The sequence below is a fragment of the Pseudomonas sp. DCA-1 genome (genome assembly GCF_046523955.1).
In the GTDB taxonomy this organism is placed as follows: domain Bacteria; phylum Pseudomonadota; class Gammaproteobacteria; order Pseudomonadales; family Pseudomonadaceae; genus Aquipseudomonas; species Aquipseudomonas putida_Y.
In genome coordinates this window covers 575,001-632,671 of record NZ_CP169881.1, presented here as the reverse complement: position 1 = coordinate 632,671, position 57,671 = coordinate 575,001, and the positions used below count along the sequence as shown (strand labels likewise).

The following is a 57,671-nucleotide window of genomic DNA, read 5'->3' as shown; positions in this document are numbered from 1 at the left end:
CGCGTTGCACTCGTAGCTCAGCTGGATAGAGTACTGCCCTCCGAAGGCAGGGGTCGTGGGTTCGAATCCCGCCGAGTGCGCCATATCAAGAAAGCCCTGGGCCTGAGCCCGGGGCTTTTTCGTTTGTGCGCCATGTCACCTTTCTGGTACTCCCGTGCCACGGGTCATTGATGTTAGCGTGGGCGTCTTCCCGTTCTCTGAACGGGTAACCCATAACAATGATTGGCGAAGGAATGCGCACAACCATGCAGTTGAAAAAACTCACCGCCACCACCCTGTTGCTGGCCAGCATCGGCCTGTTCACCCAGTCTGCCCAGGCCAACCTCACCCAGCAGCAGTCCGCAGCTATCGTCAAAGCCTTCGACGGCAGCGACCCAAGCGACTTCAAGCAATTCCTCGGCAAGCTCAAAGGCAGCGACCTGGGCAAGGCCGACAACCTCGAGGCAACCGTCGACGCCTACCTGGCCAACAAGCCATTGGCCGCCGGGCAACAAGACGAGATCAACCGCCTGCTCGGCCTGTATACCCGCATCAAGTATGGCAAGGCCGCTACCGAAACCCTGCGTGAACTGGTAGCCATCCCCACCTTCAATGTCGAGGGTACGCCGCAGTACGAAAACCCTGAATTCCTCAAGATCGCCGACAGGATCAAGGCATTGGCCGATAGCTTCGGCCTGGCCTTCCGCAACATCGACAACCGGGTGTACGAGATCTCGCTTGGCAGCGGGAAGGAAGTGATCGGCATCCATGCCCACGCTGACGTAGTGCCGGTCAACCCGGACAACTGGAAGCTGGCCGATGGTACGCGCCTGGACCCGTTCAAGGTCACCCTGGTGGGTGACCGCATGTACGGCCGCGGCACCGAAGACGACAAGAACGGCATCGTGGTGGCGATGTACGCGCTGAAAGTGGCCAAGGACGAAAACCTGCCGCTCGCCCGGCAGTTCAAGCTGCTGATCGACACCACCGAAGAAACCAGCGGTGATGCCATTCCCTATTACTTCGAGCGCAACCCTACGCCCGACTACAACCTGGCCCTCGACGGCGGCTACCCGGTAGTAATTGCCGAGAAAGGCTACGGCACGATCATGGCCAGCTTCAACAAGCGCCCGGCCAGCGGCAAGGGTGCCGAGATCGTCAACCTGACCGGTGGCCTGGCGACCAACCAGATCCCGACAACTTCGGTTGCGACCCTGATTTCTGACAACCCGGCACAGCTGGCCAAGCACCTGCAGCAAGCCGGCGCCAGATATGTGAAGCAGCATGGAAGCGACTTCAGCATCGACGCCAAGGCCGACGGCAAGCAAGTCTTGCTCACCGTGACCGGTGTTTCCGCACACTCTTCGGAGCCGGAATCCGGCATCAACCCGGTGGCGCGTATGCTCGACTTCATCAATGGTCTCGGCCAGCAGGTGTCGCTCAAGCACAACCACTTTACCGACGCTGCCCGCTATGCCGCCGACAACTGGGGCCTGGACTACCTGGGCAACAAACTCGGCGTGGCCTTCAAGGACCCGTTCATGGGCCCGCTGACCACTTCGCTGACCTTTGTCGGAGTGGATGACAAAGGCTTGAAGCTGGCGGTAAACCTGCGCATTCCCAAGGGGAAGCCGATCGCCACGATCAAGGACGAACTGGCAGAGAAACTGGGCAAATGGACCCGGGAAAGCAACACCTCGGTGGCGTTCGATTACAGCCTGGACGAACCGATGTACCGTAACCCTGAAGGCGAATGGGTCCAGGCTCTGCTCGCCGTGGCCACCGAGAACCTGGGTATGAAGCATGAGTTCGGTACCTCGGCCGGCGCGACTTCGGTGCACGATCTTCCCAACGGTGTGCAATTTGGCCTGGCGATGCCAGACGTGAAGTACACCGGGCACAACGACAACGAGTTCAAGACCGTGGAACAGTTCATGTTGGACCTGCAGATAGTGAGCGAGATGGTGGCGCGGATCGGGCAGATGCCGAAGCTTTGATGGGCATTACGGCCTCTTCGCGGCTTTAGCCGCGAAAAGGCCGCTGCAAGCGAACAGCAATGACGTTTTTCAATCGGCTCCATGCCGTTTCCTGCATTGCCGTGCAGAGCGCCGTACCGGATGCTTTAGTTACTCCGAGACAGTGCTTTTTTATCCGCAGAGGCCCGTATGAAGACCGTCGAACAAATCCTCAAGACCAAGTCCCAGCACCAGACCGTCTACACCATCGGCCCGGATGACTCGGTGCTCGACGCCCTGAAACTGCTGGCGGAGAAAAACATCGGTGCGCTGCCTGTAGTCGAGGGCAGCCAGGTAGTGGGTATCGTCAGTGAACGGGACTATGCGCGCAAACTGGTCCTCAAGGGCCGCTCTTCCGCCGCCACCCCGGTACGCGAAATCATGAGTGCACCGGTGGTCACCGTGGAACCCAAGCAAAAGCTCGACTTCTGCATGAACCTGATGACCGACCGCCACCTGCGTCACCTGCCGGTGGTCGACAACGGCAGATTGCTCGGCCTGCTCTCGATCGGTGACCTGGTCAAGGAAACCATCGCCGAACAGGCCAGCCTGATCAAGCAGATGGAGCAGTACATCCGCGGCGAATGACGCGCCTCAATGGTAGGCGCGCTCCAACTCGTCCAGTTGATGGTCGAAGCTACGCAAGCGCGCCGACCAGGTGTACACCAACACTTCCAGGTCGCGGTTGAGCACTGCCGTATTGCCGTGGCCGCTGTGCGTGGGCTCGCCGAGGTCAAGCTGGTAGCGTTCACGGGCCATCGCCTGGGCCACGCTGGACAGGTCGCGAGCGTTGGCCAGCCAGTGGTGATGGCGGTCATGGATTTCGCGGTCGAGCACCCGGCACTGGCGCTTCAACGCATCCAGGCTCTGCTCCAGCGGTGTGCCTCTGAGCTCGCCCATGACCTCTTCGAAGGTACGCCCCGAATGCCAGTAGCTGCCCCAGAAATAGCGGTCGAAAACCGTCTCGACGCGGCGTAGTGCAACCTTGGTGTTCCAGATGGTCAGCAACGTTCGCCCCTGCACCACTTCGCGCTTGTTCAGGCGCAGTTGCTGCCAGGCGATCCATGTCAGCGCCAACAGTGCAACCGCCACAGTGACTGCGGCAGCGGCATACAGGAAATGCACCGCCTGAGTCATCTGTTGCGTCTGCCTGATGCCATAGAAGTAACTGGCCGTCAGGGTGCCCAGGATCGTCACGGAACACCAGAAACCTGGTGCGTAGGGATCTTTCATCGCGCTATCCCCTTATTGTTTTCCTGAGCATAGCAACGGCCGATCACTCGTCAGGTGCCACTCGGCGCTTTATTTTCGGGGGCGGCGCAATGCTTCGTTGAGTTGATCGAAGGGCACAGCCCAATCGGAATCTTCAATGATGCTGTCCTTGAGAAATGCACGCTGAGAGTCGTTCCAGAATGGCGCATCCACCAGCTTGATTTCGTTCTTCAGCGGGGAATGGCTGGTAATGAACTGATCGATACTCTTGGGATCGTCGGGCAAGCCCAGCTGCTTGAACAGCTCGGCAAAGGGATGGATCAGCGCTTCCATGGTTCCTCCTGAGCGCCAGGCAAGCCGTCCACGACGCCCGCCTGGCATTGGTTTGAAAACATCAGCACAGCTCGCACACTTCGGCGTGCGGCACCAGTTTCATGTACTGCTCCATGCTCATGTGAATCAGGTGATCGTGGTCACCCGCCTCCAGGTAGACATCGCCTTGGCGGGTAAGACTCGGGTCGAGCAGCATTTTTATCTGGTAAGCATCGCCAAGGGCCGGCACAGCACCGCGTTCGCAGTCATTGAACAGGCTCGGCAGACCGCTTTCACGGGTCAGATGCCAGGCCCCGGACATGCGCACCTTGTCCAGGTCCAGATGCCGGTTGGCCGGTAGCACGGCCATAATGTAGTTGCCGTGACGGTCATCGACCATCACCGCCTTGGCGACCCGTTCGGCGGGCACGCCGGCCATACGGGCCGACTCCAGGCTGGTGGCCGAATGTGGGTGGGGAATGATGTCGTAGTCGCAGTTGGCCTTGTCCAGGCTGGCCTGCAGGGTCTTTGCCATACGCATGATGCACCTCCGGTTTCGCCCCCCAATCTTCAATTTTAGGCCGGGTACGAGTGGTCGGGGCTAAACTTGTGTAATACGCGCAAATGAGGTGACGACAGGTGATCGCCCACTGCTGGCGCTGGCTGTTGCTGCTGTTGTTGCTTGGCATCACGCCAGGTGGCCAGGCAGCGCCCGGCGCGGTGTGGGTGCTGGGCATCGACGACGCCATCGGCCCGGCCAGCGCCGACTACCTGGTACGCAGCCTTGGCCAGGCCCAGGCGCAAGGCGCGCAACTGGTGGTTATCCGCATGGATACCCCGGGCGGGCTGGACAGCGCCATGCGCCAGATGATCAAGGCAATTCTCGCCAGCCCTGTGCCGGTCGCCAGCTACGTTGCCCCCAGCGGAGCCCGCGCCGCCAGCGCCGGCACCTATATTCTCTACGCCAGCCATATTGCGGCGATGGCGCCCGGGACCAATCTGGGTGCTGCCACGCCGGTGCGGATCGGCGGCCCGCCTGGCACGCCCGATGATGACAAGGCCAAAGGCGGCGACGATGAAACCCTCGCACGCAAACAGGTCAACGACGCTGCTGCCTACATCCGTGGACTGGCGCAAATGCGCGGCCGCAACGCCGACTGGGCGGAGAAGGCCGTGCGCGAGGCGGTCAGCCTGTCCGCCAGCGAGGCTTTGCGCCTGAACGTGATCGATCAGGTGGCCGATGACCTGCCTGACCTGCTGCGCAAGCTCGACGGCAAAATGCTCCAGGTGGCCGGCCAGCCACGGCAGTTGCAGACCGCAGGCGCCAGCGTGGTCGAGCATCTGCCGGACTGGCGCACACGGGTTCTGGCGGTGATCACCAACCCCAGCGTGGCACTGATCCTGATCATGATCGGCGTTTACGGCCTGTTGTTCGAATTCATGAACCCCGGTTCTGCGGTGGGTGGTGTGGTCGGTGGTATCTGCCTGCTGCTGGCGCTGTATGCGCTGCAGCTATTGCCGGTGAGTTTCGCCGGGGTGGCGCTGATCCTGCTTGGCATTACCTTCATGGTCGCCGAAGCCTTCTTGCCCAGTTTCGGCGTGGTCGGCTTCGGCGGCATCGTTGCCTTTGTGGTCGGCGCGTTGATCCTGATTGACACCGACGCCCCCGGTTTCGGCATCCCGCTGGCCTTGATCGGCACCCTGGCGCTGCTCTCGGCATTATTGATCGGTGGCGTGCTGGGCATGGCTCTCAAGGCCCGTAAGCGGGCGCTGGTCAGTGGCGACGCCGGCCTGGTCGGCAGCCTGGTCACCGTCACCCAGGTGATGGCAAGCGACCCATTCTGTGGTGTCGTGCTGGCTCAGGGCGAACCATGGCAAGCGCGGTGCGCAACGCCGCTGCAAACTGGCCAGAACGTACGGGTGACCGCGCGCCATGGCGTGATGCTGGAAGTGAGCGCCGCCGCCCCTGCGACGCAAGGAGAATGAGCATGTTCATGCAATTCGGTTTCGGCGCAGTGCTGATCGTGCTGGCCATGCTGGTGCTGTCGGCGTTTCGCATCCTGCGCGAATACGAGCGCGGCGTGGTGTTCCAACTGGGGCGCTTCTGGCAGGTCAAAGGGCCGGGGCTGATCCTGTTGATCCCGGTGATTCAGCAAATGGTACGGGTCGACCTGCGTACAGTGGTACTGGATGTGCCGCCGCAGGATGTGATCACCCGCGACAACGTTTCGGTCAAGGTCAACGCAGTGTTGTACTTTCGCGTGCTCGACCCGCAGAAAGCGATCATTCAGGTCGAGGATTTTCTGGTGGCGACCAGCCAGCTGGCCCAGACTACCCTGCGTGCGGTGCTGGGCAAGCACGAACTGGATGAGCTGCTGGCAGAGCGCGAGCAACTGAATCTGGATATCCGCCAGGTGCTGGATGCGCAGACGGATGCCTGGGGCATCAAGGTGGCCAACGTCGAGATCAAGCACGTTGACCTGAACGAGTCGATGATACGCGCCATCGCCCGCCAGGCCGAGGCCGAGCGCGAACGTCGGGCCAAGGTGATTCATGCCGAAGGTGAACTGCAAGCGTCGGAGAAACTGATGCAAGCCGCGCAAATGCTGAGCAAAGAGCCGGGGGCGATGCAGTTGCGCTATATGCAGACACTGGGGGCGATTGCCGGGGACAAGAGCTCGACCATCGTCTTCCCGCTGCCGATAGATTTGCTGAAGGGGCTGGCTGGCAAGGAGAAATAGTGATGGACCAATCGCGGGCTTGCCCGCGAATGGCCTGTATTCGGTCTGTCAGACCGGCGCGCGGCGCAAGGTCGCGAGGAAGGTGGCTGCACCAATGAACAACCCGGCAAAGGTCCGGTTCAAACGCTTCTGCTGTTTGGGTGTGCGCAACATGCGCAACACATGCGAAGCCAACCCGGTGTACCCCGCCATCACCAGCAGGTCGACAGTGACCATGGTCACGGTGATCGCCACATATTGCGGCAGCAGCGGCGCATGCGGGTTAAGGAACTGCGGCAGCACCGCCAGCATGAACACCAGCGCCTTGGGGTTGCTGACGTTGACCAGGAAACCACGGAACACCAGGCTCAGCGGCTTGCCGATCGGGCGCACGCCTGATTCATCGCTCATGTCCATCGGCAGTGCACGCCATTGCTTGTAGGCCAGGTACACCAGGTAGGCGACGCCAAACCACTTGATGACCTGGAACGCCGTGGCCGAGGCGGCCAGGATGGCACCGACGCCGGCGGCGATGATGGCGATCTGCATGATCAGGCCCAGCTGAAGGCCCAAGGCGTTCCAGTAACCACGCCAGAAGCCGTATTGCAGGCCGCTGGACATCGAGGCAATCGCCCCGGCACCAGGTGAAAGGCTGATCACCCAGCAGGCAGCAAAGAAGCCCAACCATACTTCCATCGACATCACACACCTCGCTCGAACATTTGTTGCAAAACGTTAAGCTAAGGTTTTGGCGAAAAAATAACCAGTGATTTCTGATGGATTTGTGGTGTCTGACCTGACTTCTTCGCGGGCACGCCCGCTCCCACGCCCAGTGCATCTTCAGACGGTGGGATACCTGTGGGAGCGGGCGCGCCCGCGAAGGGGCCAGTACAGGTTCAGTCAGCTTCGGCAGCTGTTTCTTTGTGCAGGGCCTGTACTTCGGCCCCGCGCCAGCGTCGTACCGACTTCTGGAAGAACTGGCTATTGGGCACCTGCACAAGCGCCCCACCCGCTTCGGGCATTTCCAGCAGCGTGGTGAACAGCAGGTTGATGGCGATCACCCGGCCTTTCACGCCGGGCTTGTCGAGGGTGTCGACCAGCTCGACCACATCGCCGATGCGAAACGGCCCAACCGTGAAGATCAACACCGCGCACAACAGGTTGGACAGCACGCTCCACATGGCGAAGAAGGCCACCGCCGCTACCGCGACGAAGCCGGAAAGTGCTGTCCACAACACAGTCGCCGAAACACCCAGGCGCTCCAGCACGAACAGCAGCGCGCTGCCCATGATCAGCCAGCGCAGGCCACCGCGAACGGGCACCAGCAACTCCGGCGGCAACGGGTAACGCTGGCCGAGTCGGCCAAGCCCACGGGCGACGATACGCTGCAGGATGAACGCCGCGACCAGGATCAAGAGTATCTGCAAGCCTAGCCAGAAGGTATCCACCCATTGCCCTGGCAGCAGCGAACGCAGTTCCTCCATCAGGACAGCGCCTCGAGTTCGGCCTGCATGCTTTCAAGGGTTTCCAGCGCTTCCATCCAGGCCTCTTCCAGCTCGCCTTCGCGTTGCTTGAGCTTGGTCTGGCGCGCCAGCAGATCGCGCAACTCGTCCTTGCGCGCCGCGTCGTAAAGGCCACCATCACCCAGCGCAGTCTCGATCTCGGCCAATTGCGCGTGCACCTGGTTGAGCTCGCTTTCCAGCTTGTCGGCAGCCTTCTTGTGCGGTGCCAACTGCTGGCGCAAGGCTGCGGCAGCCTGGCGCTGAGCTTTCTTGTCGGTCTTGTCCGGGTTGGCCGGTGCACTACTGGCCGGCGCGCTGCGCTGGCGGTACTCGACCAGCCAGCGGCTGTAGTCTTCCAGGTCACCGTCGAAGGTGTCGACCTTGCCGTCGGCCACCAGCAGGAAGTCATCCGTGGTGCTCTTGAGCAAATGACGGTCGTGGGATACCACCACCACTGCACCGGCAAACTCCTGCAAGGCCATGGTCAGCGCCAGACGCATTTCCAGGTCCAGGTGGTTGGTCGGTTCGTCAAGCAGCAGCAGGTTTGGCCGCTCCCAGGCAATCAGCGCAAGTGCCAGGCGAGCCTTTTCGCCACCGGAGAAGTTCACCACCGGCTCGTCGCAGCGGGCACCGTGGAAGTCGAAGCCGCCGAGGAAGTCGCGCAGCGTCTGCTCACGCTCGGTAGGGGCAATGCGCTGCAGGTGCAGCAGCGGGCTGGCCTTGTCATCCAGCGAGTCCAGCTGATGCTGGGCAAAGTAGCCTACAGCCAGGTTCTCGCCGCGAACCAGACGGCCCGACAACGGTTCCAGCTCACCTGCAAGGTTCTTGATCAGGGTCGACTTGCCGGCGCCGTTGGGCCCGAGCAGACCAATACGAGCACCCGGGGTGAGCTGCAGCTTGACCTTGTCGAGGATGGCCTTGTCGCCATAACCCAGGCAACCTTCGGAAAGGCTCAGCAACGGGCTGGAAATTTTCTGCGATTCACGGAAGACAAAGTCGAACGGCGAATCGACATGCGCCGCCGACAGCTCTTCCATGCGCTCAAGGGCCTTGATCCGGCTTTGCGCCTGACGGGCCTTGGTAGCCTGAGCCTTGAAGCGGGCAATGTACTTTTCCATGTGCGCGCGCTGCGCTTGCTGCTTCTCGTAGGCCTGCTGCTGCTGCGCCAGACGCTCGGCACGGGTGCGCTCAAAGGCGGTATAGCCGCCTTTGTACAAGTTGAGCTTGCGCTGCTCGACGTGCAGCACATGGTCGACCACGGCATCGAGGAAGTCACGGTCATGGGAGATCAGCAACAACGTGCCGGGGTAGCCCTTGAGCCAGTCTTCCAGCCACAGGATCGCGTCGAGGTCGAGGTGGTTGGTAGGCTCGTCGAGCAGCAACAGGTCGGACGGGCACATCAGGGCCTGGGCCAGGTTCAGGCGCATCCGCCAGCCACCAGAGAAATCGCCGACACGGCGGTCCATCTGCTCGTTGGTGAAGCCCAGCCCAGCCAGCAATTTGCGCGCACGGGCGTCGGCGGTATAGCCGTCGGCGCTTTCCAGCTCACTGTGCAGGCGCGCCAGGGCGGTGCCGTCGTGGGCCTGCTCGGCCGCGGTCAGTTCGGCCTGGACCTTGCGCAGGCGCACGTCGCCGTCAAGCACATAGTCCACAGCCAGGCGGTCGAGGGTGTCGACCTCTTGGCGCATGTGGGCGATGCGCCAGTCGCCGGGCAGTTGGCAGTCACCGGCATCGGGTGACAGCTCACCGCGCAGCAAGGCGAACAGGCTGGATTTTCCGGCGCCGTTGGCGCCGATCAGGCCGGCCTTGTGACCGGCGTGCAGGGTCATCTCGGCGCCTTCTAGCAAGCGCTGCGGACCACGCTGTAAAGTGAGGTTGGATAGTCTGATCATGATGGTCGCGGAGTCTACCAGCTTCCTCGGCCCATAGCGCGAGTGGAACCATGCACACCGACCTTTGGAATTACGCCCTGACCCTGTATGCCAGGCCCGGCGTGGAAGCCGCCTGCCTTGAACTGCAGGCACTGGGCGGTGATGTCTGCCTGCTGCTGTGCGCAACCTGGCTACAAGCACGCGGAGTAACCGTGCTGGGCGAACGCGCACAAGCACTGCAAGAACTCGCCGAGCCCTGGCAGCGTGACGTGGTTACCCCGCTACGCAGCCTGCGCCAGCAATGGCGAGCCACAGCATCGGGTGATACACAACTGGCGGCATTACGTGAACAAGTGAAAGGGTTGGAGTTGCGGGCTGAAAAAGCCTTGCTTGAGCGCTTGCAGGAACGCTCGCAAGAGTGGCCCGTGGGCTCCCATGAGCCCGCGGACGACTGGCTGGCCCGGCTGGCACCGGACCAGGCTCTGCATCATGACGCGCTAGTTCAGTTGCGCGTCGCAGCGGCTGCGCTTCAGGACGCCGAAGGTGCCTGAGCAGGCGTGCTCACAGGTGCCGACGGTGCTGCTGCAGCCGGGCTCACCGAGTTGGTTGCGGCGGCCGGTGTAGCGGGTTTGGCCTCGGCAGGCTTGGCGGCCGTGCGTGCAGGTGCCTTGGCGGCAGCTGGTTTTGTGGCTGGCTTGGCAGCAGGGGCTTTGGCAGCTGGCTTGGCCGCAGGTTTGGCTGCTGCGGGCGCCTTGGCTGCTGGTTTAGCCGCAGGCTTCGCGGCAGCGGGCGCCTTGGCAGCTGGTTTGGCCGCAGGCTTCGCGGCAGCGGGCGCCTTGGCAGCCGGTTTGGCCGCAGGCTTGGCGGCAGCGGTCGCCTTGGCAGCCGGTTTGGCCGCAGGCTTGGCGGCAGCGGTCGCCTTGGCAGCCGGTTTAGCCGCAGGCTTCGCGGCAGCGGTCGCCTTGGCAGCCGGTTTGGCCGCAGGCTTCGCGGCAGCGGTCGCCTTGGCAGCCGGTTTGGCCGCAGACTTCGCAGCAGCGGTCGACCTCGCAGCTGGTTTGGTCGCAGGCTTGGCGGCAGCGGCCGACCTCGTAGCTGGTTTGGCCGCAGGCTTGGCGGCAGCCGACTTGGCGGGTTTCGCTGCACGCTGATCAAGTGCCTTGGCTGCTGCTTCGCGTACCTTGCCTACACCCTGGGCCAGCTTGAGGCTGTCCTGAGCATCGCGTTTGAGTTGCTGAATGTAAGAGCGGGTCTGGGTTTGACGTTCCTTGAGAGAATCGAGCAGTTCCTCAAGTTCACCAATGGCTTTTTGCGCCTTGGTCTGCGCCTTGGCTTTACCTGCCTTGGCCGCGTCTTGCAGTTTCAGGCGACCGTTGTGCAGTTTTTCCTGTGCCTTGCCACGCTGCTTTTCCAACTTCGCCAGCAGTTTTTCCGCATCAGCCAGCGCTTGCGAGCAGGCCTCTTCCAAGTGCTCGAGCAAGCTGCCCGAAAGTTGCTGGAGCAGGTGTAACGGCGTACTTACTGGCTTCTTTTTGGCCGACATGGTTTACCTCCTGGCTGACGAGATTACGGCTCATACTATGCTTCTGCTGCTACCGCCGCTAGGGCATGTTGACCGTAATATTTACGCCGCGTTGCATGCCTGGGCAAAGTTGTTATCTTGCAGCTGCGTGAAAGTGTAGTTGCTGAATTAATCATTGCTGGTATTTGGGAGTCAGGCGTTGCCTCGATATCTTGTTTTAGGTTTATGCCTGATGGCACCCCTCGCCTTGGCCGAGAGCGAAGACCACGATTTGGCCTACAGCCTGGGTGCCAGCCTGGGTGAACGCCTGCGCCAGGAGATGCCGGGTTTGCAACTGGATGCGCTGGTCGAAGGCCTGAAGCAGTCCTATCAGGGGCAACCCCTCAAGCTCGACAAGGCACGCATGCAGGCGGTGCTCCAGCAGCATGAAACCCAGGAAAGTGACGCCGCTACGCAAAAGCTGCAGGCTGCCGAAACACGTTTCATGGCTAATGAGCGTGGGCGTTACGGGGTACACGAACTAACGGAAGGTGTGCTGTACAGTGAACTGCAGGCGGGCACGGGGGCTCAGCCGAAAGCAGGCGGCAAAGTGCAGGTACGCTATGTGGGCAGACTGCCGGATGGCTCGGTATTCGACCAAAACCAGACACCACAATGGTTCAACCTGGATTCGGTTATCGAAGGCTGGCAGGTCGCCTTGCCGAAAATGCACACTGGCGCCAAATGGCGCCTGGTAATTCCTTCAGCGCAAGCCTATGGCGCCGAGGGGGCGGGGGATTTGATTGCACCCTACACCCCCCTGGTATTCGAGATCGAACTGCTGGCGGTTGGCGACTGACGCCAACCTCAGGCCTGCACTGCACCCTCTTCTTTGTGTGCGTTGTGCAGCACTTCGATCAGACAGTCTTCAAGCTCGAAGCGCTCATGCAACAACCCGCCCAATTTGGCCAGCTTCTCGGCAAAGCGTTCGGTGTCCTTGCACTCCCCCTTGGCGCAATGGTCATTGAAGGCCAGTGCAATCTGAGTACTGTCGTTGATCCGAGGGTTGATCTCTTCGGCCAGCTTCAGCGCCTTCTCGTCTCCGAACGCCTTGGCCTCGCTGACCAGTTGCTCGCAGACTTCGAAGTGCCACGCCGAAACGTAGTCGACCAGAAGTGAGCAAAAGTCCCCGTTGGTGTCCTTGTCGGCGAAGGCTGGCTTCACATCGCGCAGGGCGCGAAAAGCCTGCACCAGTTCCTGGCGCTCCTCCAGCCAACGGTCGATCAGCTTGTGAACCCCACCCCAGCGTTCCTGGGCGTTCTGACAACTATCGAGCATGGCGATCTCTTCCCTTCTGGGTAGATGCCGCTGCACCTCGCACCACGACCGCGCAGCACAAAGGTGACATCAGCAGGACGGCATCGAGCAGTTGTTTTTCCGGTATGCGTGCTGGGAGATTATTCCCGCGCGTGCTGCCCTTCAAGGTACGCAGCACACAAAGTTCATACAAGTGTTTAATAACCTGTTACATCGCCATTGGTCGCGCTAATGGCGCAACCTTGCGTCAGGTCATGTTCTAGCCAGGGTGCGGAAACGATACGCCAGCAGGCAACTCAAGGGCAGAGCCGCCAGCAGCAGGAAAGCCAACAGGCTCCATTCCGGCAGTGTCAGATCGAGAAAGCTCCAGGCAAGCGAACGGCAATCCGGGCCACCCAGCAACAGTTGCCGTGCCGCCTCACCCCAAGATTGCTCGAACACTCGCCCTATCGGCACCGGGCATACATCATTGCCCACCTCAACACCCTGCAACCAGACATGCCGTGCGGCCAGCAATGCGCCGGCCAGCGAGCAGCCCAGCGCCAGTCGAGCGTAACGAAGGATGCCCTGCGTGCCCGGTGCCTGCAGCACGGCTGCGAAACACAGCAGCGCGTAAACGCCAAGCAGCAACCGTTGGCTGAGGCACAGTGGGCACGGCCTCAGCCCCACTGTGTTTTCCAGACGAAAAGACGCAACCAGTACCGCCAGTGCAACCAGGCAGGCAGGAAGAAAAAAGGTGCGCAAACGGGCCGGCAGCATGGGCAGTGAAGGTCCCGGGGAAAAAGTAGTGGCTTGAAACGGTAGAGGAAAGACACGCTTTGTTTCAAGGCACGACAACAACGACAAGTCGCTGAATCGCGTAGGAAATTTCCAGATATGAGGTAGGAGACGACGGAAGAGATGGACTTCAGATCTAACTGACAGGAAAAGATAAATTACCCGCCCCCAAAGCCCGCACCTTGGCGCGGGCCTTGGGGTGGGTCAGGCGCGTACGCCTTCTGGCAAAGGCAGCGCCAGCAGGCGCTCGTCCAGAAGGCCAAGGCCCTCCTGGAATAGTTGGTTGCTGCGCTCGGTCTCGCCCAGCCCCGCAAGCAGGCGGGCCAGTTCAGCACAGGCCTCGGGATTGCGCTCCATGCGCAGGCTGCTTTCCAGGTAATCACGCGCCTTACCCCACAGGCGGTTCTGCAGGCTCAGACGACCCAGGGTCAGCAGCAGGCTTGCGTCTTGCGGGTGAGCCTTGAGCCAACCTTCAGCGGTTTGCAACTGACGTGCCGGGTCATCCCCACGCACCAGGCCATAAAGGCGGGCCAGATGGCTTTCATAGTCGCGCTTGAGGGCAGTGCGCAGCACTTGTTCGGCCTCGTTCTGGGCACCTACCTGGCGCAATTGCTCGGCGTACGCCAGCACCAGTTGTGGCTCCTGGCGCTGGGCTGCGGTCAGTTGCTGCCAAGCGCGCTCCAAGGATTGACGTGCACTTTGCGTGTCTTCGCCACGGGTGGCGGCCAGGCTCAGGTTCTGGCCCCAGGCACGTTGTTCCAGAGCCGCCAGCTCGGCGGCCGGCAGCACCTTGCCCTTGCGCAGGTCGGGCAGCAGGCGGATCAGTGCAGACCAGTCGCCGCGCTCCAGGTGCAGGCGCTGCAGCAAGCGCAGCACCTGGCTGTTGTGCGGGTGACGTTCCTGCATGGCCAGCAGGGTTTCCAGGGCTCCATCGCTTTCACCGCGGTCCATTTGCAATTGGGCATGGGTCAGGGCAATGGCCAGCTCCGCTTGTGGCTGGCGCTCCAGGGCACGCTCCAGCAGGTTGTCGCTGTCTTCGGTGCGGCCCTGCTCGTTGGCCGCGCGCGCGGCACCAAGGTAGTACAACAACGGTTGGCGCTCAGCCTCGGCGGCACGGTGCAAGTGTCGCTGGGCACTGGCCCAGCGGCCTTCGGCGAGATCGAGCTGGCCCTGTTCGATTGCCAGGCGGATACGTCGGCTGCGGTTGCGCCGTGACCAAGGGTTGACCACACCACTGGAGGTCAGCACCAGGCCGACCAGATAGCGCAGCAACCACAGCAGCAGGACGACCGCCAAAATACCCGCCAAGGCTGCCCACAGCCCCGACTGATAACGGAAGCCACCATAGGAAATCAGTACATAGCCGCTGTGCTTGGCGACCGCGATGCCCAGTGCCGCAGCAACCACGATTGCAAGCACGGCCAACAGGTAGACACGCTTCATGGCTTGCCCCCTTCAGCCTCGGCCGGCAGGTGACGGCGCTGAATATAGGCCTGCACAGCCGCCAGGCTTTCACTGAGGTCAGGGGTAACCACCGACACCGGCTGATCGGCCAAGGCATTGAGGCTGTCGAGCATGGCCTTGCTTTGCGGGTTGTCTGCGTTGAAGTTGGCCAGCAGTACGCTGCGGGCGTCGTCCAGCGCCTGCGTGTAAACCTTGGCATCGCCATTGAGCGCCGCCCACTGGGCCTGCTCGATAGTGAGGCTCAAGGCCAGGCGCAGCTGGTTCAGTTGCTGCCCGGCCAGCAACGGACGCACGTTTTCATCGGCGTTGAAGTCGATCTGGAAGTACTTGGATATTTCCGCCCACCACTGCGACAGCCTGCTGGCACCATCACCGTCGGCGGTCAGGGCGCCAAACGCATCGGCGTTACTGTCGAACTCTGGGGACTGGGCGCTCAACTTCTGTACCAGCTCACGCTGTGCAGCCAGTTTCAAGAACAGGCCGGTTCGGTCCGGTTGCTGAGTGCTGTTGAGCATGGCCAGGCTGCGTGCCAGTTGCTCGCGGGCAGCGAAGGCACCCGGGTCGCTCTGCTCGCGCAGGATCTCGTCGGCGCCTTCGACCAAGGCTTTGGCACTGGTGATGTCCTGCAACGCCGAAAGGCGCAGGGTAGCCAGGCGCAGGAGGTGCTCGGCTTCGGCCAGGCGCCATTCTTTGCGGCTTTCTCCCAGCACGGTTTCCAGGCGCTGACTGAGACGCTGCTGGTCGCCCTGTAGCTGGGCTACCAAACGCCGGCGGTCTTCCAGCTCGCTGGCAGCTGGCAGACTGGCCAGTTGCGCACTGATCTGCTGCTCACGTTGCTGCAGCGCCTCGGCGCGCTGGTTCAGCGCCTCGATGTGCTGGCCTTGGTTGAACTCACTGCCCTGCAGTTGACGCACCTGCCAGACACCCCAGCCACCTACCGCCACCCCGGCCGCACCAAGCAGCAAGGCCAGCGCTGCCAGGCCACTGCCGGAGCGCTTGGCAGGTGGGGTGGTAACGGGTTCCGCAGGCGCCTGTGCCGACGGTTGATCGTTATTGGACAAGACAGTCTCGCTCACGTATCCATCCTTTGCATGGGGGCGCACCGCATTCAGCTTAGCGCCTTAAGAGGCAGGTGCAGCGCTACGCTGCACGGCTGCCAGCAAGGCCGTGGCACTGGCGCCACGGCAATCCACAACCTGTTGGGCCCCGGCGGCCTTGGCCTGCTCGGCAACCCGCGGGCTGGGCACGAACAGCGGCAACTGGGCCAGCCGCAGCCAATCGGCACCGGCCATCTGCTGCAAATGTTCAAAACCCTGCCCACTGCTGACCACTAGGCCATTGAGGCGTTCCGCTTCAATGCGGCGCATCAGCGTACCCGCCGGGTAGGCCGGCAGGCAGCGACGATACAGTTCCAGATATTCGACACTAGCACCTTGCTCTGCAAGACGCTCTGCCAGCAGTTCGCGACCTCCGACGCCGCGAACGATCAAGACACGCGGTGCCGGCTCGGTAAGTGCCTGGCGCAGGGCCGGCAGTGCCAGCAAGGCTTCGCTGTCATCGCCACGCGGCGGAAAGCTTACCTCCAGCCCTGCACCCTGCAGCACCCCAGCGGTAGCCTCACCCACGGTGAACCAGCCTCGCTGCGGAGGCTGGATGCTGGCCTGGGCCAGATGCTCTAGCAACAGCCGGGCGGCCGGCTTGCTGACCACAAGGATCGCCTGGAAGTCATGCAAGCCCTCCAGCGACAGTCGCTGTGGGGCCTGCACGGTAATAGGTTCAATTTCCAGCAGAGGCAGGCAACTGCTACCCACGCCCGCTGCCGCCAGGCTTTGCGCCAGCGCCGCACAGTCCTCGGCAGGCCGGGTCAGCAACAGGCGCCATTGGCTCACGGATGACCGGCCTCGCCGTAGACTTCCTTGAGAATGGCCTCGGCGCCCTGCCCCAGCAGGTCTTCGGCCACCTGTACGCCCAAGGTCTCGGCAGCAGCACGCGGGGCACGGGCATCGGCCACCAGCAAGGTCCCGCCGCTAGGCTGGCCGACCAGGCCACGTAGCCACAACTGGTCACCTTCAAGTACCGCGTAGCAGGCGATCGGCACTTGGCAGCCACCATTCAGGCGTTTGTTCAGCGCGCGCTCGGCCATCACCCGGTCAGCGGTGTCGACATGGTGCAGTGGCGCCAGCAGTGCATGGATCTCAACGTCGGCACTGCGGCACTCGATGCCCACCGCGCCCTGACCACCTGCCGGCAGGCTGTCATCGACGCTGATGGTGGAGGTGATGCGGTCTTCGAAGCCCAGACGGATCAGGCCCGCTGCGGCGAGGATGATGGCGTCGTACTCGCCGGCATCCAGCTTCGCCAGGCGGGTATTGACGTTGCCGCGCAGAAAACGGATTTGCAGGTCCGGGCGGCGCGCCAGTAACTGGGCCTGACGGCGTAGGCTTGAGGTCCCGACGATACTGCCGGCGGGTAGCGCTTCAAGGCTGTCAAAGGTATTGGAAACGAAGGCATCACGCGGGTCTTCACGCTCGCAGATGCAGTACAGGCCCAGGCCCTCGGGGAAGTCCATGGGCACGTCTTTCATCGAGTGCACGGCGATGTCGGCTTCGTTGTCCAACAGCGCGGTTTCCAGTTCCTTGACGAACAGGCCCTTCCCGCCGATTTTTGCCAGCGGCGCGTCGAGCAACTTGTCACCACGGCTGACCATGGGTACGAGGGTCACCTTCAGACCGGTGTGGGCCTGCTCGAGGCGGGCCTTGACGTATTCGGCCTGCCACAGGGCCAAAGCACTTTTACGGGTGGCAATGCGGATTTCGCGAGTGGACATGAAACGCCCCGATCCAGAGAAATACCGCCGATGATAACAGCATCGCCGGTATCGCTTGCAGATACGGATCAACAGGTCATACGCAGCCAGGTGCAGGAGCGGCCTGGATCCGAGGGCCTCAGAGCGTCTGCATCATCTTGCGCACACCGGCCACATGGCGACGGCTGACGGTCAAGGCATCGCCGTCCAGGCCTTTCAGATACAGCTGAAAGTGCCCCAGCGGGGTGCGCTGCAAGCGTTCGATACGCTCACGGGCGACCAACGCATTACGATGGATGCGCACGAAGCGTTCGCCGAATTCGTCTTCCAGGGCTTTGAGCGGCTCGTCAAGCAGCACCTCCCCGGCTTCGTGACGCAAGGTCACATACTTGTGATCGGCAATGAAATAGATCACCTGGGGTAAAGGGATCAGTTCGATGCCTTTACGCGTGCGGGCGCTTATATGGCTGCGAGGGCCGCCGCCTTCATTGGCTGGCCGGGTAAGCGCCGCCAATTGGGCACGGTTGGGTTTTTCGGCCTTGCGCAAGGCATCGCGCAAGGCCTGCGCCTGGAAGGGCTTGGTCACATGGCTGAGGGTACTGTCCTTGAATGCCTCTGCACCGTATTCATCATCCCCGGAGCAAAACACCACCGCGGGCGGCGCCTCGCGTTCGCACAGGCGAGCGGCGACCTGCAGGCCATCCAGGCCTGGCATGCCGATGTCCAGCAGGACCACATCGGGCTTGAGGCTTTCGATCAGCGCCAAGGCTTCATCGCCGTTGGTGGCGCTGGGCTCCAGCACGGTGTACCCCTCCAGTTCGCCGAGCAGCCGGCTGAGGCGTTCACGGCCTTGGGGTTCGTCATCAACGATCAGGACATTCATAATTGCGCTGGATTCCTGAATGAGTCTCGCACAGGTATAGCGTAGACAGGTGTGGTTCGAGCGACACTGCGGTCACGCTCTAGACCGGTGCGATGGCCAAAGATTCACTCGGCCCGGCAGATTCACTGCCAGTCCTTTGTCCAACTGTAGACGGTCCGTGGAACACTGCCGTTCATTCCTTGAAATCCTTCTCTGCGATTTTCCGGGCATTTCTCTCGACCGGCGCCCTGCGGCAGCCAGCCCAACCCTGCTATCATCGACGCCACTTTTTCGTTCACGCCTGCAATGAGTGAATCCATGAGCACCGACAAGACCAATCAGTCCTGGGGCGGCCGCTTCAGTGAGCCCGTCGACGCCTTCGTCGCCCGCTTCACCGCCTCGGTAGATTTCGACAAGCGCCTGTACCGTCACGACATCATGGGTTCGATTGCCCATGCCACCATGCTGGCGCAGGTCGGCGTGCTCAGTGATGACGAGCGCGACACCATCATCGATGGCCTGAAAACCATCCAGGGCGAGATTGAAGCCGGCAACTTCGACTGGCGTGTCGACCTCGAAGACGTGCACATGAACATCGAAGCACGCCTGACCGACCGCATCGGTATCACCGGCAAGAAGCTGCACACCGGCCGTAGCCGCAACGACCAGGTGGCCACCGACATCCGCCTTTGGCTGCGTGACGAAATCGACCTGATCCTGGGCGAAATCACCCGCCTGCAGCAGGGCCTGCTGGAGCAGGCAGAGCGTGAAGCCGAAACCATCATGCCTGGTTTCACCCACCTGCAGACGGCGCAGCCGGTCACCTTTGGTCACCACCTGCTGGCGTGGTTCGAAATGCTCAGCCGCGACTATGAGCGCCTGGTCGACTGCCGCAAGCGCACCAACCGCATGCCACTGGGCAGCGCCGCACTGGCCGGCACCACCTACCCGATCGACCGTGAACTGACCTGCAAGCTGCTGGGCTTTGAAGCCGTGGCCGGCAACTCGCTGGATGGCGTGTCGGACCGTGATTTCGCCATCGAATTCTGCGCCGCTGCCAGCGTGGCGATGATGCACCTTTCGCGCTTCTCCGAAGAGCTGGTGCTTTGGACCAGCGCGCAGTTCCAGTTCATCGACCTTCCGGACCGCTTCTGCACCGGCAGCTCGATCATGCCGCAGAAAAAGAACCCGGACGTGCCAGAGCTGGTACGCGGCAAGAGCGGCCGCGTGTTCGGCGCCCTGACCGGCCTGCTGACCCTGATGAAAGGCCAACCGCTGGCCTACAACAAGGACAACCAGGAAGACAAGGAACCGCTGTTCGACGCCGCCGACACCCTGCGCGACTCGCTGCGGGCCTTTGCTGACATGATCCCGGCGATCAAACCCAAGCACGCCATCATGCGTGAAGCGGCCCTGCGCGGCTTCTCCACCGCTACCGACCTGGCCGACTACCTGGTTCGCCGTGGCCTGCCATTCCGTGACTGCCACGAGATCGTCGGCCACGCGGTGAAGTATGGTGTGGACACTGGAAAGGACCTGGCCGAGATGAGCCTGGACGAACTGCGCCAGTTCAGCGACCAGATCGAGCAGGACGTGTTTGCCGTGCTGACGCTGGAAGGTTCGGTGAACGCCCGTAACCACATTGGTGGTACGGCGCCGGCGCAGGTGCGCGCTGCCGTTGTTCGTGGCAAGGCCCTGTTGGCGTCTCGCTAACTCCCCAAGGCGAGGGCTTCGCCCTCGTTCGCGGGCACGCCCGTTCCCACAGATATTGCACAAGTTTCAATAGCGGTGCAGACCTGTGGGAGCGGGCATGCCCGCGAAGGGCACAACACCAGACTCAGCGTTTACCGCTGCGAATCATCTCCATGAAGGCCGGCATCGACGCTTCCTTGTCCGCCAAGATCCGCGCCATGTGCGGGTTCTCGCCCATCAGCTGCAGCAACGCCTTGGCCTGCGGGAAGTCCGCCAGGAAGTCGATGTTCAGCACCTTCTTGCCCACCGCGTTGGCCAAGTCGACCGAGAAGCAGAACATCAGGTCTGCCAGCGTCATCTGCTCGCCCGCCACATAGGGTGCAAAGCGTCCGTTGCGCTTGAGCGTGGCAAAACCTGCCAGCAGGTCAGCACGCGCTTTCTCTTTGATCAGCGGTTCGACCGACATGCCAAAGAACGACTCGGCGTAGCAGGTACGCGCCGGCAGCTCGATGTACAGCTCGATTTCCTTGAGCAGTTCACGCACCTTGGCCTGCTCGAACGGGTCGACCGGCAGCAGTGCCTTACCGCTTTGGGTCTGTTCGATGTAGTCGAGGATCACACTGGTTTCGCTGAGGAAGCCCTGCTCGGTCTGCAGCACCGGAACCTTGCCCCGCGGGCTCACTTCCAACGCCTGTGGCGCCTGGCCGCCATAGAAGGTGACTTCCTCGAAGGGCAGACCTTTTTCCAGTAGGGCCAACTTGACCATGTTGTAGTAGTTGCTGACCGAGAATCCATGAAGCTTGAGCATGAGGTAACAGCCTCCAGGCCGTAAGGAGTTGGCCTGGCTTTTATAGACTGAACGCCTGCCGCTGACCAGCGTCATGCACCGCGTCAATGCTCGGGCATTGCCGCCATAGGCATGGCACACTGTTGCATCCCATCCTAGGAGTACCGCCATGAGCGAGCCCACCGACATCGGCAATGACGACGACGAAGCCTTCGCCGAGGCCACGCTGACCCAAGCCATCGAAAACCAGATCGAGAGCGGCGAGCCGCCTGCGGCCAAGGCCACTTTCAACAAGCTGACGCTGGTTGGCTATGAGCGTGAAGACATTCTGAACCTGATGGCCCATGTGCTGGCCTTCGAAATCGACAACATGCTGGTAGAGGACCGTGCGTTCAACGGCGAGTGGTATGAGAACGCTCTGCGGGCACTGCCGGAGCTGCCGCCTGAGATGGATCAAGGCGACGACGAATAACCCGGCTACACTCGAAGATCAGGCACCGCTGACGGTGCCGCCATCCTTGTCTGGAAGTCAGGAGCTGCCATGCCTTTTACCCCCGATCTGATCGACGAACTGGAAGTACTCGCGCTGTTCAAACACGACAGCAGCCAGGAAGGCATCAAGATAACCAGCACCGCATCCCCCGCCCTGATCGCGGCTGCACAACGCCTGCATGAGAAGGGGCTGACCGATCAACCGGATGGCGGCTACCTGACCAGTCTGGGTCATGACGCCGTTGAAAGTGTCCAACTGCTGCAGAACATTCTCAAGGCGCCACAGCCGGCCTGAGCATCAGGCTTGCGCAAGATCTGAGGCCTTGCGCGGTCCCTGTGGGACCGCGCACGCTCCACTCAGTTGGCCGCAGCACTGCGCCTTTCCGCCAGCCACGAGCGGCCGTAGAGGAGCACGATGGCCAGCAACGCCACCGCCTGCGCCGACAGCGAGTAGGCATCGGCATGAATCCCCAGCCAATCGAACTCGAAGAACGCCACCGGCCGTGTGCCTAGCACGCCGGCCTCTTGCAGCGCCTTCACGCCATGCCCGGCGAATACTACCGACAGCGCGCACAGCAGCGCGGCGTTGATGCTGAAGAACAGCGAAAGCGGCAGCTTGGCCGAACCCCGCAAAATCACCCAGGCAAGGCCCACCAGCAGCATCAGTGCCGTCGCACCACCCGCCAGCACCGCTTGATGCCCGGCAGGGCCTGCCTGCAGCCACAGGGTCTCGTAGAACAGGATTACTTCGAACAATTCGCGGTATACCGAGAAAAAGGCCAGCACAGCAAAACCGAAGCGCCCGCCGCCGCTGACCAGGCTGCTCTTGATGTAGTCCTTCCAGGCGGCTGCATGGCGGCGGTCATGCATCCACACCCCCAGCCATAGCACCATCACCGCGGCGAACAGGGCCGTGCCGCCTTCCAGCAGCTCACGCTGAGCCCCCCCCACATCGATCACATAGGCTGCCAGCGCCCAGGTGGCGAAGCCGGCAACCAGCGCCAGGCCCCAGCCGATGTTGACGCTGCGTACTGCCGACTGCTGCCCGGTATTGCGCAGGAAGGCCAGGATCGCCGCCAGCACCAGAATCGCCTCGAGGCCTTCACGCAGCAGGATCAGCAAACCGGAGATATAACTCAGCGTCCAGCTCAGGCCATCGCTGCCCAGCAGCTTGGCCGCCTGCTCGAGCTTGGTTTTGGCGTCGGCCAGACGCTGTTCGGCCTGGGCCACGGGCAAGCCGTCCTGCAAGGACTGACGGTAGGCCATCAGCGTTTTTTCGGTGTCCTTGCGCGCCTGGGTGTCGATGTTGTCCAGCGAGCTTTCCACCAGCTCGAAACCCTCCAGGTAGGCCGCCACCGACAGGTCATAGGCCTGATCGTGGTCGCCTGCGCGGTAGGCCGCCAGGCTCTTGTCCAGTGTGCTGGCCGTGTATTCGAGCAATTGCGCAGGGCCGCGCTTTACTTGCGGCGGTTGAGCACGCTGGGCACGGAATGCCTCGACGGCCGCAGTGCCTTCGTTGGCGGCGACTTCGGCCGGCGTCTGGCGAGCCAGGTCGGCGAGGTTCCAGGCCTTGTCACCCTTGCCCGCTTCCGGCTTGGCGGTGAAGCTGGCGATGTACGCGGCCACGTCCCAGCGCTGGCGATCGTCCAGCTGGTCGGCAAACGACGGCATTTCGGTGCCGTCGATACCCAGGGCCAGGGTGTTGTAGAGGTCGAACAGGCTCAACTGGTCCAGGCGCGAAACATCGCGCAGGTTGGCGGGTGCAGGCTCCAGGCCCACGCCAGCCGGGCCATCGCCGGCGCCGGTTTCGCCGTGGCAAATCGAGCAGTTTTGCGCGTACAGCGCAGCACCGCGGGCTGGGTCCGGGGTAATCACCGGTGCCTGGCTGACCTCGTAGGCCACAGCCAGTCGCGCACCCAGCTGCCGGGCCTGTTTTGCGACTGCGGCGCCCTCCTGGCGTTGGTCGATGGCTTGGCGTAGCGCTTGAACACCTTGCTCCAGACCATTTTGCTCAGCATTTGCCGGCAGGCCTTTGAGCAGATCGGCCAATACCGCGCTGAACTCCTGTTGTTCGCGATACTCGCCATCGTCGATCACCTTGCCGTCTTGTACGGTCGGCGGGTAGTCGGCACCGATGTAATCGAGCAAATGCAAGGCCTTGATGGCCTCGGCGGGGGCTTCTGCCAGCGCCAGGTTACTGCACAGCGCCAGCACCGGGCCAAGCAACACAGCCGGTAGCCAGGCAAGTAGACGGAAACGGGAATTCATGGCCAGTCTCGGAGGGAATGCGAAAGAGAACATTGTTCACTTACATTTTGCTTCGCTCAAGGCCGCAGGGCGGATTTCATGAAAAATCTTGCTGCAAATTAGGTGAAGCGGGAGGGTTGGCCGAGCGCTTTGCCTTTGGATCGCAGGCAAGCTGCTCCCACAGGTATTGCAGCGCCCTCAAAACCTGTTCTGATCATGTGGGAGCTGGCTTACCAGCGATGGGCCGCACAACGGGCTCAGGTTCTTAAAGGCTATTGACGCACCTTGTTCACCACTTGCTCCATATCATCGATCAGCGCCTTGACCATCTCGCTTAGTATCCGCGCGGCACTATCAGCAATTTTGGCCATCTCCCATTTCAGATTCGACGGGCAGATAACCAGTACAGCCGAGCAGCATGCTTGGCTGCTGGCAGAACAGATCGGAGATGATGACTGTGCTCACACACTTCCTAATTTAAGGACTCAATAAATGACCAATATGCCCTACTGTTCGCCAAGGAAATTTCCCTAATATTATTTGAGTCACCGCTCACCCTGAAGATCTCATAAAGCTCGTGGGCCTGCCCCGGATGAAATCCCTGAGCTTGAGCTTTGGAGGACCAAGCATCGTATAGGTCTGCGCCTATCACGGGGCGCGCTACATTCTCAGGAAGTATCGCGAAAGCTTGCTGCTTGGTATGAAACTGCGTCTCGCCATGAACTCTTCCACGGGGACTATAACGGACATGAATTCCTCGATAACCCGCTGCCGTACCGCTGAAATTTCGAGGTTTTGACTTGAAAATTCGCCCAAGGTCCTTTGCGGCACTGGACATCTGTTCTTGAGGCAAAATCACCATATTTCGAACAATGTCGCCTAGCTCTCTGGGATGCTGAACGCCGAGCCTCTGCACATTATCGATGACTCTTAAACGATTCTGTTTAAATGACGTAGATATTAAGGAGCCACCATAATTTTTCGCAATTCCGGCTGCCTGGCTATCAATGAACTGCTTAGAGGTAGGCGCATAACGATACGTTACAGTGAGCTGCGCGCTAATCCGCCAACGATGAATTTTTTGTGTCATGGCGGCTGAAAAAAAATAGCCGCTTCGGTCGACTCGATTAACCGGATCGCCGGCACAGTAAGCATAGATATTCAAACCACCTAGTGAAAATGGACTATATGGATCCGGGCTCAAAAAGCGCATGAGGATGGAGGAAAATGAACGGACGCCTCTACCGAGAACGTAGAAGCCTGAGAGATCACTTCGATACTCTCCATTGAACCCAAGCACACAGTTCAAAGCACCTGGCCCCGGATACCCATAAGGCGAGTAATTCACATGGCTTTTCACCCCTGTATCCTCCATCTACATAAGTTCAGACTCCACATCTTGCTCAAACACAGGGGTATCCGCCACTAGCAATATTGATAGTATTAATTAAGTCCCAGTGATTACCTGTCCGTCTCCTTCCACCCACCACCCAACGCCAGAAACACCCCAATCTGCCCCATTGCCACTTGGCTGTTCGCCGCCGCCAACTGCGCACGCATATCGGTATAGGTCCGCGTCGCCTGCAAATCCGCCAGGAACGACTCACGCCCCGCCTGGTAATACCGGTGCGTCTGATCCGCCGCTTCTTTCGCCGACCTCTCCGCCTCGGCCAGCGCATCGCGCCGATCGAGCAAGGCGCTGTACTGCGCCAACCGGGTCTGGGTCTCGCGAATGGCGTTCAGCACCACGCCATCGAAATGCGCCAGCGCCGCCTGGGTCGAGGCTTCGGCCATGCGAATGCGGGCACGGGTGCCGTTGGTGGGGATGCTCCAGCTGATCTGCGGGCCAAAACCCCAGCGGTTGGTCGAAGGCTCGCCAAGGTTCTCCAGGATACCGATGGTGCCAACCTGGGCGCCAATGCTGATGTCCGGGTACAAAGCGCCAGTGGCTACGCCAATATAGGCGGTGGCGGCAGCCAGTTGGCGTTCGGCCTGGCGCACGTCGGGGCGGCGCTTGAGCAGGGCCGCGCCATCGCCCACCGGGACCAGCTGGTTCAGGTGCGGCAGCTCGGCGCAATCGGCGGTACCGGCAGGCAACTGGTCGACCGGCTTGGCCAGCAGCGCGGCCAGGGTGTACATGCCCGTCTCGCGTTCGGCCTTGAAGCGTGGCAGTTCGGCACGCAAGGATTTGAACTGGGTCTGCGAGCGGGTGACCTGGGTTTCATCGCCACGCCCAGCATCGCGCAGGCGCTGGTTGAGTTTCACGCTTTGCTCCTGCAAATCGAGGGACTCACGGGCAATGTGGTATTCCTCGTTGGCCGAGCACACCTGGGTATAAGCCTTGACCACGTCCGCCACAAGCGTGATGCGGGCAGTGTCGGCAGCGGCCTGCACTGCGTCGGCATTTGCCTTGGCAGCCTCGGTACCACGCTTGAAGGTGCCCCACAGGTCGAACTGGTACGAGGCACTGATGATGGCCTCACCGATGTTGGCTACCGGCACCTTCTCAGGCTGCAGGAAGGCTTCGCCCGACTCTTGCAACCGCTGAGCGCCGAGTTTGACGCCACCGTTGAAGCCGCCTTGCGATTCCGCCACCTCCACCTGGGCGCGAGCTTTGGCGATGTTGGCCGCCGCCACGCGCAGTTCGGTGTTGGCACTCAGCGCCTGACGCACCAGCTCGTTCAGCCGCTGATCCTGATACAGCTGCCACCAGTCCTCGGGGACCGGCGCCGACACGACGCTGTCGGCATCCTGGCGCAGCGGGCCGTTCAGGTCATTGCGTTGCACGGCCGCATCCCCAGGCACCTCATAGTCGGGGCCCACCATCATGCAGGCCCCCAGCGACAGGCACAGGCCAGCCAGGATCAGCTGTTTCATGGGCGCTGGCCCTCGATGATCGACACCGTGGCAGTACGCCCGGCGATCATGCGGAAGTCTTGCGGCACTTCGTCAAAGGCGATGCGCACCGGAATGCGCTGGGCCAGGCGTACCCAACTGAACGCCGGGTTGACGTTGGGCAGCAGGTTGGCGCCACTGCTACGGTCGCGGTCTTCGATGCCAGCGGCAAAGCTCTGCACATGGCCGCGCAGGCGGGTATTGTCGCCCATCACACGGATGTCCACGGCATCGCCGATGTGTATACCGCCAAGCTTGGTTTCCTCGAAGTAGCCATCGACATGGTACGAGGCGCTATCGACCACCGACAGCACCGGGCGGCCGGCGGTGACGAACTCGTGGTTACGCGGCGCGCGGTCGTTGAGGTAGCCGTCTACCGGGCTGCGCACCACTGAGCGGTCAAGGTTGAGCTGGGCAGTATCGACAGCCACTTGCGCCTCGCTGACGGCTGAACGGGCACGGGCCTCGCGGGACTGGCTTTCTTCCAGTTGCTCGGCGGCCACCAGGTTGCCCAGCTTGCGGTTGCGCTGCGCTTCGCGGGAAGCCTGGGCCAGGGTCTCCTGGCGCTCGCCAAGGGTTGCCTTGGCTTGACGCAGGGCCAAGGTGAAGCGGTCCTGGTCGATGGTGAACAGCACGTCGCCACGTTTGACGGTCTGGTTGTCGCGCACCTCGACCTTCTGGATCAATCCCGACACATCGGGGGCGATCTGGATCACGTCGGCGCGTATGTGGCCGTCACGGGTCCAGGGGGCAAACATGTAGTAGACCACCATCTGCCACACGAGCACGGCGGCGAAGGTCACTACCAGCAAGGTCAGGACCACACGGCCCAAGGTCAGCATAGGTTTTTTCATGGCAGCATCAGGTTTCGGCAAAAGTGGTCCACCGCACCAAGCAGTACGGCATACAGAGCAACGTTGAACAACGCCCGGTGCCAGACCAGGCGGTAGAAATGCAGGCGCACCAGCACCGCGTGCACCCCAAGGAACAGCAGGTAGGTGCCAAACATCATCACCAGCAGCGTGGGCAGGAACACCCCGCTGATATCCAGTTCACCAATCACAGGGGTGCTCCGTCGAGGCCGGGGGGCAGTTGCGGTTGTTCAGCTGGCTCGAGCATCACCTCCACACCCGGCAGCAGCGCCAGGCGCAGGCCGCTCAGGGCATGCAGCAGGTGGGTGCGGGCATCACCGCGCTCGTACAGCTCGTCCAGGTTCAGCGCCAGGCGAGCGCGTTCCATGTTGCGTAACAGTGCGGCCGGGGCATGCAGGCGTTCGCCAGCACGCAGGCAGGCGGCGTAGTGCGCACCGACTTCCTCGACCACAGTGTTCAGGCGCTCGCGAGCCTGCTGGCCGGCGCGCGGCATGTACGCCAGCAGGTCGAGCAGGTTCAACCCTACGCGCAGGTCGCGCAGTGCCACGCCACTGTCCTGGCCGGTTTGCGACAGGCGTGGCAGGTGCTGCATCAGGCGGTCGAGCATCTGTACGCCAACCTGGCGGTGCTCGGCCAAGGTCGCGGGCTCGGTCATTTCGACGATGTCGCGCCAGGCGAAGCGGGTCATGCGCTTGGCCGCCAGCTCCACGCCGAACGGGCGCATCACCAGGGTCCAGATAAAGGCGAACAGAAGGCCCGCGGGGCCGGCAAGGTTGGAGTTGAGGAAGGTGAAGAAGTCGGCGTCGTAGGCGCCCTGGATGCTGATGAAGGTCGACGTGTTGACGATGGTCAGCAAGGTGCCCAGGTAGAAGCGCGGCTGTACAGTCAGGGTACCTATGCAGATGAAAGGTACGGCAAAGGCCAGCACCAGCATCGGGAAGTCGTGCAGGTTAGGCAGTACCAAAAACAGGTACAGACTGGAGAAGATGACCGACATCAGCGTCCAGAAAAAGAACCGGTAGATCTGCGGTGCTGGGTCGTCCATAGCGGCGAAGAAGCTACACGCAACTGCCGCGAGGATGACCGCACTGGCGCCGTCGTTCCAGCCCAGGCCGATCCACAGGCCGCAGGCGACCACGATAGCCAGGACCGTGGAGGCTACCGAGTACAGCATCAGGCCACGGTCGAAAAACGCTGTCAGGCGGCCCAGCCGCCAGTGGCGATACACCGCACGCCAAGGCTTGGCATCATCGGTACGCAGGGCGTGCTGCAGGGTGCAGCAGTCCTGCCACAGGTCGGCCCATTCGGTCAGGCGGTACAGGGCGTTGGACAACAGCAGCTCGGCGCGCTGGTCGAGGGCGGCTGTAGCGGGCTGCAGGCGGCCGATCTGCTCGTGCAACGTTGCCCAGTGCGCTACCGAAGCGCTGTCGGCGGTGCCTTTGAGCCATTCTCGAGCGGCTTCAAGCACGGGTTGAACCTGGGCAAACTGGGCCGGGGCGCGGCCTTCCAGGGCTACCAGTGCATCGTCAAGGGCGTCGATCACCGGCAGCAGATGGATCATCCGCCCGCGCAATTCGCGGGCGTTCTTCAGGGTATGCGGGCCGGCACCTTCGTGGGCGAGCTGACCGATCATCAGCTCCAGCGAGTTGAAGGTGGTGACCATCACCCCGCGCATCCCGCCGACCTTGTCGGCACTGACATCGCGGGCCAGGTAGGTGTCGCTGTAGCGAATCGCCTCGGTGAACCAGTTTCCGGTGGCACCGACTACCACCGGCGCCAGCCGGCGTGGCCAGAAGATAGCCCCGACGACTGCCGCGCAGACAATTCCCAAACAGATTTCCTGCGCGCGAGAAGAGGCCACATCGAACACTGCCAGCGGATTATCCACCACGGCCAGGGCAATCATCGGCAGGGTATAACCGGCCAGCATCAGCACGTAGTTGTTGGCCGTGCGCAGGTTCAGCGAAAGGAACAGCAAGGTGCCGGTCCACAGGGCGATGGCGATGCTCAACAACAAGGGTGACTGTACCAGCGGCGGCACCAGGAAGATCGCCCCGCCTGCGCCGAGCAACGTGCCCATGGCACGGTACAACGCCTTGGAGCTGGTCGGGCCGACGAACGGGCTGGAAACGATGTACACCGTAGCCATGGCCCAATAGGGGCGCGGCAGTTGCATGAGCAGAGCAATGTACAGGGCAATCATGGACGCGCCGAAGGTGCGCACACCGTAGAACCAGTCACGGGCCGGAGGGACAGAGCTGAAGAAACCGTTCATGCCACCCCGCCTGCGTTGCCCAGGCCGGCAGCCTCGAAGGCACGAAGCACACGCAAGGCAGCTTCCAGGTCGGCCTGATCGACACCGCCGAGCACATCGCGGCGCAAGCGCACCAGTTCGGCTTCGATGGCTTCGGCCAGGGCACGGCCTTCGGCCGTCAGGCTCAGTGCCTTGGCGCGGCGATCCAGTGGGTCCTCGCTGCGGCACACCAGGCCAGCTTTGCACAGTTGGTCAAGCAGGCGTACCAGCGACGGGCTTTCCAGGCCGGCGGCCTGGGCCACAGCCACCTGGTGCACACCGTCGCCCAGGCGCACGATCATCAGCAGCGGCGCAGCGCAGGCCTCGGAAATGCCGTAGCCGGTCAAGGCGGTATGACAGATGCGCCGCCAGTGGCGGGCAGCAACCACCATGCCACTGCTGACTTGCAGGCGCAGGAGATCAAGGGACATGAAGAGAACCAAATATATTCATAGTTTGCTAACTATCAATATACGCCCCAACATCCCCCTGTCGTCAACAGGGGGCGACGGATAGCTGGGGGTTAAATGTTGTTCATTTTTCAGCCAGTGGTGACGCGCTTCGCGGGTAAAACCGCACACAGGGGCTGCACCGGGTTCGGGATCTACGCAATCCCTGTGCAGCACTGGAGAGAAATACTCAGGGCTGGATCTGGTCTTCCAGCTTCATGGTCAAGGCCAATGTGCTGCCCATCTGCACCGCCCGGTCCCGCCACTCCTGATACCGCACCGCATCACGGCTGCTGAAGTGCACCGCCAGCTCCTCTGCCGCCTGCACCACCCCCGCCGCTGCTGCCAGCTCAAGCCAGTACAGCGCTGCCTTGAGGTTGGCCTCTACGTGCAGCCCATGCATCAACCGGTAGCCCACTTCAAAACGACAACGTGCCTCGCCCTGTTCGGCGCCACGCATGAACCACTGGTAGGCCTGCACCAGGTCAACCTGCCACTCCAGGTCACCGTCGCACACCTCCTCCTCATACAGGTCACCCAGTGCAGCGGCCGCATGCAGCATGCCGCGGTCGAAGGCCTGCCGGTAACACTCCGCCGCCTGCACATAGGAAGGGTCGATGCCTTTGCCGAAGTAGTGCTGCTGGCCAAGGTTGAACCAGGCAGCAGCATTGCCCTGCAGGGCTGCCATGCGCAACAGGTGCCCGGCCAGCACGGTATCGGCCCGCCAGTACTTGCCGTTGAGCCAGATCCAGCCGAGGTCGTTCAATGCGGACACACTACCTTGCAATGCCTGGCGGCGCAGGTCGACATACACCGCCTGCAGGTCGTTGGCCTCATCCAGGCGGTTGACCAGCAGCGACCGCTGGCTGGGCAAGCCCACACCGGAGAACAGCCGCTGTCGCCTTCCTGCAGGGGCCGGAGGGGCGATGACCCGCTCGGGCAGAAGGCGGGCAAGTAGCGAATGGATATTGCTGGCAACAGACATGTTCATCCTCATTGAACGACGCACAACCCCAACCTTCGGCTGTGATGAGGCGTGATTCTGCGTGATGTCACGTCAAAACCTGTCGCGAACGAACCGGCACGAGGCAACCAAATGCGACTTCCTTGATCTGAGCAGGCTGTGGCCAATTGCCATGCCCCTCGCATGCCGCCATCCTATTGCGGCAAGCCTAGACAAGGACGTTATCTTTTGCCGTTCGCCACCACTCGCGCCACCCTTAGCCGACAGTGGGCGCTGCTGCGCCAGTTGCCCAGCCGTTCCCCAGGCATAACCAGCGCCGAGCTGGTCTGGCGCCTGCGTGACGTAGGTTTCACGGTCAGCAAACGCACTGTCGAGCGTGACCTCAATGAGCTTTCGCTGATATTCCCGCTGGAGCGCAATGACAAGAGCATTCCGTTCGGTTGGCACTGGTCGGCCAGTGCCGTGGGCGAATTGCGCGGTAATTTCGATTTGCTGACACATCTGCGAGGGGATGCGTTGCAGCCATCGCAGGGTGAGGGCGTGGAGCTGGTGGCGCGAATCAGCGATGCACTGGCGCGGCAGTTGCGGGATGCGCCATTGAGCAGCGACATGCAACTGACGGCGCTGGAGCATGGGCATCGGTTACGCGGCACGGTAAGTGACGGTTGGCCATTACGCTGGTGGCTGTTGAGCCATGGGGACGGGGTGGTAGTAGAGCAGCCTGCCGGCTTGCGGGAAGAGATTGGCAAGATTCTGAGCAATGCGGCAGCTCAATACCAGAATTTTTAGCCTGTACCGGCCTCTTCGCTGGCACCGAACACCAGCCCGACGGCGACTGTCGCGGTGACCAGCCCACTGTCAGATCAGCCCACCCTGCTCTTCTTCGTCAATCAGGTTATTGAGGCTGCTGAGCGCCTTGCGCGCCGTGGAACGGTTGAGCAGCTTGGCCTGCGCGCCGGCGGGCAGGTCGGTGATCTTGAACACGCCCTTGGCGGTCAGCACGTCAATCAGGTCCTCGAGCACGCGGATCATGTCCAGATCGCTTTGCTTGAGCTGGTTGAGGCTGTTTTCCACAACATCATCGGCAAACCATTCCTGGATATCGGCATGGTCTGAAGGGAGTATTTCGGTGAACTGATCAAACGCGGCTGCTTCCACCCGCAGCAACTGGCCGGCGGCGTTGCGTTGCACGTAGAACATGGCGATGTCCCTCGTCACGTTGGTTCCTTGTTGGTAGACAGCAGCATAGGCAAAGATCGCCGGGCGCGCAGGCCCGGCGCCAGAGTATGCGCTGTTGGCGAGTGGCAGGAAAGAGCCGGGGCCGCTATGCGGCCCCGGTGGTCTATCAGCTGTCCTTGTTGTGGATGATGATGGTCGGGTCGGCACCGCTGATCAACGAGTTGATCGTCTGGTTGGACCAGTTAACCCCTTCCAGCTTGATGGTCACGTCGGCGTTGGCGATACCACCTTCGGCGTTGAGCTTGCCTTCGCTGCTGACTTGCAAGGTGGTCGTACCCTCCACCGTGGTGAGCTTCAGGTAGTTATCGATGGTGCTGCCCTTCTCGCCCTGGAGCAGGTCCTTCAGGTCGATACGGTCACCCTCGGCCTTGTTGAAGTCCTTGATCACGTCGTTACCAAGGTCGCCAGCCTTCCACACGAAGGTGTCGGCACCGCTGCCACCGATCAGGATATCGTCGCCATGGCCACCGATCAGGGTGTCATTGCCAGTACCGCCCAACAGGATGTCGTTACCTCTGCCACCATCTAGCGTGTCGTTACCACCTTGGCCGAAGAGGATGTCATTGCCATTGCCGCCCGACAGGATGTCGTTGCCGTCTTTGGCTCCGGAGATATCGAACTCAGTGTAGTGTTCGGTGATGTACTGGTGAACATTGCTGGTAGTGACAGCACTGGCTTCAACACCGCTCTTCTCTGCAACGTACGTCTGCAGGGCCTGGTAGCCATCGCTGACGACACCGTTGAGGGTGATCAGGTCACCGAAGATGATGTCGTTGCCGTTACCACTATCAATGGTGTCGGCACCTGGCACCGTTGCTTCGGAGTGACCGAGAATCGCCTTGGCCAAATCGGACGGGTCGATATTGGTCTGTGGCTTGCCGGCACTGTCGTAAGGTTTCAGATCGTTCAGCGTGACATCGCTGTTCAGGCCGATAGCCTGGACTTTGCTCAAGCCGTTAGTGCCACCGAGCACGTTGAAACTCGCCGTAGAGCCAGCAGCCGCTTCAGTGTAGCTCCACCCATTACCCCAGCCCGCTCGCGAGGAGATCTCGTAGGTACCATCACCTTGAGCATGGATGGTGCCCAGTTCGTAAGTGTCGACTCTGCCATTACTCTTGTACGTGTAGACGTACACAGTGCCATCACTGTCGATTTCGAACTTGTGCGTACTGTCGACCATGGTGCTGAACGTGTCACCAATCTTGTAGTTGTTGACGTTCACAACATCATCCAGATATTTGCCACCTGTCCACAGACGAGGGTTGGTCGACTCGTCACTCTGGTAGTAGGTCGGCTTGCCATCAGTGATGAAATAGGTGAGGTTCTCCGCACCAGAGTTGCTCAAGGCCATCGTGCTCTTGAAGAAGTTGGACGTGGTCTTGAACGCGTCCTCGTAGTTGGTACCGCCACCGTAGCTGGTCCCCCCAACCATCGAGTTCAATACCGCTTGCAGTTTGCTCAGGGCATTCGAATCGGCCAGATTCACCGCCACGTTCTTGTTGACCTGGCTATCGAAGTCGACGAGGAAGATGTTCACGGTACCCGAGGTGTCCGAGCCCAGGCTGGCCTTGAGCGAATTGAACACCGAGGCCAACTGCGTCTTGGCATCTGCAATCGACTTGTCGCTCATACTGCCCGAGCTGTCGACCATGAAGGCGATATTGTAATTCTTGCCCTGAACCACGTTCAGCCCGGATACGTCAGCAACGATGATGTCGTTGCCTTCACTACCGGTCATCGTGTCATTGCCCGAGGTACCCACACTTGCCTTGTAGGTCGCAGCGTACACCGTCACCGGGATATTGCCGGTGGTGATGGCCGAGCCGCCCAGGCTTTCGGTGGCAGTCGAGGTAACCGTGATGTCGAACGAGCCTTTGTAATAGGCCGGCGGGGTCAGCGTCAGGCTGCTGAGTTTCCAGCCTGTCACATCGACCGGGGCAGTACCAACCGTGACCGTGTGGCCTGCACCATCGCTCAACACGGTACCTTTCGGGATACCGCTGAGTGTCACGTTCAGGCTTTCGGAGCCGTCGGTGTCGGTCAGGGCGGTGGAAATACCGACCAGTTTCACCGAGCCACCCTCTGGCCCTTCGTTGAGTTTGTAGCCGTCGTAGTAGCTCTGACCGTTCACGGTGTGCAGGTCAGACACGCCCAGGCCGGCATTGGCCATCTCGGTAACGTTCTGGTACATCTTGACGTTCGAGCTGCTCAGGTCGGTAACGGCACCGGAGCCTACCTGGATGTTCAGGTCATAGCTGCCTGGGCCGGACTGGTTGGCATGGTAGACCTCGATCGGGTAGTAGCCGCTGGTATTCGGGGTAAAGGTACCCGACACCCCGCCACCGGCTCCCCAGGTGGCCGTGACTACAGTCTTGCCACCGATGGTGACCACGAAGCTGTCGTCGGCCGAACCACTGAAGGTATAGACCTTGCCGGCTTCCAGGTAGATCAGGCCAGACGTTTTTGAACCGGTGCCAGCGGTGACGCTGCCATCGGACTGCACATTGGTAGTGGTGCTGCTGGAGTTGGCACTGCCGGAGTTGGCAAAGACCGCCTTCAGATTCTCGCCGGTAATGCCGTTGCCGCCAGTACCCAGGCCGTTGAGGCTTGTCCAGACTTCCTTGGTCAGCCCTTTGGACTCGATATCGGCGTTGCCGAAGCTCAGGGTCGGTTTGTCGGCAACCGGGCTGATATCGACCTTCATGGTCACTTCGCTGCCCAGGTTGGTGTCATCGTTTGGCTTGAACTTGAACTGGGCGTAGTCGGCCTTCTGGTTACCCACGCCATTACCACCGTAGTTGTCCGCCCCCGACTGGTTCAGGGCCGGAACGAACTTCAGGTGCTGGGCAGTGATATCTGCCTGGCTGACCACCTGGCCAGCGGCCACATTCACCCATGCAGTACCGTTGAAGAACTGCAGGTTGCCGGCGACCGGGAGCGAGGTGATGGTCACGGACAGGTTAGTGTTGCCATCGGCATCGGTGACTTTGAAATCACTCCAGGCAAACACGTAATCGGTGTCCTCCACGCCAAACACCGCGCCACCAGGCGAAACCGGCAGGTGATCATTGTCGAGAATGGTGGTCGTCACGCTCGATTTGCTGCTATCGACCTGCAGGTTCTCGAAGTTACCACCCGTGGCGGTTTCAATCTTCACGACGAAGTTTTCGGTACCTTCGACCAGCTTGTCGTCGATGGTAGCGATATTGAACGTCGTGCCTGTGCTGTTGGCCGGAATCTTCACGGTCGCAACACCGGTGAAGTCGTCACCGTTTTTGGCGGTACCGCTGTAGCTAAGGGTGATAGTGACTTCGGACTTGGACGCGTTGCTCAGGGTCAGCGTGTACTGGCCGGTTTCACCTTCGGTCAGAGAAGACGTGCCGGTAATACCGACGGTGGTGACGTCACCCTGATTGCCGGTGCCCGGAGTTCCCGTACCTGGTTCGTCGGTCACGGCGGTGCTGACCGGGGTCTTGTCCAGCGTCAGTTGCTCGAACTTGCCGACATCCGCGCCTTCAACGGTTGCGATCGATTTGATCACAGGGTCGTTGGTACCGACGTAGACGTTGTCCGGGGCAGTCACGGTGGCAGTGCCCACGGTACCGTTGGCCGGTACGGTGATGACTGTGGTGCCGTCGCTCAGCGTGAAGGTCAAGGCGCTGTGATTGTTGATCGGCAGGCCGTCTTGGTTGGTCAGCGTGATGGTGTAGGTGATCTCGCCGCCTTCGGTCACCGAAGGGGTCGCGGTCAGCTTGGCCACCACTTCGTCAGTGGTGTCGGTGACATCCACCTTCGCAGCACCGCCCAACTCGAGGTTTTCGAAGGTGCGACCGTCGACATCCACAGCGGAGGTGATGCCCAGGCTGATCTGGCCAGCATCGTTGTAGACGTCATCGCCTTGTGCGTCGTGAGTGTACGGCGCGCTGGTCTCACCGGCCTTGATGGTGACCTGGGCGTTGTTGCTCAGGGTCACGACCAGGTCGTGGTCCAGCGGCTGGTTGACGTGCACGGTGAAGGTCGGTTTGACGTTCTCGGCTACCGAAGTCTGGTCGGCCGTGATGGTGACCTTGACCAGGTCGCCTTCGTTGTTGCCGCCCGGGTTACCTGGGGTACCTGGCTCGTCAGTGACCGCTGTGCTGACCGGGGTCTTGTCGAGAGTCAGTTGCTCGAACTTGCCAACATCTGCGCCTTCAACGGTTGCGATCGACTTCACGACAGCGTCGTTGGTGCCGACGTAGACGTTGTCCGGGGCAGTCACGGTCGCAGTGCCCACGGTACCGTTGGCCGGCACGGTGATGACGGTGGTGCCGTCGCTCAGCGTGAAGGTCAAGGCACTGTGATTGTTGATCGGCAAACCGTCTTGGTTGGTCAGCGTGATGGTGTAGGTGATCTCGCCGCCTTCGGTCACCGAAGGGGTCGCAGTCAGCTTGGCCACCACTTCGTCGGTGGTGTCGGTCACTTGAACCGAAGCCGCACCGCCGAGTTCCAGGTTCTCGAAGGTCGCACCAGTGGCGTCCTCCGCCGAGTTGATACCCAGGCTGATCTGACCTGCGTCGTTGTAGACGTCATCGCCTTGTGCCGTGTGCTCGTATGGCGCGCTGGTGTCGCCAGCCTTGATGGTGACCTGGGCGTTGTTGCTCAGGGTCACGACCAGGTCGTGGTCCAGCGGCTGGTTGACGTGCACGGTGAAGGTCGGTTTGACGTTCTCGGCCACCGAAGTCTGGTCGGCCGTGATGGTGACCTTGACCAGGTCGCCTTCGTTGTTGCCGCCCGGGTTACCTGGGGTACCTGGCTCGTCAGTGACCGCTGTGCTGACCGGGGTCTTGTCGAGTGTCAGTTGCTCGAACTTGCCAACATCCGCGCCGTCAACGGTAGCGATCGACTTCACGACAGCGTCGTTGGTACCGACGTAGACGTTGTCCGGGGCAGTCACGGTGGCAGTGCCCACGGTACCGTTGGCCGGTACGGTGATGACTGTGGTGCCGTCGCTCAGCGTGAAGGTCAAGGCGCTGTGATTGTTGATCGGCAGGCCGTCTTGGTTGGTCAGCGTGATGGTGTAGGTGATCTCGCCGCCTTCGGTCACCGAAGGGGTGGCAGTCAGCTTCGCCACGACCTCGTCAGTGGTGTCGGTGACATCCACCTTCGCAGCACCGCCCAACTCGAGGTTTTCGAAGGTGCGACCGTCGACATCCACAGCGGAGGTGATACCCAGGCTGATCTGGCCAGCATCGTTGTAGACGTCATCGCCTTGTGCCGTGTGCTCGTATGGCGCGCTGGTGTCGCCAGCCTTGATGGTGACCTGGGCGTTGTTGCTCAGGGTCACGACCAGGTCGTGGTCCAGCGGCTGGTTGACGTGCACGGTGAAGGTCGGTTTGACGTTCTCGGCTACCGAAGTCTGGTCGGCCGTGATGGTGACCTTGACCAGGTCGCCTTCGTTGTTGCCGCCCGGGTTACCTGGGGTACCTGGCTCGTCAGTGACCGCTGTGCTGACCGGGGTCTTGTCGAGAGTCAGTTGCTCGAACTTGCCAACATCTGCGCCTTCAACGGTTGCGATCGACTTCACGACAGCGTCGTTGGTACCGACGTAGACGTTGTCCGGGGCAGTCACGGTGGCAGTGCCCACGGTACCGTTGGCCGGTACGGTGATGACGGTGGTGCCGTCGCTCAGCGTGAAGGTCAAGGCACTGTGGTTGTTGATCGGCAGGCCGTCTTGGTTGGTCAGCGTGATGGTGTAGGTGATCTCGCCGCCTTCGGTCACCGAAGGGGTGGCAGTCAGCTTCGCCACGACCTCGTCAGTGGTGTCGGTGACATCCACCTTCGCAGCACCGCCCAACTCGAGGTTTTCGAAGGTGCGACCGTCGACATCCACAGCGGAGGTGATACCCAGGCTGATCTGGCCAGCATCGTTGTAGACGTCATCGCCTTGTGCCGTGTGCTCGTATGGCGCGCTGGTGTCGCCAGCCTTGATGGTGACCTGGGCGTTGTTGCTCAGGGTCACGACCAGGTCGTGGTCCAGCGGCTGGTTGACGTGCACGGTGAAGGTCGGTTTGACGTTCTCGGCTACCGAAGTCTGGTCGGCCGTGATGGTGACCTTGACCAGGTCGCCTTCGTTGTTGCCGCCCGGGTTACCTGGGGTACCTGGCTCGTCAGTGACCGCTGTGCTGACCGGGGTCTTGTCGAGTGTCAGTTGCTCGAACTTGCCAACATCTGCGCCGTCAACGGTAGCGATCGACTTCACGACAGCGTCGTTGGTACCGACGTAGACGTTGTCCGGGGCAGTCACGGTGGCAGTGCCCACGGTACCGTTGGCCGGTACGGTGATGACGGTGGTGCCGTCGCTCAGCGTGAAGGTCAAGGCACTGTGGTTGTTGATCGGCAGGCCGTCTTGGTTGGTCAGCGTGATGGTGTAGGTGATCTCGCCGCCTTCGGTCACCGAAGGGGTGGCAGTCAGCTTCGCCACGACCTCGTCAGTGGTGTCGGTGACATCCACCTTCGCAGCACCGCCCAACTCGAGGTTTTCGAAGGTGCGACCGTCGACATCCACAGCGGAGGTGATACCCAGGCTGATCTGGCCAGCATCGTTGTAGACGTCATCGCCTTGTGCCGTGTGCTCGTATGGCGCGCTGGTGTCGCCAGCCTTGATGGTGACCTGGGCGTTGTTGCTCAGGGTCACGACCAGGTCGTGGGCCAGGGCGGTATTGATGTGCACGGTGAACGTCGGTTTGACGTTCTCGGCTACCGAGGTCTGGTCGGCCGTGATAGTGACCTTGACGATGTCGCCTTCGTTGTTGCCGCCCGGGTTGCCTGGGGTACCTGGCTCGTCGGTCACCTCGGTGCTGACCGGCGTCTTGTCCAGGTTCAGGTTTTCGAACTTCCACGCATCTGCGCCGCTGACGGCGTCGATGGCATTGACCACCGGCTGGTTAGCGCCGACATAGACGTTGTCCGGGGCGGTTGCAGTGGCCGAGCCCGTAGTGCTGTTCGCTGCCACGACAACAGTAGTGCCGTCGGTCAGCTTGAAGTACAGCTCCGAGTGGTTGTTGATCGGCAGACCATCTTTGTTGGTCAGCGTAATGGTGTAGGTGATCTCACCACCTTCGGTCACCGAAGGAGTCGCGGTCAGCTTGGCCACCACTTCGTCGAGGGTGTCAGTCACTTGAACCGAAGCGGCACCGCCCAGTTCCAGGTTCTCGAAGGTCGCACCAGTGGCGTCCTCCGCCGAATTGATACCCAGGCTGATTTCGCCAGCATCCTGATAGACGTCGTCACCTTGCGCATCGTGCTCGTACGGAGCGCTGGTATCGCCAGCCTTGATGGTGACCTGGGCGTTGTTGCTCAGGGTCACGACCAGGTCGTGGTCCAGCGGTTGGTTGACGTGCACGGTGAACGTCGGTTTGACGTTCTCGGCTACCGACATCTGGTCAGCAGTAATAGTGACCTTGACGATGTCGCCTTCGTTGCCCGGCGTACCTGGCTCGTCGGTCACCTCGGTGCTGACCGGCGTCTTGTCCAGGTTCAGGTTTTCGAACTTCCACGCATCTGCGCCGCTGACGGCGTCGATAGCATTGACCACCGGCTGGTTGGCGCCGACATAGACGTTGTCCGGGGCGGTTGCAGTGGCCGAGCCCGTAGTGCTGTTCGCCGCCACGACAACAGTAGTGCCGTCGGTCAGTTTGAAGTACAGCTCCGAGTGGTTGTTGATCGGCAAGCCGTCTTTGTTGGTCAGCGTAATGGTGTAGGTGATCTCGCCGCCTTCGGTCACCGAAGGGGTCGCGGTCAGTTTGGCCACCACTTCGTCGAGGGTGTCAGTCACTTGAACCGAAGCCGCACCGCCCAACTCGAGGTTTTCGAAGGTCGCACCAGTGGCGTCCGCCGCCGAATTGATACCCAGGCTGATTTCGCCAGCATCCTGATAGACGTCGTCACCTTGCGCATCGTGCTCGTACGGAGCGCTGGTATCGCCAGCCTTGATGGTGACCTGGGCGTTGTTGCTCAGGGTCACGACCAGGTCGTGGTCCAGCGGTTGGTTGACGTGCACGGTGAACGTCGGTTTGACGTTCTCGGCTACCGACATCTGGTCTGCAGTAATAGTGACCTTGACGATGTCGCCTTCGTTGCCCGGCGTACCTGGCTCGTCGGTCACCTCGGTGCTGACCGGCGTCTTGTCCAGGTTCAGGTTTTCGAACTTCCACGCATCTGCGCCGCTGACGGCGTCGATGGCATTGACCACCGGCTGGTTAGCACCGACATAGACGTTGTCCGGGGCGGTTGCAGTGGCCGAGCCTGTGGTGCTGTTCGCTGCCACGACAACAGTAGTGCCGTCGGTCAGCTTGAAGTACAGCTCCGAGTGGTTGTTGATCGGCAAGCCGTCTTTGTTGGTCAGCGTAATGGTGTAGGTAATCTCGCCGCCTTCGGTCACCGAAGGGGTCGCGGTCAGCTTGGCCACCACCTCGTCGAGGGTGTCAGTCACTTGAACCGAAGCTGCACCGCCGAGTTCCAGGTTCTCGAAGGTCGCACCAGTGGCGTCCTCCGCCGAATTGATACCCAGGCTGATTTCGCCAGCATCCTGATAGACGTCGTCACCTTGCGCATCGTGCTCGTACGGAGCGCTGGTATCGCCAGCCTTGATGGTGACCTGGGCGTTGTTGCTCAGGGTCACGACCAGGTCGTGGTCCAGCGGCTGGTTGACGTGCACGGTGAACGTCGGTTTGACGTTCTCGGCTACCGAAGTCTGGTCGGCCGTGATGGTGACCTTCACCAGATCGCCTTCGTTGTTGCCGCCCGGGTTACCTGGGGTACCTGGCTCGTCAGTGACCGCAGTGCTGACCGGGGTCTTGTCGAGTGTCAGTTGCTCGAACTTGCCGACATCCGCGCCTTCAACGGTTGCGATCGACTTCACAACAGCGTCGTTGGTGCCGACGTAGACGTTGTCCGGAGCAGTCACGGTGGCTGTGCCCACGGTACCGTTGGCCGGCACGGTGATGACGGTGGTGCCGTCGCTCAGCGTGAAGGTCAAGGCACTGTGATTGTTGATCGGCAGACCGTCTTTGTTGGTCAGCGTGATGGTGTAGGTGATCTCGCCGCCTTCGGTCACCGAAGGGGTCGCGGTCAGCTTGGCCACCACTTCGTCGGTGGTGTCGGTCACTTGAACCGAAGCCGCACCGCCGAGTTCCAGGTTCTCGAAGGTCGCACCAGTGGCGTCCTCCGCCGAGTTGATACCCAGGCTGATCTGACCTGCGTCGTTGTAGACGTCATCGCCTTGTGCGTCGTGAGTGTACGGCGCGCTGGTATCACCGGCCTTGATGGTGACCTGGGCATTGTTGCTCAGGGTCACGACCAGGTCGTGGTCCAGCGGTTGGTTGACGTGCACGGTGAACGTCGGTTTGACGTTCTCGGCCACCGAGGTTTGGTCGGCCGTGATAGTGACCTTGACGATGTCGCCTTCGTTGTTGCCGCCCGGGTTGCCTGGGGTGCCTGGCTCGTCGGTCACCTCGGTGCTGACCGGCGTCTTGTCCAGGTTCAGGTTTTCGAACTTCCACGCATCTGCGCCGCTGACGGCGTCGATGGCATTGACCACCGGCTGGTTAGCGCCGACATAGACGTTGTCCGGGGCGGTTGCAGTAGCCGAGCCCGTGGTGCTGTTCGCCGCCACGACAACAGTAGTGCCGTCGGTCAGCTTGAAGTACAGCTCCGAGTGGTTGTTGATCGGCAAGCCGTCTTTGTTGGTCAGCGTAATGGTGTAGGTGATCTCGCCGCCTTCGGTCACCGAAGGGGTCGCGGTCAGTTTGGCCACCACTTCGTCGAGGGTGTCAGTCACTTGAACCGAAGCCGCACCGCCCAACTCGAGGTTTTCGAAGGTCGCACCAGTGGCGTCCGCCGCCGAATTGATACCCAGGCTGATTTCGCCAGCATCCTGATAGACGTCGTCACCTTGCGCATCGTGCTCGTACGGAGCGCTGGTATCTCCAGCCTTGATGGTGACCTGGGCGTTGTTGCTCAGGGTCACGACCAGGTCGTGGTCCAGCGGTTGGTTGACGTGCACGGTGAACGTCGGTTTGACGTTCTCGGCCACCGAGGTTTGGTCGGCCGTGATAGTGACCTTGACGATGTCGCCTTCGTTGTTGCCGCCCGGGTTGCCTGGGGTGCCTGGCTCGTCGGTCACCTCGGTGCTGACCGGCGTCTTGTCCAGGTTCAGGTTTTCGAACTTCCACGCATCTGCGCCGCTGACGGCGTCGATGGCATTGACCACCGGCTGGTTAGCGCCGACATAGACGTTGTCCGGGGCGGTTGCAGTGGCCGAGCCCGTAGTGCTGTTCGCCGCCACGACAACAGTAGTGCCGTCGGTCAGCTTGAAGTACAGCTCCGAGTGGTTGTTGATCGGCAAGCCGTCTTTGTTGGTCAGCGTAATGGTGTAGGTGATCTCGCCGCCTTCGGTGACCGAAGGGGTTGCGGTCAGCTTGGCCACCACTTCGTCGAGGGTGTCAGTCACTTGAACCGAAGCGGCACCGCCCAGTTCCAGATTTTCGAAGGTCGCACCAGTGGCGTCCTCCGCCGAGTTGATGCCCAGGCTGATTTCGCCAGCATCCTGATAGACGTCGTCACCTTGCGCATCGTGCTCGTACGGCGCGCTGGTCTCACCGGCCTTGATGGTGACCTGGGCGTTGTTGCTCAGGGTCACGACCAGGTCGTGGTCCAGCGGCTGGTTGACGTGCACGGTGAAGGTCGGTTTGACGTTCTCGGCTACCGAGGTCTGGTCGGCCGTGATAGTGACCTTGACGATGTCGCCTTCGTTGTTGCCGCCCGGGTTGCCTGGGGTACCTGGCTCGTCGGTCACCTCGGTGCTGACCGGCGTCTTGTCCAGGTTCAGGTTTTCGAACTTCCACGCATCTGCGCCGCTGACGGCGTCGATGGCATTGACCACCGGCTGGTTAGCGCCGACATAGACGTTGTCCGGGGCGGTTGCAGTGGCCGAGCCCGTGGTGCTGTTCGCCGCCACGACAACAGTAGTGCCGTCGGTCAGCTTGAAGTACAGCTCCGAGTGGTTGTTGATCGGCAGACCATCTTTGTTGGTCAGCGTAATGGTGTAGGTGATCTCACCACCTTCGGTCACCGAAGGAGTCGCGGTCAGCTTGGCCACCACTTCGTCGAGGGTGTCAGTCACTTGAACCGAAGCTGCACCGCCCAACTCGAGGTTTTCGAAGGTCGCACCAGTGGCGTCCGCCGCCGAATTGATACCCAGGCTGATTTCGCCAGCATCCTGATAGACGTCGTCACCTTGCGCATCGTGCTCGTACGGAGCGCTGGTATCGCCAGCCTTGATGGTGACCTGGGCGTTGTTGCTCAGGGTCACGACCAGGTCGTGGTCCAGCGGTTGGTTGACGTGCACGGTGAACGTCGGTTTGACGTTCTCGGCTACCGACATCTGGTCTGCAGTAATAGTGACCTTGACGATGTCGCCTTCGTTGCCCGGCGTACCTGGCTCGTCGGTCACCTCGGTGCTGACCGGCGTCTTGTCCAGGTTCAGGTTTTCGAACTTCCACGCATCTGCGCCGCTGACGGCGTCGATGGCATTGACCACCGGCTGGTTAGCGCCGACATAGACGTTGTCCGGGGCGGTTGCAGTGGCCGAGCCCGTGGTGCTGTTCGCTGCCACGACAACAGTAGTGCCGTCGGTCAGCTTGAAGTACAGCTCCGAGTGGTTGTTGATCGGCAAGCCGTCTTTGTTGGTCAGCGTAATGGTGTAGGTGATCTCGCCGCCTTCGGTGACCGAAGGGGTTGCGGTCAGTTTTGCGACAACTTCGCTGATAGTGTCCGAGATTTCAACGGTGGCCGGTCCCCCCAAGGCCAGCTTCTCGAAGGTGGTACCCGGAACTGTAGCGTCGGTAACACTGAGCGTGATGGAGCCTGCATCGAGATAGACGTCATCGCCCTGAGCCGAGGTCTTGTACTCGACTTCGGTCTTACCGGCTTCGATCGTTACGACGTCGCCGTTTGACAGGGTTACGGTCATCGGACGGTCCAGCGCCTGGCTTACTTTCACAGTAAAGGAAGGCTGCTGGTCTTCGGTCACATTGCCATTGCTAACAATGCTTACAGTGACGGTATCGATGCTGTCATTGATGACCGTCGAGGCTGGAGTCGGATTCGGGGTCAACTGCTCAAAGTTACCGCCAGTGGCATTCTCGATGGTGACGCTGACGGTCGAACCGTTGTTGTAGACGTCATTTGCCGGGGTCTGGAAGTCGACACTGCCCTGGGTTTTGCCGGCTTCAACGGTGATGGTCTGGCCGTTGGACAGGGTCACGGTAACTGGAGTCTGGGCAGGATTGCTCAGGGTCACGGTGTAGGTGATCACGCCGCCTTCGGTCACGCTTGGCGAGGCAGTCAGGGTCGCAGTGGTGGTGTCGACCGAGTCGTTGATCGTGGTCTGAGCCGGGGTCGGGTTCGGGGTCAGTTGCTCGAAGTTGCCGCCCGTGGCGTTCTCGATGGTGACGCTGACGGTCGAACCGTTGTTGTAGACGTCATTCGCCGGGGTCTGGAAGTCGACACTGCCCTGGGTTTTGCCGGCTTCAACGGTGATGACTTGGCCGTTCGACAGAGTCACGGTGACTGGAGTCTGGGCAGGATTGCTCAGGGTCACGGTGTAGGTGATCACGCCGCCTTCGGTGACCGACGGGCTCGCCGTCAAGGTCGCAGTGGTGGTGTCGACCGAGTCGTTGATCGTGGTCTGAGCCGGGGTCGGGTTCGGGGTAAGTTGCTCGAAGTTGCCGCCCGTGGCGTTCTCGATGGTGACGCTGACGGTCGAACCGTTGTTGTAGACGTCATTCGCCGGGGTCTGGAAGTCAACGCTGCCCTGGGTTTTGCCGGCTTCAACGGTGATGGTCTGGCCGTTCGACAGGGTCACGGTCACCGGAGTCTGGGCAGGATTGCTCAGGGTCACGGTGTAGGTGATCACGCCGCCTTCGGTGACCGACGGGCTCGCCGTCAAGGTCGCAGTGGTGGTGTCGACCGAGTCGTTGATCGTGGTCTGAGCCGGGGTCGGGTTCGGGGTCAGTTGCTCGAAGTTGCCACCCGTGGCGTTCTCGATGGTGACGCTGACGGTCGAACCGTTGTTGTAGACGTCATTCGCCGGGGTCTGGAAGTCAACGCTGCCCTGGGTTTTGCCGGCTTCAACGGTGATGGTCTGGCCGTTCGACAGGGTCACGGTCACCGGAGTCTGGGCAGGATTGCTCAGGGTCACGGTGTAGGTGATCACGCCGCCTTCGGTGACCGACGGGCTCGCCGTCAAGGTCGCAGTGGTGGTGTCGACCGAGTCGTTGATCGTGGTCTGAGCCGGGGTCGGGTTCGGGGTAAGTTGCTCGAAGTTGCCACCCGTGGCGTTCTCGATGGTGACGCTGACGGTCGAACCGTTGTTGTAGACGTCATTCGCCGGGGTCTGGAAGTCGACACTGCCCTGGGTTTTGCCGGCTTCAACGGTGATGGTCTGGCCGTTGGACAGAGTCACGGTGACTGGAGTCTGGGCAGGATTGCTCAGGGTCACGGTGTAGGTGATCACGCCGCCTTCGGTGACCGATGGGCTCGCCGTCAAGGTCGCAGTGGTGGTGTCGACCGAGTCGTTGATCGTGGTCTGAGCCGGGGTCGGGTTCGGGGTAAGTTGCTCGAAGTTGCCGCCCGTGGCGTTCTCGATGGTGACGCTGACGGTCGAACCGTTGTTGTAGACGTCATTCGCCGGGGTCTGGAAGTCGACACTGCCCTGGGTTTTGCCGGCTTCAACGGTGATGGTCTGGCCGTTCGACAGGGTCACGGTGACCGGAGTCTGGGCAGGATTGCTCAGGGTCACGGTGTAGGTGATCACGCCGCCTTCGGTGACCGATGGGCTCGCCGTCAAGGTCGCAGTGGTGGTGTCGACCGAGTCGTTGATCGTGGTCTGAGCCGGGGTCGGGTTCGGGGTAAGTTGCTCGAAGTTGCCGCCCGTGGCGTTCTCGATGGTGACGCTGACGGTCGAACCGTTGTTGTAGACGTCATTCGCCGGGGTCTGGAAGTCAACGCTGCCCTGGGTTTTGCCGGCTTCAACGGTGATGGTCTGGCCGTTCGACAGGGTCACGGTGACCGGAGTCTGGGCAGGATTGCTCAGGGTCACGGTGTAGGTGATCACGCCGCCTTCGGTGACCGATGGGCTCGCCGTCAAGGTCGCAGTGGTGGTGTCGACCGAGTCGTTGATCGTGGTCTGAGCCGGGGTCGGGTTCGGGGTCAGTTGCTCGAAGTTGCCGCCCGTGGCGTTCTCGATGGTGACGCTGACGGTCGAACCGTTGTTGTAGACGTCATTCGCCGGGGTCTGGAAGTCGACACTGCCCTGGGTTTTGCCGGCTTCAACGGTGATGACCTGGCCGTTCGACAGAGTCACGGTGACCGGAGTCTGGGCAGGATTGCTCAGGGTCACGGTGTAGGTGATCACGCCGCCTTCGGTCACGCTTGGCGAAGCGGTCAGGGTCGCAGTTGTGGTGTCGATTGTATCGGTCACTTGGGTAACCGCTGGCGTTTGCGGCAATGTCACCGTCAGACCGCCACCACCGGTACTGCCTGTCACGGTCGCCGAAATCTGGCTCCCGTCGATGTAGGGAGTGTCATTTGCCGGAACTACGACGTTGACGCTTCCACTGGTCTGCCCGGCCGGAATGACGATCACGGCACCGTTGGACAGAGTAATTACCAAGTTGGTGGTCGGAGCCTGACCAACGGTGGCGGTATAAACGATTACGCCACCCGCTTCACTGATAGAGGGGGTTGCGCCAAGAATCAGATCAGTAGCAACGTTGGTATCCGTCGTGGGTGTGGTCACCAGGTTGTTGCCGTTGGTGTCCAGCAGGCCCACTTCTTCGCTATCGAGTACGCCCGCAAAGCCCAGCCCATCAGTCGGGAAGCCGACCGTCGGGTCAACTCGGCCAGCCGTTTCTTCGAGCATCACGAAGCTGTGGCCACCGCCCAGCGCACCACCACCCGCTGATGACGGGCCAGCGGCGGTAGCTTCAAGCTCAGTAGTCGGGTCAACACCAGCAGCAATAGCCTGCTGCAGCTCTTCCACCGAAGGCGCGGCCTGCGCTGCAGCCTGGCTCAGGTCGGTACTGCTGTCAGGCGCGTCGGCGCTCCATTGGCTGTCACGGCCCAGATCGAGCATACGGCCATCAGCCAGCTCCAGAGTAACTGCGCCACCAGGACCGGTGAGCACTTCCTCACCGGTCAGTAGGCGGTCACCTTCGATAAGTACACGCCGGATGCCCTCTGGGGATACCGCAATAACCTGGCCGACAATGCTTTTGACGATGGCTACAACGCTGCTCATTGGACTCTCCGTGTGACCCGATGGGTACTTCCCTGCCAGAGCGGCGCTTGATAGCCACTTCAGGCGGAACTATGTCGATGATCTCTTGACGTTTTGACGTCAATATTCCGTCTATAACTTTCTGGAATTGACTGACTGCCAAACTATTGACCTTATACAGGCCATCCTAAACAATCGGCAATGTAATGTCACATTGATATTTTTACCTTAGCCAAGCGTTTCCGAAGGACAAATGCCTTACATCATCTAAAGCGTGTTAATCCGTCAGCCACGGCACTTTTTTTCATACACCTTGGCAGCCGTAAATCATGCCGTCCTCGGTGGGCAATGTCAGCGTTACTGGCGTCAACATTCAGGTCACGCCCAATTGCCGGACTCTGATTGTCGAATAAGCACAAACCTTGCCGGAATGCGGCCAGGCAGAGGTCGATAACCAGCAAAGCCGGGGGTGCGTGCTCGCTTGAGGCACACCAGGTTTTCAAATCTGCGCCAGCCACGAGCAGCGATTTGTCACAAATCAAAGAGATGACGGACGAGTGCGCGAATACTGGCCTCCCGACCACCGGGAATCGCTTACGATTATTGAATGCAAGAAGGCAAAGGATCTGTTTTCTATAGATGAATTTTGACTAACAAGCCACAGATTTGCGCCAACAAACCAGCGCCTGTTTACTGACAATAACTAAGCTGAAACCCTAAGCCCTTGCATCCCGTCGCTGGGTCGCAGGCTATGCTGCAGTTGACGTCAAGCCGGATGATGGCTGGCTCAAAAATGAAACAATCATTGCGCCACTGCGTATGGTGCAAATGAAGCACGTAGAATTGTTTACTCAACACCGATTCAAGGCGACCATTGGCAAGTTGCTTAAGCATCGGGGCGTGAATCCCCTTATCAGCACAGCTTTACAGCACCAAAGAGAGCCAGGGTGAGCCGCCTGACCTTAACGACGGCACACCCCCTACCCACCACAAGGATGAAGAGAGCGCCGCGTGGAATCCGAAGTCAGTCGAGTCCAACTCAGCCACGATCCACGCAGTCAGCATGACGATCCCCTGCTGGATAGTCTGTTGAGCCTGTGTGTCCTGCACCAGAAGCCCGCCAGCCGGGTCATGCTGACAACAGGCCTACCGTTACCCGCCCAGCGCCTGAGCCCTGAACTGCTGCCTCGCGCCGCGGCCCGGGCCGGCCTGCAGGGGCGCGTTCTTCAGCGAAAGCTGGAGCAGATCCCGAGTATCGCCATGCCGGCCATGCTTTTGCTGAAGGAGGGCCGCAGCGCCGTCCTGCTCGGCTGGGAGAACGAAGACACCGCGCGCCTGCTACTCAGCGAAAGCGACGGTGGCGAGGTGCACGTCAGCCGCGAAGCACTGCTAAGCGACTACAGCGGCCGAGTATTCTTCGCGCAGCCTCAGCACAAGTTCGATGTCAACCACGGCAACCTCATCCCACGCGCGAAGTCGTGGTTCCGCGACACCCTGCTGCGCAGCAAGTGGTTGTATATCGACGCCATCGCCGCGAGCTTGGTGATCAACCTGATCGCCCTGGCCGCGCCACTGTTCGTGATGAACGTGTATGACCGGGTGGTGCCAAACCAGGCCACCTCGACGCTTTGGGTACTGGCCATCGGTATCGCCGGCGCGTACATCTTCGACCTGATCCTGAAAGGCCTGCGTGGCCTGTGCCTGGACCTGGCCGGCAAGAAGACCGATCTGATCATCTCGGCAACGCTGTTTGAACGTATCGTCGGCATGTCGATGAAGTACCGGCCGGCGCGGGTCGGCAGCTTTGCCCAGAACATTCACGAGTTCCAGGGCCTGCGCGACTTCCTCGCCTCGCTGACCCTGACCAGCCTGATCGACCTGCCCTTCACCATCCTGATTTTGATCGTCATCGCCATCATTGGCGGGCACCTGGTGTGGATTCCGATCATCGCCTTCCCGCTGGCTCTGGGTATCGGCTACGCCCTGCAGCGGCCACTGATGGCGACCATGGAGCGGACCATGGCGTTGGCATCAGAGCGCCAGTCCAGCCTGATCGAAACCCTGGCAGGTCTGGATGCGGTAAAGGTCAACAACGCCGAAAGCGAACGCCAGTACATGTGGGAGCAAACCCTCGGCACCCTGAGCCGCCTGGAACTGCGCGTGAAAGTGCTGTCGAGCCTGGCGATGAACATCACCCTGCTGATCCAGCAACTGGCAGGCGTGGCAATGATCTGCGTCGGCGTGTACCTGATCATAGATGGCAACCTGAGCATGGGCGGCCTGGTGGCTTGCTACATGCTCAGCGGCCGCGCCCTCGGCCCTTTGGGCCAGCTCAACGGCCTGCTCGCCCGCTACCAGCAAGCCAAGGTAACCATGGTCTCCACCGACCACATGATGGATCTGCCGCAAGAGCGCAACTTCGAAGAACGCCCGCTGAGCCGCAAGGTGCTGCAGGGCAGCGTGGAGTTCCGCGGGGTCGACTTCACTTATCCGAACCAGCAGAACCTGGCCCTGAAGAATATCAACCTGACCATCCGCCCTGGCGAGAAAGTCGGCATCATCGGTCGCAGCGGCTCGGGCAAGAGCTCGCTGGCCAAGCTCATCGTCGGCCTGTACGAGGCCGACGGTGGCTCGCTGCTGGTCGATGGCGTCGACATTCGCCAGATCGATGTCAGCGAACTGCGCCACAATATCGGCTACGTCCCACAGGACATTCAGCTGCTCGCCGGCACCTTGCGTGACAACCTGGTCAGCGGCGCCCGTTACATCGAGGACGAACTGATCCTGCAGGCCGCTGAACTGGCGGGTGTACATGAATTCGCCCGGCTGCACCCCGACGGCTACGAGCTGCAAGTGGGTGAACGCGGTCAGAACCTGTCCGGCGGACAGCGGCAGAACGTCGCCTTGGGCCGTGCGCTGCTGCTCAACCCGCAGATCCTGCTGCTGGACGAGCCGACCAGCGCCATGGACAACACCGGTGAAGAACGCCTCAAGCAGCGCCTGCAAGCGGTGGTAGAGGGCAAGACGGTACTGCTGGTCACGCACCGTGCCTCGTTACTGTCGCTGGTAGACCGGCTGATCGTGATCGATCGCGGGCAGATTGTCGCCGACGGCCCGAAAGCCGCGGTCATGGATGCACTGAAGAAGGGGCAGATCAGTGTTGCATAAGCTGGATATTGGGCAGTTCAAGGACGGCCTGCGGCGCTATTTCAAAGGCAGCGACTCGCTTGGCGGCCAGCCGCTGCCCGAGGTAAACAAAGCCCTGATCGAAGATGCGCCGCGGGTGGTTCGACTGACCATCTGGGGCGTGATCCTGTTCTTCGTGTTCTTGATCGTATGGGCGAGCGTTGCGCCCATCGACGAAGTTACCCGGGGTGAAGGCAAGGCCATTCCGTCTTCCAAGGTGCAGAAGATCCAGAACCTGGAGGGCGGAATCGTTGCCGAAATCTTCGCCAAGGAGGGGCAGATCGTCGAAGTGGGCCAGCCATTACTGCGCCTGGATGAAACCCGCTTCGCCTCCAACGTAGGTGAAACCGAGGCTGACCGCCTGGCCATGGCCCTGCGGGTCGAACGCTTGAGTGCCGAGGTCCAGGACATCCCGCTGGTAATCGACGAGAAGCTGCGTAAAGCCGCGCCAAACCAGGCGGCCAATGAAGAGTCGCTGTACCAGAGCCGGCGCCAGCAACTGCAGGACGAAATTGGCGGCCTGCAAGAGCAGTTGGTCCAACGCCAGCAGGAACTGCGCGAATACAGTTCCAAGCGCACCCAGTACGCCAACAGCCTTGCGCTGCTGCGCAAGGAAATCAGTATGTCCGAACCGCTGGTGGCAACCGGCGCGATTTCCCAGGTTGAAGTGCTGCGCCTGCGCCGTGCTGAAGTGGAAAACCGCGGTCAGCTGGATTCCACTGCGCTGGCGATCCCACGCGCAGAGGCGGCCATCCGCGAGGTGCAAAGCAAGATCGAAGAGACTCGTGGCAAGTTTCGAAGTGAAGCGCTGACCCAACTGAACGAGGCACGCACCGAACTGAACAAGGCTACTGCCACCAGCAAAGCGCTGGACGACCGGGTGCACCGCACACTGGTCACTTCGCCCGTGCGAGGTATCGTCAAGCAACTGCTTGTGAACACCATTGGCGGGGTAATCCAGCCAGGCAGCGATATCATCGAAGTCGTGCCACTGGACGACACGCTGGTCATCGAGGCTAAGATCCTGCCCAAAGACATCGCCTTCCTGCACCCTGGCCAGGAAGCGACGGTCAAGTTCACCGCGTATGACTACACCATCTACGGTGGGCTCAAGGCCAAGCTGGAGCAGATTGGCGCCGACACCATTACCGATGAAGACAAGAAGACTACGTATTACCTGATCAAGCTGCGCACTGATCGCAGCCACCTAGGGACTGACGAGAAGCCACTGCTGATCATCCCGGGGATGGTGGCGACGGTGGATATCATGACAGGCAAGAAGACCATCATGAGCTACCTGCTCAAGCCGATCATGAAAGCGCGCTCGGAAGCGCTGCGCGAGCGGTGATAGCCGGCCTGCTGGTTTCGCCATTGCTGCAGGAGCGGCCTTGTATCGCGACGGGGCTGCACAAGCGGCCCCGTGTATCGCTACGTGAATCCTGGGGCCGTTCCGCGGCCCTTTTCCGGCTCTAGGTCGCTTCTACGGCGGGGCACGAAAAGACGTTCAGCGCCAGGGCGCAGGCTCACCCACCAGTTGCCCCTGAATCCCGCCCACTCCCATCTCCTGCAACACCAACCGCTCCCCTTCCGTCTCGACTCGCTCGGCAATCAGCGGAAGGTCGATGCTGTGCGCCGCTCGCTGTATCGCTTCGATGAACAGCCGCTTGTGCTGCTCATGATCGATGTTGCGGATGTAACTGCCGTCAATCTTCAGGTACGCCAAGCCTAGGTGCGCCAGATTACCTATCATGCTGAAGCGCCCGCCAAAGCGTTGCAACGCCAGGCCGAAGCCAAGCCCATGCAGACGCCGGGTGAGTTGCTCCAATGCTGCCTGCTCAGGCAACTGCTCCTCGCCAATTTCAAATACCAGCCGCGGGCCAAGCGCCGCGTTCTGGCCCAGCAGCTCGAAAACGCGCTGAAGAGCCTTGGGGTCGGCCAGGGTGGCGGCGGACAGGTTCAACGCCAGCACCTGATCATGCCCTCGCAGGTGCGCCAACACTTTCTCCAGCACCAGCACATCCAGCCGCGGCATCCAGCCGAAGCGCTCCAGCCAAGGCAGGAAGCGGCCCGCCGGCAAGGCTTCACCCTGGCCATCCTGCAAACGCGAAATGACTTTGTGATGCAGTATCTGTTGCGAGGAAGCGCAATCCATCACGGGCTGGAAGAACAGTTCGAAATGCCCATTGATAAACGCCTGATCGAGCCGCTTGTGCCAGGCATGCTGGCTGTCCGCAGCAACCGCGGCAACACCTTGCTCAAGGCATACCCAACCTGGCGTTGGCTGGTTCTCAGCGCGGGCCAGAGCCTCGTCGGCGAGCTTCAGCAACGCCTGCGGTGAATCACCAGGGCTGAATGGCGCCAGGCCTATACATGCCACCGGGTCGATATCACTGGCACCTGTTTCGTGCAGGCTCTGCAACGTTGCCTCCAGAGCCTGGGCAAGCTGTACTGCCTCCTCATGCACCATGCCCGGTGCCAGCACTGCAAACTCGCCGCCGCGGCTGCGGGAAATGAGGTCTTTGGTTTCTGGGTAGCTGGCACATGTACGGCGCAGCTGTTCACCTACCGCTTGCAACAACTGGTCAGTACGCTGGCCGCCAAGGCGGGCGTTAAGGCCGGCCAGGCCCTGAACCCGCAACAAAAGCAGGTAGCCGGCGCGCGCGTCTTCCAGGTTGCTTACCCGAGTGTTCAGCTGCATTTCGAAATAGCGGCGGTTCGACAACCCGGTCAGGCTGTCCTGATAGGACTCCGCCCGCAGCCGTTCACTGCGCTCGGCCTGCTCGGTGAACAGGGCTTTGAGCTTCTCGACCATCTGGTTCATCGCTTGCACCACGCGGCGTAGCTCCGGCGTGCGTGGCAACTCTGGGAGGCTGAGGAATTCGCGGCGGGCAATGGCGTGGGATTGCTCGACCATGTAGTCCAGTGGCTTCAACTGACGGCGCAATAACAAGGCACCGAGCACGGCACTGGCCGCACCGCACAACAGCAACCAACCGAGGCTGCCCAAGGCACTTTGCCAAAGCTTGGCAATGGCGAACATCGGGTGGCTGATCACTTCAACGCGCGCGGCCTGTTGCCAGCCACGGCTGACGATTGCATCGCCGCCGGCGGCCTCTAGGCCGATCAGGTGCACGAACCAAAGCGGGACACCGCCAGGGTCTGGCTCGGCGTGACGCTCCACCAGCACGGCATTGGAGGCCAGGTCGACAACCTTGATGCTTGCATAGTAACCACTGTCGAAGATCGAGCTGACCATCAACTCGACCATCGCTGGGTCGTCGATATTCGGCGTCAGCGAAAGCGCCAGCGCAGTGGCCGCATCCTGAGCGTGCGAGCGCAACTGGTTGACGTACTGGCTGCGCGAGCTTTCCAGGCTGACCATGAAACTGCCACTGAAGGCGACTACCAGGAACAGGCAAATGGCCAACAGCAATTGTTTGAACAGTGACATCTGTGCTCCTTCAGTAAACCGGCTCGGCCGGGAACCCTTCGGCCTGCATTTTCTTCAACAAATCCTGCCAGCGTGACAGCCGCTTGGTATCACCAACCTTCTTGTTCCCTGCTGCGCCCGTCAGCCATAACCCCTCACCATTGAAGGCGTACACCGGTAGCAGGTCAGTACGCTGGCTTGCCGGCTTGATGGCATCCATCAGGCTGTCAAGCACCAAAGGCTGGGCCTGTGGGCTTGAATAATAGGTCAGGACCATGTGTGCCCGGTTCTGCCGCAGCGCCTTGACGTAGGTGATGCGCAGTTTTTCGCTGGGGATTCCCATGCGCCGAAGGCTGAAATATTTCGCAATAGCGTAATCCTCGCAGTCCCCTGCACCTTTGATCAGTGCCTGCACAGGTGTGGCCCAGTAGTCGACCTCATGCCACAGATCGATATCCTCGACATAACGCAATTGCTGGTTGAAGAAGCGGTTGATCACTTGCAACCGTTCAAGCTCAGTACCCTGCTTCTGCGTGGCCATCAGGTTCTGCCAGGCATCGATGCGGCCTTGTCCGGCACCCAGTGGGCCGTACAGGGCCTGCGACTTGCGGCTGATCTGGGAGAAATCCCAATCCGCGTGCAAGCCGCCCAGCAGAAGACTGCCCAGCAGCGCGGCAAAGCCGACATGTCGCACAACGGTTTTGAGCAAGCAGGATATCGCCACTGCGAAGCCCTGTTCAGACCAGTCGAAAGCAGCGATGGTGGGGCCTGCCACAGCAAAAGACAATGGCAACCTGCAATCACGCACCCGGCTGTCAGCCCACCTATACTTTCTACTTACATCTTTCTATAGGCAGCTTTCTTTGACGTGCGACTTCCTCCACCATAGCCGCGCTTTTGGGGCGCCCGTACCAGTGTGGGTGCAGGTTTGACACCCTCACAAGCTGTTACTAGCGTTATTGGATCCAATATAGTCATCGTTGAGGCAGGCGTAGCGTGGCCAAGAAAATCAAATTGAGTGATGTGCTGGCCAGCGAGCAGTTGTTGCCGCATCAGGCCCGTGGCGCGATTGAAGAACGCCTGCGCAGCGCCATTCTCGATGGTCGCTTGCCCCCTGGTACCGCGATTCGCCAACAAGAGCTCGCCACGTTGTACGGCGTCAGCCGCATGCCTGTGCGCGAAGCCCTGCGCCAGCTCGAAGCGCAATCCCTGTTGAATGTAGAGATGCACAAGGGCGCCGTAGTTGCGCCGCTGATCGGCGAGGACGCGGTTGACACCTATGCCCTTCGCGTATTGCTCGAGAGCGAGGCGCTACGCCAGTCTATCCCGCTGCTTGATGCCAGCGACATCGCCAGCGCCCGCGGGTTTATCCAGCAACTGGAGAACGAGACCAGCCACGCCGAAATTGGCCGCCTCAACCGCCTGTTCCACATGGCGCTGTACAGCAAGGCGCCGAACAAGAAACTACTGCGCCTTATCGAGAACGAACTGAACGAGGAAGAACGCTTCCTGCGTTTCCATCTTTCGTCCATGGGCCTGGGCAAACTGACTCAGGACGATCACAACGCACTGGTAGATGCGGCCAGCGACAAGCTGGTGGACGACGCTGTGGCGGTGCTGGAACAGCACCTCAATGGCGGGGCACGGGTGATCCGCAATTACCTGGATACGCACGTGGGGCGTTAGCCTGATACCGGCCTTACGCGCGAATTGATGGATTGCAAATTAGTACTGCCTGCAAAAAATGAGACTACATATCATTCATGCGCACGGATGCCTGCACCCTCCCCATGCCCAGCAACGAGTCCGTGCAAACGCTCTGAAGTGACCACCATGGCTGGTTGCATACTTGGCTCTGCAACACAGCCGAAACGGCAGATTTGGCCCAGTACACCTCCGTGAGCTTGCTAAAACGCTTGAACAATTGCAGCTGAATGCACCCACTGCCTTTTTACGCGCTGTAGCGCGAGGACTGGCTATACCCTGTCGCGTGAGCCTCAGCTGGCCGACGGCAGCAGGTATTCCAAGTTATTGCCGAGCCTGGTGGTGGGCGACAAGGGTAATTCGCCTACTCAGGCGCCGAAACAGATGCTCACGCTCTGAACCGACTGCCGCTAGGGGCCCTGGATGGTCTGCGGCTGGGCGGGGGGGCGAGAAGTGGGGGACAGCATGAAGGTGCCTTCCTACGCCCTGTTGGACGCCTCGATCGGCTATGACCTGGGCCAGGTCGTCCTGCTAGGTGTGGATGTGCGCTTGAACGCCAACAACCTTACCAATGAACGCTACATTACCTCATGTGTCAGCCTGAACTACTGCTACATGGGTGAAGAGTGCAATGTGAGCGCCACGGCCAGTTATCAGTTCTAACCGATATTGAAACCCATAAAAGACAAAGCCCCTGTCTGCATCGCAGACAGGGGCTTTGGGTTTGAATCTTGACGATGACCTACTCTCACATGGGGAAACCCCACACTACCATCGGCGATGCATCGTTTCACTGCTGAGTTCGGGATGGGATCAGGTGGTTCCAATGCTCTATGGTCGTCAAGAAATTCTGTGTGCTGGCTCGTCCTTCGGGCGCGCCTGCGAATATCTGTAGTTCCTACTTAAAGACAAAACCCCTACCTGCATGTGCAGATAGGGGTTTTGCGAAATGAATCTTGACGATGACCTACTCTCACATGGGGAAACCCCACACTACCATCGGCGATGCATCGTTTCACTACTGAGTTCGGGATGGGATCAGGTGGTTCCAATGCTCTATGGTCGTCAAGAAATTCTGTAGCCAGAATGTCCAGATGGACAGCCCAGCGAATTCGGATATGCGATATTTGTGGTCTTACGAATTTTCGGGTCTTTCGTCTTCACCACCGCAATCTGCGTCAGCAAATTGCTTGGGTGTTATATGGTCAAGCCTCACGGGCAATTAGTATTGGTTAGCTCAACGCCTCACAGCGCTTACACACCCAACCTATCAACGTCGTAGTCTTCGACGGCCCTTTAGGGGATTCAAGATCCCAGTGAGATCTCATCTTGAGGCAAGTTTCCCGCTTAGATGCTTTCAGCGGTTATCTCTTCCGAACATAGCTACCCGGCAATGCCACTGGCGTGACAACCGGAACACCAGAGGTTCGTCCACTCCGGTCCTCTCGTACTAGGAGCAGCCCCTCTCAAATCTCAAACGTCCACGGCAGATAGGGACCGAACTGTCTCACGACGTTCTAAACCCAGCTCGCGTACCACTTTAAATGGCGAACAGCCATACCCTTGGGACCGGCTTCAGCCCCAGGATGTGATGAGCCGACATCGAGGTGCCAAACACCGCCGTCGATATGAACTCTTGGGCGGTATCAGCCTGTTATCCCCGGAGTACCTTTTATCCGTTGAGCGATGGCCCTTCCATACAGAACCACCGGATCACTAAGACCTACTTTCGTACCTGCTCGACGTGTTTGTCTCGCAGTCAAG

40 protein-coding genes, 1 tRNA gene, 3 rRNA genes and 2 pseudogenes (1 of these 46 only partly in view) are annotated in these 57,671 nt (G+C 60.9%); 16 read left to right on the top strand and 30 right to left on the bottom strand.

The window, feature by feature from the left end; translation table 11 throughout:
* Nucleotides 1–6: 6 nt before the first annotated feature.
* From ACE4QZ_RS03150 to ACE4QZ_RS03140, 3 genes are all read left to right on the top strand, one after another.
* Nucleotides 7–83, top strand: a tRNA-Arg gene (locus ACE4QZ_RS03150).
* A 162-nt stretch (nt 84–245) separates the two neighbouring features.
* Nucleotides 246–1,976, top strand: coding sequence for a dipeptidase (locus tag ACE4QZ_RS03145; RefSeq protein WP_021782572.1), 1,731 nt, complete (start codon nt 246–248; stop codon nt 1,974–1,976).
* A 168-nt stretch (nt 1,977–2,144) separates the two neighbouring features.
* The gene (locus ACE4QZ_RS03140; protein ID WP_021782571.1) at nt 2,145–2,582 is read left to right on the top strand and encodes a CBS domain-containing protein; all 438 of its coding nucleotides are present in this window, start codon (nt 2,145–2,147) and stop codon (nt 2,580–2,582) included.
* Nucleotides 2,583–2,588: 6 nt separating this feature from the next.
* Here the strand turns inward: ACE4QZ_RS03140 and ACE4QZ_RS03135 are convergent, their stop codons facing one another.
* The 3 genes from ACE4QZ_RS03135 to ACE4QZ_RS03125 all read right to left on the bottom strand — a co-directional run bounded on the left by ACE4QZ_RS03135 (nt 2,589) and on the right by ACE4QZ_RS03125 (nt 4,059).
* A complete protein-coding gene (locus ACE4QZ_RS03135; protein ID WP_279935147.1) occupies nt 2,589–3,227 on the bottom strand; it encodes an NADH:ubiquinone oxidoreductase subunit N in 639 nt (212 codons plus the stop codon).
* Nucleotides 3,228–3,296: 69 nt separating this feature from the next.
* Nucleotides 3,297–3,539, bottom strand: a complete 243-nt coding sequence (locus ACE4QZ_RS03130; protein WP_021782569.1) for a DUF2789 domain-containing protein — start codon at nt 3,537–3,539, stop codon at nt 3,297–3,299.
* A 61-nt stretch (nt 3,540–3,600) separates the two neighbouring features.
* On the bottom strand, nt 3,601–4,059 hold the full coding sequence (locus ACE4QZ_RS03125) for an aminoacyl-tRNA deacylase (protein ID WP_021782568.1): 459 nt from the start codon (nt 4,057–4,059) through the stop codon (nt 3,601–3,603).
* A gap of 98 nt (nt 4,060–4,157) precedes the next feature.
* On the opposite strand from ACE4QZ_RS03125, the gene ACE4QZ_RS03120 reads away from it, so the two are divergent.
* Both ACE4QZ_RS03120 and ACE4QZ_RS03115 read left to right on the top strand, forming a co-directional pair.
* Complete coding sequence (locus ACE4QZ_RS03120) at nt 4,158–5,504, top strand: NfeD family protein (RefSeq protein ID WP_021782567.1); 1,347 nt, start codon at nt 4,158–4,160, stop codon at nt 5,502–5,504.
* A gap of 2 nt (nt 5,505–5,506) precedes the next feature.
* The gene (locus tag ACE4QZ_RS03115; RefSeq protein WP_021782566.1) at nt 5,507–6,259 is read left to right on the top strand and encodes a slipin family protein; all 753 of its coding nucleotides are present in this window, start codon (nt 5,507–5,509) and stop codon (nt 6,257–6,259) included.
* 48 nt (nt 6,260–6,307) lie between these two features.
* Here the strand turns inward: ACE4QZ_RS03115 and ACE4QZ_RS03110 are convergent, their stop codons facing one another.
* From ACE4QZ_RS03110 to ACE4QZ_RS03100, 3 genes are all read right to left on the bottom strand, one after another.
* On the bottom strand, nt 6,308–6,940 hold the full coding sequence (locus ACE4QZ_RS03110; protein WP_021782565.1) for a LysE family transporter: 633 nt from the start codon (nt 6,938–6,940) through the stop codon (nt 6,308–6,310).
* Between the two features lie 194 nt (nt 6,941–7,134).
* Nucleotides 7,135–7,722, bottom strand: coding sequence for a mechanosensitive ion channel family protein (locus ACE4QZ_RS03105; protein WP_021782564.1), 588 nt, complete (start codon nt 7,720–7,722; stop codon nt 7,135–7,137).
* Complete coding sequence (locus tag ACE4QZ_RS03100) at nt 7,722–9,632, bottom strand: ATP-binding cassette domain-containing protein (RefSeq protein WP_028697332.1); 1,911 nt, start codon at nt 9,630–9,632, stop codon at nt 7,722–7,724. Before ACE4QZ_RS03100 ends, ACE4QZ_RS03105 begins: the two co-directional genes overlap by 1 nt.
* 50 nt (nt 9,633–9,682) lie before the next feature.
* On the opposite strand from ACE4QZ_RS03100, the gene ACE4QZ_RS03095 reads away from it, so the two are divergent.
* A complete protein-coding gene (locus ACE4QZ_RS03095; protein ID WP_021782562.1) occupies nt 9,683–10,162 on the top strand; it encodes a TIGR02444 family protein in 480 nt (159 codons plus the stop codon).
* Here ACE4QZ_RS03095 and ACE4QZ_RS03090 read toward each other — a convergent pair.
* Entirely contained in the window at nt 10,141–11,154 is a 1,014-nt protein-coding gene (locus ACE4QZ_RS03090; RefSeq protein WP_021782561.1) for an AlgP family protein, read from the bottom strand. The genes ACE4QZ_RS03095 and ACE4QZ_RS03090 overlap by 22 nt on opposite strands.
* A 178-nt stretch (nt 11,155–11,332) precedes the next feature.
* Between ACE4QZ_RS03090 and ACE4QZ_RS03085 the strand changes: the two genes are divergently transcribed.
* Nucleotides 11,333–11,971 carry an FKBP-type peptidyl-prolyl cis-trans isomerase gene (locus ACE4QZ_RS03085; RefSeq protein ID WP_021782560.1) on the top strand — a complete coding sequence of 213 codons (639 nt, stop codon included), beginning with the start codon at nt 11,333–11,335 and terminating at the stop codon, nt 11,969–11,971.
* Nucleotides 11,972–11,979: 8 nt separating this feature from the next.
* On the opposite strand, the gene ACE4QZ_RS03080 is transcribed toward ACE4QZ_RS03085, so the two are convergent.
* The 7 genes from ACE4QZ_RS03080 to ACE4QZ_RS03050 all read right to left on the bottom strand — a co-directional run bounded on the left by ACE4QZ_RS03080 (nt 11,980) and on the right by ACE4QZ_RS03050 (nt 18,359).
* Nucleotides 11,980–12,450 (bottom strand): Rsd/AlgQ family anti-sigma factor, encoded by a 471-nt coding sequence (locus tag ACE4QZ_RS03080; RefSeq protein WP_021782559.1) that lies wholly within the window; start codon nt 12,448–12,450, stop codon nt 11,980–11,982.
* Between the two features lie 231 nt (nt 12,451–12,681).
* Nucleotides 12,682–13,188, bottom strand: coding sequence for a disulfide bond formation protein B (locus ACE4QZ_RS03075; RefSeq protein ID WP_021782558.1), 507 nt, complete (start codon nt 13,186–13,188; stop codon nt 12,682–12,684).
* 222 nt (nt 13,189–13,410) lie between these two features.
* Complete coding sequence (locus tag ACE4QZ_RS03070; RefSeq protein ID WP_021782557.1) at nt 13,411–14,649, bottom strand: heme biosynthesis protein HemY; 1,239 nt, start codon at nt 14,647–14,649, stop codon at nt 13,411–13,413.
* Nucleotides 14,646–15,746 carry a uroporphyrinogen-III C-methyltransferase gene (locus ACE4QZ_RS03065; RefSeq protein ID WP_279935150.1) on the bottom strand — a complete coding sequence of 367 codons (1,101 nt, stop codon included), beginning with the start codon at nt 15,744–15,746 and terminating at the stop codon, nt 14,646–14,648. The genes ACE4QZ_RS03070 and ACE4QZ_RS03065 overlap by 4 nt, the downstream gene beginning before the upstream one ends.
* A gap of 45 nt (nt 15,747–15,791) precedes the next feature.
* Nucleotides 15,792–16,559 (bottom strand): uroporphyrinogen-III synthase, encoded by a 768-nt coding sequence (locus ACE4QZ_RS03060; protein WP_021782555.1) that lies wholly within the window; start codon nt 16,557–16,559, stop codon nt 15,792–15,794.
* Complete coding sequence (gene hemC, locus ACE4QZ_RS03055) at nt 16,556–17,497, bottom strand: hydroxymethylbilane synthase (RefSeq protein ID WP_021782554.1); 942 nt, start codon at nt 17,495–17,497, stop codon at nt 16,556–16,558. Before hemC ends, ACE4QZ_RS03060 begins: the two co-directional genes overlap by 4 nt.
* A 118-nt stretch (nt 17,498–17,615) precedes the next feature.
* A complete protein-coding gene (locus tag ACE4QZ_RS03050) occupies nt 17,616–18,359 on the bottom strand; it encodes a LytR/AlgR family response regulator transcription factor (protein WP_021782553.1) in 744 nt (247 codons plus the stop codon).
* A 297-nt stretch (nt 18,360–18,656) separates the two neighbouring features.
* On the opposite strand from ACE4QZ_RS03050, the gene argH reads away from it, so the two are divergent.
* Nucleotides 18,657–20,051, top strand: a complete 1,395-nt coding sequence (gene argH / locus ACE4QZ_RS03045) for an argininosuccinate lyase (RefSeq protein WP_021782552.1) — start codon at nt 18,657–18,659, stop codon at nt 20,049–20,051.
* A gap of 124 nt (nt 20,052–20,175) precedes the next feature.
* Here the strand turns inward: argH and ACE4QZ_RS03040 are convergent, their stop codons facing one another.
* Nucleotides 20,176–20,838 (bottom strand): glutathione S-transferase, encoded by a 663-nt coding sequence (locus ACE4QZ_RS03040; RefSeq protein ID WP_021782551.1) that lies wholly within the window; start codon nt 20,836–20,838, stop codon nt 20,176–20,178.
* A gap of 148 nt (nt 20,839–20,986) precedes the next feature.
* Here ACE4QZ_RS03040 and ACE4QZ_RS03035 point away from each other — a divergent pair, with 148 nt between their 5' ends.
* Complete coding sequence (locus tag ACE4QZ_RS03035; protein ID WP_021782550.1) at nt 20,987–21,289, top strand: hypothetical protein; 303 nt, start codon at nt 20,987–20,989, stop codon at nt 21,287–21,289.
* A 69-nt stretch (nt 21,290–21,358) separates the two neighbouring features.
* A complete protein-coding gene (locus ACE4QZ_RS03030) occupies nt 21,359–21,604 on the top strand; it encodes a TIGR02647 family protein (protein WP_021782549.1) in 246 nt (81 codons plus the stop codon).
* Between the two features lie 62 nt (nt 21,605–21,666).
* Here the strand turns inward: ACE4QZ_RS03030 and ACE4QZ_RS03025 are convergent, their stop codons facing one another.
* The 8 genes from ACE4QZ_RS03025 to ACE4QZ_RS02990 all read right to left on the bottom strand — a co-directional run bounded on the left by ACE4QZ_RS03025 (nt 21,667) and on the right by ACE4QZ_RS02990 (nt 31,050).
* Nucleotides 21,667–23,610: an FTR1 family protein gene (locus ACE4QZ_RS03025; protein WP_021782548.1), complete on the bottom strand. Its 1,944-nt coding sequence runs from the start codon at nt 23,608–23,610 to the stop codon at nt 21,667–21,669.
* A 418-nt stretch (nt 23,611–24,028) separates the two neighbouring features.
* Entirely contained in the window at nt 24,029–24,916 is an 888-nt protein-coding gene (locus tag ACE4QZ_RS03020; RefSeq protein ID WP_230849510.1) for an RHS repeat-associated core domain-containing protein, read from the bottom strand.
* Between the two features lie 101 nt (nt 24,917–25,017).
* Nucleotides 25,018–26,433, bottom strand: a complete 1,416-nt coding sequence (locus ACE4QZ_RS03015; RefSeq protein WP_021782546.1) for an efflux transporter outer membrane subunit — start codon at nt 26,431–26,433, stop codon at nt 25,018–25,020.
* Nucleotides 26,430–27,305 (bottom strand): HlyD family secretion protein, encoded by an 876-nt coding sequence (locus ACE4QZ_RS03010; protein ID WP_003255903.1) that lies wholly within the window; start codon nt 27,303–27,305, stop codon nt 26,430–26,432. The genes ACE4QZ_RS03015 and ACE4QZ_RS03010 overlap by 4 nt, the downstream gene beginning before the upstream one ends.
* A complete protein-coding gene (locus tag ACE4QZ_RS03005) occupies nt 27,302–27,514 on the bottom strand; it encodes a DUF1656 domain-containing protein (RefSeq protein WP_003255905.1) in 213 nt (70 codons plus the stop codon). Before ACE4QZ_RS03005 ends, ACE4QZ_RS03010 begins: the two co-directional genes overlap by 4 nt.
* Nucleotides 27,511–29,598: an FUSC family protein gene (locus ACE4QZ_RS03000; protein ID WP_021782545.1), complete on the bottom strand. Its 2,088-nt coding sequence runs from the start codon at nt 29,596–29,598 to the stop codon at nt 27,511–27,513. The genes ACE4QZ_RS03005 and ACE4QZ_RS03000 overlap by 4 nt, the downstream gene beginning before the upstream one ends.
* Complete coding sequence (locus ACE4QZ_RS02995; RefSeq protein ID WP_021782544.1) at nt 29,595–30,047, bottom strand: MarR family winged helix-turn-helix transcriptional regulator; 453 nt, start codon at nt 30,045–30,047, stop codon at nt 29,595–29,597. Before ACE4QZ_RS02995 ends, ACE4QZ_RS03000 begins: the two co-directional genes overlap by 4 nt.
* 208 nt (nt 30,048–30,255) lie before the next feature.
* Nucleotides 30,256–31,050, bottom strand: a complete 795-nt coding sequence (locus ACE4QZ_RS02990) for a tetratricopeptide repeat protein (RefSeq protein ID WP_017147865.1) — start codon at nt 31,048–31,050, stop codon at nt 30,256–30,258.
* Between the two features lie 207 nt (nt 31,051–31,257).
* Here ACE4QZ_RS02990 and ACE4QZ_RS02985 point away from each other — a divergent pair, with 207 nt between their 5' ends.
* Nucleotides 31,258–31,818 carry a WYL domain-containing protein gene (locus ACE4QZ_RS02985; RefSeq protein ID WP_021782543.1) on the top strand — a complete coding sequence of 187 codons (561 nt, stop codon included), beginning with the start codon at nt 31,258–31,260 and terminating at the stop codon, nt 31,816–31,818.
* A gap of 69 nt (nt 31,819–31,887) precedes the next feature.
* On the opposite strand, the gene ACE4QZ_RS02980 is transcribed toward ACE4QZ_RS02985, so the two are convergent.
* Both ACE4QZ_RS02980 and ACE4QZ_RS02975 read right to left on the bottom strand, forming a co-directional pair.
* Entirely contained in the window at nt 31,888–32,229 is a 342-nt protein-coding gene (locus tag ACE4QZ_RS02980) for a hypothetical protein (protein WP_021782542.1), read from the bottom strand.
* Nucleotides 32,230–32,374: 145 nt separating this feature from the next.
* Nucleotides 32,375–47,608: a retention module-containing protein gene (locus ACE4QZ_RS02975; protein ID WP_410480395.1), complete on the bottom strand. Its 15,234-nt coding sequence runs from the start codon at nt 47,606–47,608 to the stop codon at nt 32,375–32,377.
* 990 nt (nt 47,609–48,598) lie between these two features.
* On the opposite strand from ACE4QZ_RS02975, the gene ACE4QZ_RS02970 reads away from it, so the two are divergent.
* Together ACE4QZ_RS02970 and ACE4QZ_RS02965 are read left to right on the top strand one after the other, a co-directional pair.
* Nucleotides 48,599–50,755, top strand: coding sequence for a type I secretion system permease/ATPase (locus tag ACE4QZ_RS02970; protein ID WP_021785124.1), 2,157 nt, complete (start codon nt 48,599–48,601; stop codon nt 50,753–50,755).
* Nucleotides 50,745–52,121, top strand: coding sequence for an HlyD family type I secretion periplasmic adaptor subunit (locus ACE4QZ_RS02965; protein ID WP_021785125.1), 1,377 nt, complete (start codon nt 50,745–50,747; stop codon nt 52,119–52,121). Before ACE4QZ_RS02970 ends, ACE4QZ_RS02965 begins: the two co-directional genes overlap by 11 nt.
* Nucleotides 52,122–52,277: 156 nt before the next feature.
* Here ACE4QZ_RS02965 and lapD read toward each other — a convergent pair whose 3' ends face one another.
* Nucleotides 52,278–54,224, bottom strand: a complete 1,947-nt coding sequence (gene lapD / locus ACE4QZ_RS02960; protein WP_021785126.1) for a cyclic di-GMP receptor LapD — start codon at nt 54,222–54,224, stop codon at nt 52,278–52,280.
* Between the two features lie 10 nt (nt 54,225–54,234).
* The gene (gene lapG / locus ACE4QZ_RS02955) at nt 54,235–54,996 is read right to left on the bottom strand and encodes a cysteine protease LapG (protein ID WP_172402884.1); all 762 of its coding nucleotides are present in this window, start codon (nt 54,994–54,996) and stop codon (nt 54,235–54,237) included.
* Between the two features lie 203 nt (nt 54,997–55,199).
* Here lapG and ACE4QZ_RS02950 point away from each other — a divergent pair, with 203 nt between their 5' ends.
* From ACE4QZ_RS02950 to ACE4QZ_RS02940, 3 genes and pseudogenes are all read left to right on the top strand, one after another.
* A complete protein-coding gene (locus ACE4QZ_RS02950; protein ID WP_021785128.1) occupies nt 55,200–55,889 on the top strand; it encodes a GntR family transcriptional regulator in 690 nt (229 codons plus the stop codon).
* 155 nt (nt 55,890–56,044) lie between these two features.
* Nucleotides 56,045–56,184: pseudogene (locus tag ACE4QZ_RS02945) on the top strand (RNA polymerase subunit sigma); the annotation flags it as partial.
* Nucleotides 56,185–56,222: 38 nt separating this feature from the next.
* A pseudogene (locus ACE4QZ_RS02940) lies at nt 56,223–56,570 on the top strand (TonB-dependent receptor domain-containing protein); the annotation flags it as partial.
* Nucleotides 56,571–56,636: 66 nt separating this feature from the next.
* Here the strand turns inward: ACE4QZ_RS02940 and rrf (ACE4QZ_RS02935) are convergent.
* The 3 genes from rrf (ACE4QZ_RS02935) to ACE4QZ_RS02925 all read right to left on the bottom strand — a co-directional run.
* Nucleotides 56,637–56,752: ribosomal RNA gene (gene rrf, locus ACE4QZ_RS02935) — 5S ribosomal RNA — on the bottom strand.
* A 109-nt stretch (nt 56,753–56,861) separates the two neighbouring features.
* Nucleotides 56,862–56,977: ribosomal RNA gene (gene rrf, locus ACE4QZ_RS02930) — 5S ribosomal RNA — on the bottom strand.
* A gap of 131 nt (nt 56,978–57,108) precedes the next feature.
* Nucleotides 57,109–57,671: ribosomal RNA gene (locus ACE4QZ_RS02925) — 23S ribosomal RNA — on the bottom strand; it runs 2,330 nt beyond the window's last position.

What these genes read in the sequence shown, in the direction of transcription:
- ACE4QZ_RS03145 (WP_021782572.1), top strand. Translation starts at nt 246, where the DNA reads ATGCAGTTGAAAAAACTCACCGCCACCACCCTGTTGCTGGCCAGCATC.
- ACE4QZ_RS03140 (WP_021782571.1), top strand. Translation starts at nt 2,145, where the DNA reads ATGAAGACCGTCGAACAAATCCTCAAGACCAAGTCCCAGCACCAGACC.
- ACE4QZ_RS03135 (WP_279935147.1), bottom strand. Translation starts at nt 3,227, where the DNA reads ATGAAAGATCCCTACGCACCAGGTTTCTGGTGTTCCGTGACGATCCTG.
- ACE4QZ_RS03130 (WP_021782569.1), bottom strand. Translation starts at nt 3,539, where the DNA reads ATGGAAGCGCTGATCCATCCCTTTGCCGAGCTGTTCAAGCAGCTGGGC.
- ACE4QZ_RS03125 (WP_021782568.1), bottom strand. Translation starts at nt 4,059, where the DNA reads ATGCGTATGGCAAAGACCCTGCAGGCCAGCCTGGACAAGGCCAACTGC.
- ACE4QZ_RS03115 (WP_021782566.1), top strand. Translation starts at nt 5,507, where the DNA reads ATGTTCATGCAATTCGGTTTCGGCGCAGTGCTGATCGTGCTGGCCATG.
- ACE4QZ_RS03110 (WP_021782565.1), bottom strand. Translation starts at nt 6,940, where the DNA reads ATGTCGATGGAAGTATGGTTGGGCTTCTTTGCTGCCTGCTGGGTGATC.
- ACE4QZ_RS03105 (WP_021782564.1), bottom strand. Translation starts at nt 7,722, where the DNA reads ATGGAGGAACTGCGTTCGCTGCTGCCAGGGCAATGGGTGGATACCTTC.
- ACE4QZ_RS03100 (WP_028697332.1), bottom strand. Translation starts at nt 9,632, where the DNA reads ATGATCAGACTATCCAACCTCACTTTACAGCGTGGTCCGCAGCGCTTG.
- ACE4QZ_RS03095 (WP_021782562.1), top strand. Translation starts at nt 9,683, where the DNA reads ATGCACACCGACCTTTGGAATTACGCCCTGACCCTGTATGCCAGGCCC.
- ACE4QZ_RS03090 (WP_021782561.1), bottom strand. Translation starts at nt 11,154, where the DNA reads ATGTCGGCCAAAAAGAAGCCAGTAAGTACGCCGTTACACCTGCTCCAG.
- ACE4QZ_RS03080 (WP_021782559.1), bottom strand. Translation starts at nt 12,450, where the DNA reads ATGCTCGATAGTTGTCAGAACGCCCAGGAACGCTGGGGTGGGGTTCAC.
- ACE4QZ_RS03075 (WP_021782558.1), bottom strand. Translation starts at nt 13,188, where the DNA reads ATGCTGCCGGCCCGTTTGCGCACCTTTTTTCTTCCTGCCTGCCTGGTT.
- ACE4QZ_RS03070 (WP_021782557.1), bottom strand. Translation starts at nt 14,649, where the DNA reads ATGAAGCGTGTCTACCTGTTGGCCGTGCTTGCAATCGTGGTTGCTGCG.
- hemC (WP_021782554.1), bottom strand. Translation starts at nt 17,497, where the DNA reads ATGTCCACTCGCGAAATCCGCATTGCCACCCGTAAAAGTGCTTTGGCC.
- ACE4QZ_RS03050 (WP_021782553.1), bottom strand. Translation starts at nt 18,359, where the DNA reads ATGAATGTCCTGATCGTTGATGACGAACCCCAAGGCCGTGAACGCCTC.
- argH (WP_021782552.1), top strand. Translation starts at nt 18,657, where the DNA reads ATGAGCACCGACAAGACCAATCAGTCCTGGGGCGGCCGCTTCAGTGAG.
- ACE4QZ_RS03040 (WP_021782551.1), bottom strand. Translation starts at nt 20,838, where the DNA reads ATGCTCAAGCTTCATGGATTCTCGGTCAGCAACTACTACAACATGGTC.
- ACE4QZ_RS03035 (WP_021782550.1), top strand. Translation starts at nt 20,987, where the DNA reads ATGAGCGAGCCCACCGACATCGGCAATGACGACGACGAAGCCTTCGCC.
- ACE4QZ_RS03030 (WP_021782549.1), top strand. Translation starts at nt 21,359, where the DNA reads ATGCCTTTTACCCCCGATCTGATCGACGAACTGGAAGTACTCGCGCTG.
- ACE4QZ_RS03025 (WP_021782548.1), bottom strand. Translation starts at nt 23,610, where the DNA reads ATGTTCTCTTTCGCATTCCCTCCGAGACTGGCCATGAATTCCCGTTTC.
- ACE4QZ_RS03015 (WP_021782546.1), bottom strand. Translation starts at nt 26,433, where the DNA reads ATGAAACAGCTGATCCTGGCTGGCCTGTGCCTGTCGCTGGGGGCCTGC.
- ACE4QZ_RS03010 (WP_003255903.1), bottom strand. Translation starts at nt 27,305, where the DNA reads ATGAAAAAACCTATGCTGACCTTGGGCCGTGTGGTCCTGACCTTGCTG.
- ACE4QZ_RS03000 (WP_021782545.1), bottom strand. Translation starts at nt 29,598, where the DNA reads ATGAACGGTTTCTTCAGCTCTGTCCCTCCGGCCCGTGACTGGTTCTAC.
- ACE4QZ_RS02995 (WP_021782544.1), bottom strand. Translation starts at nt 30,047, where the DNA reads ATGTCCCTTGATCTCCTGCGCCTGCAAGTCAGCAGTGGCATGGTGGTT.
- ACE4QZ_RS02990 (WP_017147865.1), bottom strand. Translation starts at nt 31,050, where the DNA reads ATGTCTGTTGCCAGCAATATCCATTCGCTACTTGCCCGCCTTCTGCCC.
- ACE4QZ_RS02980 (WP_021782542.1), bottom strand. Translation starts at nt 32,229, where the DNA reads ATGTTCTACGTGCAACGCAACGCCGCCGGCCAGTTGCTGCGGGTGGAA.
- ACE4QZ_RS02975 (WP_410480395.1), bottom strand. Translation starts at nt 47,608, where the DNA reads ATGAGCAGCGTTGTAGCCATCGTCAAAAGCATTGTCGGCCAGGTTATT.
- lapD (WP_021785126.1), bottom strand. Translation starts at nt 54,224, where the DNA reads ATGTCACTGTTCAAACAATTGCTGTTGGCCATTTGCCTGTTCCTGGTA.